Origin of the sequence: Nonomuraea rubra (assembly GCF_014207985.1) — a bacterium.
In the GTDB taxonomy this organism is placed as follows: domain Bacteria; phylum Actinomycetota; class Actinomycetes; order Streptosporangiales; family Streptosporangiaceae; genus Nonomuraea; species Nonomuraea rubra.
Genome location: NZ_JACHMI010000001.1, coordinates 978,150 through 1,034,620, shown reverse-complemented (window position 1 = coordinate 1,034,620; position 56,471 = coordinate 978,150). Strand labels below are relative to the sequence as shown.

Annotated in this window: 55 protein-coding genes and 1 tRNA gene (2 of these 56 cut by a window edge); 25 read left to right on the top strand and 31 right to left on the bottom strand. The window is 70.0% G+C overall.

What is annotated here, in order from left to right:
- On the bottom strand, positions 1-346 hold the 5' portion of the coding sequence (locus HD593_RS04770) for a LysE family translocator (protein ID WP_185100900.1). 278 nt of this gene lie to the left of the window's left edge; the window shows 346 of its 624 coding nt (coding positions 1-346); the start codon lies at positions 344-346; its stop codon lies beyond the left edge, outside the window.
- An 81-nt stretch (positions 347-427) separates the two neighbouring features.
- On the opposite strand from HD593_RS04770, the gene HD593_RS04765 reads away from it, so the two are divergent.
- Positions 428-1,765 carry an aminotransferase-like domain-containing protein gene (locus tag HD593_RS04765; RefSeq protein ID WP_185111663.1) on the top strand — a complete coding sequence of 446 codons (1,338 nt, stop codon included), beginning with the start codon at positions 428-430 and terminating at the stop codon, positions 1,763-1,765.
- Here the strand turns inward: HD593_RS04765 and HD593_RS04760 are convergent.
- The 3 genes from HD593_RS04760 to HD593_RS04750 are packed head-to-tail and all read right to left on the bottom strand — an operon-like array spanning position 1,751 to position 6,441.
- Positions 1,751-3,523, bottom strand: a complete 1,773-nt coding sequence (locus HD593_RS04760) for an ABC transporter ATP-binding protein (RefSeq protein WP_185100899.1) — start codon at positions 3,521-3,523, stop codon at positions 1,751-1,753. The genes HD593_RS04765 and HD593_RS04760 overlap by 15 nt on opposite strands.
- Entirely contained in the window at positions 3,523-5,211 is a 1,689-nt protein-coding gene (locus HD593_RS04755; protein ID WP_185100898.1) for an ABC transporter ATP-binding protein, read from the bottom strand. The genes HD593_RS04760 and HD593_RS04755 overlap by 1 nt, the downstream gene beginning before the upstream one ends.
- A 48-nt stretch (positions 5,212-5,259) precedes the next feature.
- Complete coding sequence (locus HD593_RS04750) at positions 5,260-6,441, bottom strand: MFS transporter (RefSeq protein ID WP_185100897.1); 1,182 nt, start codon at positions 6,439-6,441, stop codon at positions 5,260-5,262.
- 45 nt (positions 6,442-6,486) lie between these two features.
- Here HD593_RS04750 and HD593_RS04745 point away from each other — a divergent pair, with 45 nt between their 5' ends.
- From HD593_RS04745 to HD593_RS04720, 6 genes are all read left to right on the top strand, one after another.
- Entirely contained in the window at positions 6,487-9,963 is a 3,477-nt protein-coding gene (locus HD593_RS04745; RefSeq protein ID WP_185100896.1) for a nitrate reductase subunit alpha, read from the top strand.
- Positions 9,963-11,546: a nitrate reductase subunit beta gene (narH, locus tag HD593_RS04740; RefSeq protein WP_185100895.1), complete on the top strand. Its 1,584-nt coding sequence runs from the start codon at positions 9,963-9,965 to the stop codon at positions 11,544-11,546. The genes HD593_RS04745 and narH overlap by 1 nt, the downstream gene beginning before the upstream one ends.
- Before the next feature lie 28 nt (positions 11,547-11,574).
- Positions 11,575-12,129 carry a nitrate reductase molybdenum cofactor assembly chaperone gene (narJ, locus tag HD593_RS04735; protein ID WP_185100894.1) on the top strand — a complete coding sequence of 185 codons (555 nt, stop codon included), beginning with the start codon at positions 11,575-11,577 and terminating at the stop codon, positions 12,127-12,129.
- Positions 12,126-12,857 carry a respiratory nitrate reductase subunit gamma gene (narI, locus tag HD593_RS04730; RefSeq protein WP_185100893.1) on the top strand — a complete coding sequence of 244 codons (732 nt, stop codon included), beginning with the start codon at positions 12,126-12,128 and terminating at the stop codon, positions 12,855-12,857. The genes narJ and narI overlap by 4 nt, the downstream gene beginning before the upstream one ends.
- Complete coding sequence (locus HD593_RS04725) at positions 12,854-13,474, top strand: phosphotransferase (protein WP_185100892.1); 621 nt, start codon at positions 12,854-12,856, stop codon at positions 13,472-13,474. Before narI ends, HD593_RS04725 begins: the two co-directional genes overlap by 4 nt.
- A 112-nt stretch (positions 13,475-13,586) precedes the next feature.
- Positions 13,587-14,393: an NAD(P)H-binding protein gene (locus tag HD593_RS04720; protein ID WP_185100891.1), complete on the top strand. Its 807-nt coding sequence runs from the start codon at positions 13,587-13,589 to the stop codon at positions 14,391-14,393.
- A 59-nt stretch (positions 14,394-14,452) separates the two neighbouring features.
- Here the strand turns inward: HD593_RS04720 and HD593_RS04715 are convergent, their stop codons facing one another.
- From HD593_RS04715 to HD593_RS04700, 4 genes are all read right to left on the bottom strand, one after another.
- On the bottom strand, positions 14,453-15,136 hold the full coding sequence (locus tag HD593_RS04715) for a phosphotransferase (protein ID WP_185100890.1): 684 nt from the start codon (positions 15,134-15,136) through the stop codon (positions 14,453-14,455).
- A 10-nt stretch (positions 15,137-15,146) separates the two neighbouring features.
- Positions 15,147-15,638 (bottom strand): DUF305 domain-containing protein, encoded by a 492-nt coding sequence (locus tag HD593_RS04710; RefSeq protein ID WP_185100889.1) that lies wholly within the window; start codon positions 15,636-15,638, stop codon positions 15,147-15,149.
- Positions 15,639-15,806: 168 nt separating this feature from the next.
- Complete coding sequence (locus tag HD593_RS04705; protein WP_185100888.1) at positions 15,807-16,643, bottom strand: DUF1996 domain-containing protein; 837 nt, start codon at positions 16,641-16,643, stop codon at positions 15,807-15,809.
- Between the two features lie 20 nt (positions 16,644-16,663).
- Positions 16,664-18,364: a discoidin domain-containing protein gene (locus tag HD593_RS04700; RefSeq protein WP_312903352.1), complete on the bottom strand. Its 1,701-nt coding sequence runs from the start codon at positions 18,362-18,364 to the stop codon at positions 16,664-16,666.
- Positions 18,365-18,676: 312 nt separating this feature from the next.
- Between HD593_RS04700 and HD593_RS04695 the strand changes: the two genes are divergently transcribed.
- The gene (locus HD593_RS04695) at positions 18,677-19,666 is read left to right on the top strand and encodes a LacI family DNA-binding transcriptional regulator (protein WP_312903351.1); all 990 of its coding nucleotides are present in this window, start codon (positions 18,677-18,679) and stop codon (positions 19,664-19,666) included.
- A 45-nt stretch (positions 19,667-19,711) separates the two neighbouring features.
- On the opposite strand, the gene HD593_RS04690 is transcribed toward HD593_RS04695, so the two are convergent.
- The 4 genes from HD593_RS04690 to HD593_RS61105 all read right to left on the bottom strand — a co-directional run bounded on the left by HD593_RS04690 (position 19,712) and on the right by HD593_RS61105 (position 22,487).
- Positions 19,712-20,899, bottom strand: a complete 1,188-nt coding sequence (locus HD593_RS04690) for an RtcB family protein (protein ID WP_185100886.1) — start codon at positions 20,897-20,899, stop codon at positions 19,712-19,714.
- An 80-nt stretch (positions 20,900-20,979) separates the two neighbouring features.
- Positions 20,980-21,315 (bottom strand): cupin domain-containing protein, encoded by a 336-nt coding sequence (locus HD593_RS04685; RefSeq protein ID WP_246546291.1) that lies wholly within the window; start codon positions 21,313-21,315, stop codon positions 20,980-20,982.
- 75 nt (positions 21,316-21,390) lie between these two features.
- The gene (locus tag HD593_RS04680) at positions 21,391-22,173 is read right to left on the bottom strand and encodes an SDR family NAD(P)-dependent oxidoreductase (protein ID WP_185100884.1); all 783 of its coding nucleotides are present in this window, start codon (positions 22,171-22,173) and stop codon (positions 21,391-21,393) included.
- On the bottom strand, positions 22,170-22,487 hold the full coding sequence (locus HD593_RS61105; RefSeq protein ID WP_246546288.1) for a hypothetical protein: 318 nt from the start codon (positions 22,485-22,487) through the stop codon (positions 22,170-22,172). Before HD593_RS61105 ends, HD593_RS04680 begins: the two co-directional genes overlap by 4 nt.
- Before the next feature lie 58 nt (positions 22,488-22,545).
- Here HD593_RS61105 and HD593_RS04670 point away from each other — a divergent pair, with 58 nt between their 5' ends.
- The 3 genes from HD593_RS04670 (at position 22,546) to HD593_RS04660 (ending at position 23,903) form a co-directional block, all read left to right on the top strand.
- Positions 22,546-23,166, top strand: coding sequence for a TetR/AcrR family transcriptional regulator (locus HD593_RS04670; protein ID WP_185100883.1), 621 nt, complete (start codon positions 22,546-22,548; stop codon positions 23,164-23,166).
- 72 nt (positions 23,167-23,238) lie between these two features.
- The gene (locus tag HD593_RS04665; protein WP_185100882.1) at positions 23,239-23,484 is read left to right on the top strand and encodes a hypothetical protein; all 246 of its coding nucleotides are present in this window, start codon (positions 23,239-23,241) and stop codon (positions 23,482-23,484) included.
- 11 nt (positions 23,485-23,495) lie between these two features.
- Positions 23,496-23,903, top strand: coding sequence for a hypothetical protein (locus tag HD593_RS04660; RefSeq protein ID WP_185100881.1), 408 nt, complete (start codon positions 23,496-23,498; stop codon positions 23,901-23,903).
- 48 nt (positions 23,904-23,951) lie between these two features.
- Here the strand turns inward: HD593_RS04660 and HD593_RS04655 are convergent, their stop codons facing one another.
- The 3 genes from HD593_RS04655 to HD593_RS04645 form a co-directional block, all read right to left on the bottom strand.
- A complete protein-coding gene (locus HD593_RS04655) occupies positions 23,952-25,124 on the bottom strand; it encodes a CU044_5270 family protein (protein WP_185100880.1) in 1,173 nt (390 codons plus the stop codon).
- A complete protein-coding gene (locus HD593_RS04650) occupies positions 25,121-25,660 on the bottom strand; it encodes an RNA polymerase sigma factor (protein WP_312903350.1) in 540 nt (179 codons plus the stop codon). Before HD593_RS04650 ends, HD593_RS04655 begins: the two co-directional genes overlap by 4 nt.
- Positions 25,661-25,897: 237 nt before the next feature.
- On the bottom strand, positions 25,898-26,179 hold the full coding sequence (locus HD593_RS04645) for a glutaredoxin domain-containing protein (RefSeq protein ID WP_185100879.1): 282 nt from the start codon (positions 26,177-26,179) through the stop codon (positions 25,898-25,900).
- Positions 26,180-26,302: 123 nt separating this feature from the next.
- Between HD593_RS04645 and HD593_RS04640 the strand changes: the two genes are divergently transcribed.
- Positions 26,303-26,379, top strand: a tRNA-Pro gene (locus HD593_RS04640).
- Between the two features lie 66 nt (positions 26,380-26,445).
- Here the strand turns inward: HD593_RS04640 and HD593_RS04635 are convergent.
- From HD593_RS04635 to HD593_RS04605, 7 genes are all read right to left on the bottom strand, one after another.
- The gene (locus tag HD593_RS04635; RefSeq protein ID WP_185100878.1) at positions 26,446-27,171 is read right to left on the bottom strand and encodes a hypothetical protein; all 726 of its coding nucleotides are present in this window, start codon (positions 27,169-27,171) and stop codon (positions 26,446-26,448) included.
- A 36-nt stretch (positions 27,172-27,207) separates the two neighbouring features.
- On the bottom strand, positions 27,208-28,164 hold the full coding sequence (locus HD593_RS04630; RefSeq protein ID WP_185100877.1) for a hypothetical protein: 957 nt from the start codon (positions 28,162-28,164) through the stop codon (positions 27,208-27,210).
- Between the two features lie 190 nt (positions 28,165-28,354).
- A complete protein-coding gene (locus HD593_RS04625; protein WP_185100876.1) occupies positions 28,355-29,098 on the bottom strand; it encodes an AfsR/SARP family transcriptional regulator in 744 nt (247 codons plus the stop codon).
- Positions 29,099-29,245: 147 nt separating this feature from the next.
- On the bottom strand, positions 29,246-29,953 hold the full coding sequence (locus tag HD593_RS04620; protein WP_221524611.1) for a M15 family metallopeptidase: 708 nt from the start codon (positions 29,951-29,953) through the stop codon (positions 29,246-29,248).
- 22 nt (positions 29,954-29,975) lie between these two features.
- Complete coding sequence (locus HD593_RS04615) at positions 29,976-30,320, bottom strand: hypothetical protein (protein WP_185100875.1); 345 nt, start codon at positions 30,318-30,320, stop codon at positions 29,976-29,978.
- A 27-nt stretch (positions 30,321-30,347) separates the two neighbouring features.
- Positions 30,348-32,591: a glycoside hydrolase domain-containing protein gene (locus HD593_RS04610; RefSeq protein ID WP_246546285.1), complete on the bottom strand. Its 2,244-nt coding sequence runs from the start codon at positions 32,589-32,591 to the stop codon at positions 30,348-30,350.
- A gap of 833 nt (positions 32,592-33,424) precedes the next feature.
- Positions 33,425-33,811 (bottom strand): nuclear transport factor 2 family protein, encoded by a 387-nt coding sequence (locus HD593_RS04605; RefSeq protein WP_185100874.1) that lies wholly within the window; start codon positions 33,809-33,811, stop codon positions 33,425-33,427.
- A gap of 120 nt (positions 33,812-33,931) precedes the next feature.
- Here HD593_RS04605 and HD593_RS04600 point away from each other — a divergent pair, with 120 nt between their 5' ends.
- From HD593_RS04600 to HD593_RS04585, 4 genes are read left to right on the top strand one after another with little or no spacing between them, the layout of a single operon-like run.
- Positions 33,932-34,564 carry a TetR/AcrR family transcriptional regulator gene (locus HD593_RS04600; protein WP_185100873.1) on the top strand — a complete coding sequence of 211 codons (633 nt, stop codon included), beginning with the start codon at positions 33,932-33,934 and terminating at the stop codon, positions 34,562-34,564.
- A 50-nt stretch (positions 34,565-34,614) separates the two neighbouring features.
- On the top strand, positions 34,615-35,163 hold the full coding sequence (locus HD593_RS04595) for a PadR family transcriptional regulator (RefSeq protein ID WP_185100872.1): 549 nt from the start codon (positions 34,615-34,617) through the stop codon (positions 35,161-35,163).
- Positions 35,160-35,900 (top strand): ABC transporter ATP-binding protein, encoded by a 741-nt coding sequence (locus HD593_RS04590; protein WP_185100871.1) that lies wholly within the window; start codon positions 35,160-35,162, stop codon positions 35,898-35,900. The genes HD593_RS04595 and HD593_RS04590 overlap by 4 nt, the downstream gene beginning before the upstream one ends.
- Before the next feature lie 5 nt (positions 35,901-35,905).
- Entirely contained in the window at positions 35,906-37,696 is a 1,791-nt protein-coding gene (locus tag HD593_RS04585) for an ABC transporter permease (RefSeq protein ID WP_185100870.1), read from the top strand.
- 7 nt (positions 37,697-37,703) lie between these two features.
- On the opposite strand, the gene HD593_RS04580 is transcribed toward HD593_RS04585, so the two are convergent.
- Both HD593_RS04580 and HD593_RS04575 read right to left on the bottom strand, forming a co-directional pair.
- A complete protein-coding gene (locus tag HD593_RS04580) occupies positions 37,704-38,102 on the bottom strand; it encodes a Clp protease N-terminal domain-containing protein (RefSeq protein WP_185100869.1) in 399 nt (132 codons plus the stop codon).
- Between the two features lie 59 nt (positions 38,103-38,161).
- Positions 38,162-39,697: an ATP-binding protein gene (locus HD593_RS04575; RefSeq protein ID WP_185100868.1), complete on the bottom strand. Its 1,536-nt coding sequence runs from the start codon at positions 39,695-39,697 to the stop codon at positions 38,162-38,164.
- Positions 39,698-40,293: 596 nt separating this feature from the next.
- Between HD593_RS04575 and HD593_RS04570 the strand changes: the two genes are divergently transcribed.
- Entirely contained in the window at positions 40,294-40,575 is a 282-nt protein-coding gene (locus HD593_RS04570) for a GntR family transcriptional regulator (protein ID WP_221524610.1), read from the top strand.
- A 332-nt stretch (positions 40,576-40,907) separates the two neighbouring features.
- On the opposite strand, the gene HD593_RS04565 is transcribed toward HD593_RS04570, so the two are convergent.
- From HD593_RS04565 to HD593_RS04555, 3 genes are read right to left on the bottom strand one after another with little or no spacing between them, the layout of a single operon-like run.
- The gene (locus HD593_RS04565; RefSeq protein WP_185100867.1) at positions 40,908-41,648 is read right to left on the bottom strand and encodes a succinate dehydrogenase/fumarate reductase iron-sulfur subunit; all 741 of its coding nucleotides are present in this window, start codon (positions 41,646-41,648) and stop codon (positions 40,908-40,910) included.
- On the bottom strand, positions 41,645-43,567 hold the full coding sequence (locus HD593_RS04560) for a fumarate reductase/succinate dehydrogenase flavoprotein subunit (protein ID WP_185100866.1): 1,923 nt from the start codon (positions 43,565-43,567) through the stop codon (positions 41,645-41,647). Before HD593_RS04560 ends, HD593_RS04565 begins: the two co-directional genes overlap by 4 nt.
- Positions 43,564-44,325 (bottom strand): succinate dehydrogenase cytochrome b subunit, encoded by a 762-nt coding sequence (locus HD593_RS04555; RefSeq protein ID WP_185100865.1) that lies wholly within the window; start codon positions 44,323-44,325, stop codon positions 43,564-43,566. The genes HD593_RS04560 and HD593_RS04555 overlap by 4 nt, the downstream gene beginning before the upstream one ends.
- A 132-nt stretch (positions 44,326-44,457) precedes the next feature.
- Here HD593_RS04555 and HD593_RS04550 point away from each other — a divergent pair, with 132 nt between their 5' ends.
- The 7 genes from HD593_RS04550 to HD593_RS04520 all read left to right on the top strand — a co-directional run bounded on the left by HD593_RS04550 (position 44,458) and on the right by HD593_RS04520 (position 51,781).
- Positions 44,458-45,387 (top strand): LysR family transcriptional regulator, encoded by a 930-nt coding sequence (locus HD593_RS04550; RefSeq protein WP_185100864.1) that lies wholly within the window; start codon positions 44,458-44,460, stop codon positions 45,385-45,387.
- 33 nt (positions 45,388-45,420) lie between these two features.
- Positions 45,421-46,557, top strand: a complete 1,137-nt coding sequence (locus tag HD593_RS04545; RefSeq protein ID WP_185100863.1) for a PP2C family protein-serine/threonine phosphatase — start codon at positions 45,421-45,423, stop codon at positions 46,555-46,557.
- A complete protein-coding gene (locus HD593_RS04540; protein ID WP_185100862.1) occupies positions 46,554-47,696 on the top strand; it encodes a sensor histidine kinase in 1,143 nt (380 codons plus the stop codon). Before HD593_RS04545 ends, HD593_RS04540 begins: the two co-directional genes overlap by 4 nt.
- The gene (locus HD593_RS04535) at positions 47,693-48,133 is read left to right on the top strand and encodes a response regulator (RefSeq protein ID WP_185100861.1); all 441 of its coding nucleotides are present in this window, start codon (positions 47,693-47,695) and stop codon (positions 48,131-48,133) included. Before HD593_RS04540 ends, HD593_RS04535 begins: the two co-directional genes overlap by 4 nt.
- A 202-nt stretch (positions 48,134-48,335) precedes the next feature.
- Positions 48,336-49,121 carry a hypothetical protein gene (locus HD593_RS04530; RefSeq protein WP_185100860.1) on the top strand — a complete coding sequence of 262 codons (786 nt, stop codon included), beginning with the start codon at positions 48,336-48,338 and terminating at the stop codon, positions 49,119-49,121.
- A gap of 12 nt (positions 49,122-49,133) precedes the next feature.
- The gene (locus tag HD593_RS04525) at positions 49,134-51,035 is read left to right on the top strand and encodes a fumarate reductase/succinate dehydrogenase flavoprotein subunit (RefSeq protein WP_185100859.1); all 1,902 of its coding nucleotides are present in this window, start codon (positions 49,134-49,136) and stop codon (positions 51,033-51,035) included.
- Positions 51,032-51,781, top strand: coding sequence for a succinate dehydrogenase/fumarate reductase iron-sulfur subunit (locus tag HD593_RS04520; RefSeq protein ID WP_185100858.1), 750 nt, complete (start codon positions 51,032-51,034; stop codon positions 51,779-51,781). Before HD593_RS04525 ends, HD593_RS04520 begins: the two co-directional genes overlap by 4 nt.
- Positions 51,782-51,833: 52 nt before the next feature.
- Here the strand turns inward: HD593_RS04520 and HD593_RS04515 are convergent, their stop codons facing one another.
- The gene (locus tag HD593_RS04515) at positions 51,834-53,189 is read right to left on the bottom strand and encodes a hypothetical protein (RefSeq protein ID WP_185100857.1); all 1,356 of its coding nucleotides are present in this window, start codon (positions 53,187-53,189) and stop codon (positions 51,834-51,836) included.
- A gap of 843 nt (positions 53,190-54,032) precedes the next feature.
- Here HD593_RS04515 and HD593_RS04510 point away from each other — a divergent pair.
- Complete coding sequence (locus tag HD593_RS04510; RefSeq protein ID WP_185100856.1) at positions 54,033-54,809, top strand: hypothetical protein; 777 nt, start codon at positions 54,033-54,035, stop codon at positions 54,807-54,809.
- Positions 54,810-54,834: 25 nt separating this feature from the next.
- Here the strand turns inward: HD593_RS04510 and HD593_RS04505 are convergent, their stop codons facing one another.
- The 3 genes in view from HD593_RS04505 to HD593_RS04495 are tightly spaced (each overlapping or abutting the next) and all read right to left on the bottom strand, a layout consistent with a single transcriptional unit that may run on beyond the window.
- Entirely contained in the window at positions 54,835-55,227 is a 393-nt protein-coding gene (locus HD593_RS04505; RefSeq protein WP_185100855.1) for a (deoxy)nucleoside triphosphate pyrophosphohydrolase, read from the bottom strand.
- On the bottom strand, positions 55,224-56,318 hold the full coding sequence (locus HD593_RS04500; RefSeq protein WP_185100854.1) for a C40 family peptidase: 1,095 nt from the start codon (positions 56,316-56,318) through the stop codon (positions 55,224-55,226). The genes HD593_RS04505 and HD593_RS04500 overlap by 4 nt, the downstream gene beginning before the upstream one ends.
- A protein-coding gene (locus HD593_RS04495) for a hypothetical protein (protein ID WP_185100853.1) crosses the window boundary here: on the bottom strand, positions 56,315-56,471 show its end. The gene runs 464 nt beyond the window's last position; only the last 157 of its 621 coding nucleotides appear in the window; its start codon lies beyond the right edge, outside the window; the stop codon is at positions 56,315-56,317. The genes HD593_RS04500 and HD593_RS04495 overlap by 4 nt, the downstream gene beginning before the upstream one ends.

Sequence of the window (56,471 nt, the reverse complement as noted above, 5' to 3'; positions counted from 1 at the left end):
TGAGGAAGAGCCTGCGCGGGGAGTCGGGCGGCACCTCCCGCGCCGCGAAGACCGACACCCCGCCGGGCTTGAGCGTCTTCCAGGCCAGCCACAGCAGGTACATCGCCCCCGCGACCCGGATCACGGTCAGCAGCCCGGGAAAGGCGGAGAACACCACGGCCAGCCCGAGGTTCGCTGCCACCAGGTAGACGAGGAAGCCCGCCGCCACCCCGGCCAGGGAGATGATCCCGGCTCGCCGGCCCTGGCTGGTGCTGCGGGAGACGAGGTACATCATGTTCGGCCCCGGCGACAGCACCATGCCGAGCGCCACGAGCACCACGCCGATCACCGCACTCTGTTCGACCATGACAGCGAAGCTATCGACGACACAATCTCGGTACAATACCTACGATTGCACTCGGATCAATTACGATAATCCTCCGTGAGCATGGAGGACTACCGGCGCATCGCGGACTCCGTCGCCGCGGACATCGCGGCGGGGCGGCTGCGCCCGGGTGACCGGCTGCCCCCGCAGCGGGTCTTCGCGCGGCGCCACGGCATCGCCGATTCCACCGCCGCCCGCGTCTACCGGGAGCTGGCCGGTCGCGGGCTGACCGTAGGGGAGGTCGGCCGGGGCACGTTCGTCAGGGCCGCCGTGCCGCAGCCGGGGCCGGCGCTGGTCGAGCCCACCGGCAGCAGGGTCGACCTGGAGCTCAACTACCCCGTCGTTCCCGAGCAGTCCAGGCTGCTCGCCGACGGCATCGGCCCGTTGCTGCGTGCCGACGTGCTGGAGGCGTCCATGCGGCCGGTCGGCGCGGCGGGCACCCCGCCGGCCCGGCGCGTGGTCGCCGACCTGCTGGCGCGCGGGGAGTGGCGCCCGGACGAGGAGCGGCTGCTGTTCGCGGGCAACGGCCGCCAGGTGATCGCGGCGGCCATCGCCGCGCTGGTCCCCGCCGGCGCGCGACTCGGGGTGGAGGAGCTCACCTACCCGGTGCTCAAGGGGCTCGCGGCGCGGGTCGGGGTCACGCTCGTCCCGCTGCGGGTGGACGAGGCGGGGCTGGATCCCGCGGCGGTCGAGGCCGCCTCGCGCAGGGCCCCGCTCAAGGCGATCTACGTGCAACCGACGTTGCACAACCCGCTGTCGATCAGCATGCCCGCGGAGCGCAGGGCCGAGCTCGCGGGCGTGCTCGACCGCCTGGACGTGCCCGCGATCGAGGACTCCATCTGGTCGTTCCTCCGCGACGACCTGCCGCCCCTGGCCGCGTTCGCGCCGGAGCGCACGATCCTCGTGGACAGCCTGTCCAAGCGGCTCGCGCCGGGCCTGTCGCTGGGGTTCGCCGTCGTGCCCGGCTCCGCCGTGCCGCGCGTGGCGACGGCGCTGCGCTCGGGCGGGTGGACGCCGATGCGGTTCGCGCTGGAGGCGGCCACCCGCTGGCTGACGGACGACACCGCGCGGTCGGTGGCCCGCGCCAAGCAGCGGGACGCGGCCATGCGCCAGGAGATCGCCGCCCGATGCCTCGCCGGTTTCGCCGTCCGCGGCGACCCGCGCTCCTACTACTGCTGGTGGGAGCTGCCGCCGCCGTGGCGGGCCGACACGTTCGTGGCGACCGCCGCCCGGTACGGCATCGCGGTCACCCCCGCCGCCGCCTTCGCCGTCAGCCCCAACAGCGCTCCGAACGCCGTCCGCCTCGGCCTGGCCTCCCCCACCCCTGACACCCTGTCCCGGGCTCTGACCGTCCTAGCCGGCCTCGCCCGATCAGCACCGGACGATCTAGTCGTCGAGTGAAGGTGCGGGACGCGGGGCCGGGCCGCCGTGCCAGCTGCTCCAGAGCGCCGCGTACGAGCCACCCTCGGCCACCAGCTCCTCGTGCGACCCCAGCTCGCTGATCCGCCCGTCCTCCACCACGGCCACCCGGTCGGCGTCGTGCGCCGTGTAGAGCCGGTGCGCGATGGCGATCACGGTCCGCCCTTCCAGCACGGCGGCCAGCGACCGTTCCAGATGCCTGGCCGCACGCGGGTCGATCAGGGACGTGGCCTCGTCGAGCACCAGCGTGTGCGGGTCGGCGAGGACCAGCCGGGCGAGGGCGAGCTGCTGCGCCTGCGCCGGCGGCACCGCGAACCCGCCCGACCCCACCTCGGTGTCGAGCCCGGACGGTAGCCCCCGCACCCAGTCGAGCGCGTCCACCGCCTCCAGGGCCTTGAGCACGGCGTCGTCGGCGGCGTCGGGGCGGGCGATGAGCAGGTTGTCGCGCAGCGTGCCCTTGAACACGTGGTGCTCCTGGGTAACGAGCGCGACGTGCCCGCGCAGCTCGTCCAGCGGCAGGTCCACCAGCGGCACGCCGCCCACGGTGACGGACCCCGTGCGGGGGCCGTGGATGCCGGCCAGCAGCCGCCCCAGGGTGGACTTCCCGGCCCCGGACGGCCCCACCATGGCCAGCCGCTCGCCGGGCTGGACGGTGAGCGACACGTCGTGCAGCACGTCGCGTCCCTCCCGGTACGCGTACCGGACCCCGGACGCCTCCAGCAGCTCCCCGGAGGGCCGCGCCGCGGCGGGTGCCCGGTCGTCGGAGACGTTGGCCACCCCCAGCAGCCGCGCCATCGACGCCGCGCCCACCTGCAGCTCGTCCACCCACATCAGGAACCGGTCGAGCGGGTCGACGAGCTGCTGCGCGTACAGGATGGCCGCGACGACCTGCTTCACCGTCACCCAGTCTTCGATGTAGAACAGGCCGCCGACCAGCAGCGCGCCGACCACGGGGATGACGTAGCCCAGCTCGACGGCGGGGTACCAGGTGGTGCGCAGGCCCAGCGTGTACCGTTCGGCCGCGTACGAGCGGGCGATGTCGCCGTCGGTACGCGCCCGCCGCCGCTCGCGCAGGCCCAGCGCCTCCACGGCCCTGGCGCCCTCGACGGTCTCGGCCAGCCCCTCGGTGACGTCGGCGTAGGCGGCGTTCTCGCGCAGGTAGCCGTCGCGGGCGCGGCGCAGGTACCACCGGGTGGCGATCCACAACACCGGCCCGGCGGCCAGCATCGGCAGCATGAGCAGCGGCCCGACCAGCATCAGCGCGCCGACGGTGATCACGAACGTGACCATCGCGATCAGCGTCTCGGGCACGGCGTGCCGCACGGTGCGCGACAGCGCGTCCACGTCGCGCGAGGTGCGGGTGATGAGGTCGCCGGAGCCGGCCCGCTCGACGGTGGACAGCGGCAGGGCGAGCACCCGGTCCACGAACTCCTCGCGCAGCTCGGCCAGCACCTTCTCGCCGAGCCTGGCGGAGGCCAGCACCGCGTACCGGACGAGGAGGCCCTGCAGCAGCAGGAAGGCGCCGATGGCGGCGGCCACGACGGCGACGTCGACCTCGGCGCCCTGCTGGATCCGCTCCACCAGGTCGCCGAGCTGCCACGGGACGACCAGCCCGGCGACGGCGGCCAGGCCGTGCAGGACGAGGGCCAGCGCGAGCCGGCGCGGGTACTTCAGCGTCAGCCGCCTGGCGTAGGCGCGCACCTGCTTGCGGTCGGCGACCGGCAGGATCTCCCTGGCCATCAGTCCTCCCCTCGGGTCACAGTCGCGGCGTAGGCGGGGGAGCCGTCCAGGAGCTGGCGGTGCGTCCCCTCGGCCAGCACGCGGCCGTTCTCGACGTAGATCACGTGCTCGGCCCGGTCGAGCACGAGCGGGCTGGTGGTGCAGATCAGGGTGGTACGCCCCGAGCGGGCCTTGGCCAGGCGCTCGGCGATGCGGGCCTCGCTGTGGGCGTCCACGGCGCTGGTGGGCTCGACCAGGATCAGCACCTCGGGGTCGGTCACCAGCGCCCTGGCCAGCCGCAGCCGCTGCTGCTGCCCGCCGGAGAACTCGCGCCCGGCCTCGGCGACCTGCGCGTCGAGCCCGTCGGGCAGGGCCTCGACGATGTCGGTGGCGCAGGCGGCGTCGAGGGCCTCGCTGATCTGCGCGTCGGTGGCGGCGCCGCGCACGTCGAGCTCGTCGCGGAGCCGGCCGTTGAACAGCCTGGCGCCGTTGTCGGCGACCAGGATCCGCGAGCGGACCTGCTCCAGCGGCAGCGTGCGCAGCTCCACCGCGCCGAACGTGACGTCGCCCTCGGCGTAGCGGCCGAGCCGGTCGGCGATGGCGATGGCGTCGTCGGGATCGGCGGCGGCCACGGCGGTGAGCGTGCCCGGTTGGAGCGTTACACCGCTGTACGAGTCGCGCAGCACGCCGCCCTCGCTCGTGCCGCTGCCCCCGCCGACCTCGGGCTCGATGGACAGGATCCTGATCACCCGCCCGGCGGCGACGTGCCCCTTGGTGAGCTTGTCGGCGGCCTCGGTGAGCGTGCGCATGGGCCCGATGAGGAACACGGCGTACAGGTAGAAGGCGACGAGCTGGCCGGTGGGGATGTCGCCGGCGACGGCGAAGGAGGCGCCGACGCCGGTGACGATCGCGATGAGCAGCCCGGGCAGCACGACCTGGGCGCCTTCGAGCACCGACTCGACCCCGGCGACGCGGACCCCGGCGTGCCGTACGCGCTGGGACTCGGCGCGGTAGCGGGCGGCGAACACCTGCTCCCCGCCGATGCCGCGCAGCACGCGCAGCCCGGCCACGATGTCGGCGGCGCGGGTGGACAGCTCGCCGGACAGCTCCCGCTGCGCCTGCTGCCTCCTGTGCAGCGGCCGCAGCAGCGGCCCGACGGCGACGGCCATGAGGGGCACGCCGAAGAGCACGAGCAGCCCGAGCGGCAGCGAGGTCGAGATGAGGATCACGGTGACGGTGACGATGGCCAGGATCGAGCCGACGCCGCGCAGCAGGATGTCCATGGAGCTGCCGATGTGCGCGATGTCGGAGTTGCCGACGCTGACGACCTCGCCGGTCGACAGCCGCTTCGGCAGCGTGGCGCCGAGTCTGGCGGCCTGCCTGGAGGTGAGCTGCACGGTGCGGTACGCGGCGGCCAGCCAGTTGAAGACGGCCATCCGGTGCCGCATGATCCCGGTGAACGCCTGCAGCAGCCCGAGCCCGAGCAGGATCGCCGACCACACCAGCAGCGAGCCGGTGTTCTTCGCGGTGACGGCCTCGATGCCCTTCCCGAGCACGGCCGGCATGAGCGCCTGCACCAGCCACCACAGGCTGGCGTAGCCGATGCCCGCGAGCAACGGCACCGCCTGGCGCCGCGCGTTCCACCACAGGAAACGCAGCGGGCTGCGGATGTCGGGCACGCCGGGATCGGCCTCAGGAAGGGAGCGCATAGCCTGACAACCCTGACAGCCGCCCCCGCACGCGGCAAACCATTTTCGTCACCGCCGGAACGCCCGCAAGGTGTACACCAGCGCCACCGCCGCCGTGACGGCCAGCAGCACGTAACCCACGGTGTACGCGCCGGTGGCGGCGTAGACGACCCCCATGACCAGCGGCGGGAAGTACCCGCCCAGCCCTCCCGCCGCGCCGACCAGCCCGGTGACGGTCCCCACCCTGGACGCCTCCACCACCTGGGCCACCAGCGCGAACACCCCGCCGGTCCCCAGCCCGAGGAAGAACGCCATGAGCACGAAGCTCAGCCCGGCGGGCACCTCGACGGGCGGTTCCAGCGTCAGCACGAGCGCCATCAGCGCGGTCCCGGCGAACGAGATCGCCAGCACCTTGACGGGCCCGATCCGGTCGGCGGCCGTCCCGCCGAGCGGCCTGGACAGCACGGCCGCGATCGAGAACCCGGCGGTACGCAGCCCGGCGTCGGTCTGCGCGAAGTGGTAGACGTTCTGCAGCAACGTCGGCAGGTAGGTGGAGAACGCCACGAACCCGCCGAAGGCCACCGCGTACAGGAACGCGCACTGCCAGGTCGCCCTGATCTTCAGCGCCTCCCGCACGCGCGGCAGCGCGGAGCCGGTGGCGGGCGACCAGCGGGGCGAGTCGCGGCTGCCGCCCAGCATGACGATGCCCATCAGCGCCAGCACCGCCGCCATGAGCAGGTGCGCCTGGGGCCTGCCGAACTCCTCGACCAGGCGCGGGGTGAAGAACGCCGACAGCGCCGTGCCGCCCATGCCCGCCCCGAACACGCCGGTCGCGTATCCGCGCCGCTCGGGCTCGTACCAGGCGTTCACGAAGGGGATGCCGATGGCGAAGGACGTGCCGGGGATGCCGAGCAGGAAGCCCCAGAACAGCAGCCATCCGTACGAGTCGGACCAGCCCACGAACAGCACGGGCACGATCGACACGAAGCAGATGATCGCGAACATGCGCCGCCCGCCGAGCCGGTCGGCCAGCATGCCGATCGGGATCCGTCCCAGCGAGCCGACCAGCACCGGGATGGCCACCAGCAGCGAGGTCTGCGTCGGCGACAGGTGCAACATCCTGCTGTAGCTTCCGGACAGCGGTCCGATGAGGTTCCAGGCCCAGAACGTCACCGCGAACGCCACCGTGGCCAGAGCCAGGTTCCGCACCTGCCCTTTACGAAGCTCAGAACCTTTACGAAGCTCAGACATACACCCTGTGTAACAGAGGGTCACCTTCTGTGATGAAGTGGGGGTATGACCGCCGAGGACCTCCTGCTGAAGACCGGCCGCTTCCTACGCCGGTCGACCACCACCGGCGACCTGCACACCCTCTTCCTGAAGGGCGGCACGGAGGGCGACGCCTTCTACCGCGACCGCTGGAGCCACGACAAGGTGATCAGGTCGACCCACGGCGTGAACTGCACGGGCTCGTGCTCGTGGAAGGTGTACGTCAAGGACGGCATCATCACGTGGGAGACGCAGGAGACCGACTATCCGAGCGTCGGCCCCGACCGCCCCGAGTACGAGCCGCGCGGCTGCCCGCGCGGGGCCGCGTTCTCCTGGTACACCTACTCGCCGACCCGGGTGCGTTACCCGTACGCGAGGGGTGTGCTGGTCGAGATGTACGCCGAGGCTCGGCGGCGGCTCGGCGACCCGGTGGCCGCCTGGGCCGAAATCACGACAAATCCGGAAAAGCGGGAGAGATACCAGAGCGCCCGGGGTCGTGGCGGGCTCGTCCGCGTCTCATGGGAGCTGGCCACGGAGCTGATCGCCGCCGCCCACGTCCACACCATCAAGGCGTACGGACCCGACCGCATCGCCGGGTTCTCCCCCATCCCGGCCATGTCCATGGTCTCCCACGCCACCGGCGCCCGCTTCGTGTCGCTGATCGGCGGCACCATGCTCTCCTTCTACGACTGGTACGCCGACCTCCCCGTGGCCTCTCCCCAGGTGTTCGGCGACCAGACCGACGTCCCGGAGTCGGCGGACTGGTGGGACGCCGCGTACCTGGTGATGTGGGGCTCCAACGTGCCCGTCACCCGCACCCCGGACGCCCACTGGATGGCCGAGGCCCGCTACCGGGGCCAGAAGGTCGTGGTGGTCTCCCCCGACTACAGCGACGCGGCCAAGTTCGCCGACGAGTTCCTCGCGGTGCGGCCCGGCACGGACGGGGCCCTGGCCATGGCGATGGGGCACGTGCTGCTGAAGGAGTTCTTCGTCGACCGCGAGACGCCGTACTTCACGGACTACGTCAAGCGCTTCACCGACCTGCCGTTCCTCGTCACGCTGGAAAGGCGCGGCGAGGCGGGCGGGGCGTACGTGCCCGGCAGGTTCCTCACGGCGCAGGACCTCGGCTCCCAGGAGGAGTCGGCCGGGTGGAAGACCGTGCTGCTGTCGGAGGAGACCGGCGAGCCGGTGGTCCCGAACGGCTCGGCCGGCTTCCGCTGGACCGACTCCGGCATGGGCCGCTGGAACCTGAACCTGGACACGTCCCCGAAGCTCACCCTGCGCGGCGGCGAGGAGGCGGAGATCCTGCTCCCCCGCTTCGACGGCGGCCACTCCCTGCGCAGGCGCGTGCCCACCGCCCGGGTGGCCGGCAGGACGGTCACCACGGTCTTCGAGCTCCTCCTGGCCCAGTACGGCGTGGGCAGCGACTACGACGACCCCGCCCAGCCCTGCACCCCGGCCTGGCAGGAGCCCATCACCGGCGTCCCCGCCGCCCGGGCGGTCAAGATCGCCAGGGAGTTCGCCAGGACCGCGGAGGCCACCGAGGGCCGCTGCATGATCATCCTGGGCGCGGGCACCGCCCAGTGGTTCCACGGCGACACGATGTACCGCGCGTTCCTGTCGCTGCTCCTCCTGACCGGCTGCCAGGGCCGCAACGGCGGCGGCTGGGCGCACTACGTCGGCCAGGAGAAGTGCCGGCCCCTCGCCGGATGGCAGCTCCTGGCCGGAGCCCTCGACTGGTCCAGGCCGCCCAGGCAGGTCCCCGGCACCCCGTACTGGTACCTGCACACCGACCAGTGGCGCTACGACCACTTCGACGCCGGTGCGCTCGCCAGCCCGCTGGCCAGGGGCGACTTCCGCGGCAAGCACACCGCCGACCTGGTGGCGGAGTCCGTGCGCAACGGCTGGATGCCGATGGCGCCCACCTTCGACCGCAACCCGCTCGACCTCGGCGACGCCGAGGATCCCGTCGCGTACACCAGGGCCGAGCTCGACGCGGGCAGGCTCAAGCTCGCGGCCGAGAACCCGGACGACCCGCGCAACTGGCCCCGCGTGCTCACCCTCTGGCGCTCGAACCTGCTCGGCTCCTCCGCCAAGGGCAACGAGTACTTCCTGCACCACCTCCTCGGCGCCCGCTCCAACCTGGAGAGCCCCGACCCGGACGCGCCGAAGGGCAAGCTGGATCTCCTCGTCACCCTCGACTTCCGGATGACCAGCTCCACGGTCTTCTCCGACGTCGTGCTCCCCGCCGCCACCTGGTACGAGAAGTACGACCTCTCCTCCACGGACATGCACCCGTTCGTGCACGCCTTCAACCCGGCCATCAACCCGCCCTGGGAGACCAGGACGGACTTCGCCGCCTTCCACGCCATCGCCCGCGCGTTCAGCGACCTGGCCGCGGACCACCTGGGCGTGCGCAGGGACGTCGTCGCGGTGGCGCACCAGCACGACACCCCCACCGAGCTGGCCGGCCGCACCGGCTTCGGCCTGAAGGTGGTGGAGCGCGACTACGGCGCCACGGCCGAGAAGCTCGCCGCGCTGGGACCGCTCACGGAGAAGCTGGGCATCCAGGTCAAGGGCGTGACGTTCCTGCCCGACGAGGAGGTGGCCTGGCTGGGCCAGCGCTGCGGCCTGGTGCCGCGCGGCACGGCCAAGGGCAGGCCGGAGCTGGACAACTCGGCCAAGGCGTGCGAGACGATCCTCGCCCTGTCAGGCGTGAGCAACGGCAGGCTGGCCGTCCAGGGCTTCCGCCAGCTCGCCCAGCGCACGGGCACGAGCTTCGACGGCCTGACCCACGAGGACCACCGCATCGTCTTCGGCGACACCCAGGCCAGGCCGGTGCACGTCGCCGCCAGCCCCGAGTGGTCGGGCAAGGAGTCGCACAAGCGCCGCTACTCCCCCTTCACGATCAACGTCGAGAACGGCAAGCCCTGGCACACGCTGACCGGCCGCATGCACTTCTTCCTCGACCACGACTGGATGCACGAGTACGGCGAGGCCCTGCCGATCTACCGCCCCCCGCTGGACCTGGCCGCGCTGTACGGCGAGAGCGGCACCCTGCGCTACCTCACCCCGCACAGCAAGTGGTCCATCCACTCCGAGTACCAGGACAACCTGCTGATGCTCTCGCTGTCGAGGGGCGGCCCGACGATCTGGATCTCCGTCGAGGACGCCACCGACCTCGGCATCGCCGACAACGACTGGATCGAGGCGGTCAACCGCAACGGCGTCGTCGTGGCCAGGGCCATCGTCTCCCACCGCATGCCGAAGGGCACCGTGTACATGTACCACGCCCAGGACCGCCTGATCGACGTGCCGAAGTCGGAGGCCACGGGCCGGCGCGGCGGCATCCACAACGCGCTGACCAGGGTTCTCATCAAACCCACGCACCTGATCGGCGGCCACGCCCAGCTCTCGTACGGCTTCAACTACCTGGGCCCCACCGGCAACCAGCGCGACGAGATCACCACCATCCGCCGCAGATCACAGGACGTGAGGTACTGATGAAGCCGATGGCCCAGATCGCCATGGTGATGAACCTGGACAAGTGCATCGGCTGTCACACCTGCTCGGTCACCTGCAAGCAGACCTGGACGAACAGGCCGGGAGTCGAGTACGTCTGGTTCAACAACGTCGAGACCCGCCCGGGCCAGGGCTACCCCAGGCGCTACGAGGACCAGGAACGCTGGCGCGGCGGCTGGGAGCTCACCCGCGGCGGCAGGCTCAAGCCGCGTGCCGGAGGCCGCCTGCGCAAGCTGCTGACCATCTTCGCCAACCCCCTCATGCCCTCCATCCAGGACTACTACGAGCCCTGGACCTACGACTACGAGAACCTCACCAACGCCCCGCTCTCCGACGACGTCCCCGTCGCGCCGCCCAGGTCCCTGATCACCGGCGAGCCCGTGAAGATCGGCTGGAGCGCGAACTGGGACGACGACCTCGGCGGCGACCCCAGCCCGGACCCGGTGCTGGCGAAGCTGTCGGAGCAGGTCAAGGTGGCGTTCGAGCAGGCGTACATGTTCTACCTGCCGCGCATCTGCGAGCACTGCCTGAACCCGTCCTGCGTGGCCTCCTGCCCGTCCGGCGCCCTGTACAAGCGGGCCGAGGACGGCATCGTGCTGGTGGACCAGGACCGGTGCAGGGGGTGGCGGATGTGCGTGACCGGCTGCCCGTACAAGAAGGTGTACTTCAACCACAAGACAGGCAAGGCCGAGAAGTGCACGTTCTGCTACCCGCGGGTGGAGGTGGGGCTGCCGACGGTCTGCTCGGAGACGTGCGTGGGCCGCCTGCGTTACATCGGAGTGCTGCTGTACGACGCCGACCGCGTCACGGAGGCGGCCTCGGTGACGGACGAGCGCGACCTGTACGAGGCGCAGCTCGACCTGTTCATCGACCCGCACAGCCCGGCCGCCGCGGCCGCCGGGCTGCCGTCGGACTGGCTTGACGCCGCCCGCAGGTCGCCCGTCTACGACCTGATCAAGAGGTACCGCCTCGCGCTCCCCCTGCATCCGGAGTACCGCACGCTGCCCATGGTCTGGTACGTCCCGCCGCTCTCCCCCGTCGTGGACGCCCTGTCCGCCACCGGCCACGACGGCGAGGACGCGGACAACCTGTTCGCCGCCATCGACGCGCTGCGCATCCCCATCGGCTACCTGGCCGAGCTGTTCACCGCCGGCGACCCGGCGCCCGTGACGGCCGCGCTGCGCCGCCTGGCGGAGATGCGGTCGTACATGCGGGCGGTCAACCTGGGCGAACGGCCGCCTGAGGACCCGGAGCTGGAGGCCATGTACCGGCTGCTCGCCGTGGCCAAGTACGAGGACCGGTACGTGATCCCGACCGCGTACGGCAACGTGCCCGGCGTCGTCGAGGAGGGCGGCTGCAGCCTCGACTACGACGGCGGGCCCGGCATGCAGCAGCCGTTCGGCGAGGCGTCGGGGCGTCCGGTGCCGGTCGCGATCGAGAACTTCCACGGCCTCAAGGAGCGCCAGACGAGCAGCGAGGTCACCCACGACCGGGTGAACCTGCTCAACTGGGACGGCCGCGGCACCCCCGCCGGCCTCTTCCCACCGAAACGGAGGAGCTCATGACCCAGTTCCCGGCGCAGCGGAGGTGCTCATGACCCGGCCGGTGATCTGGCAGGCCGCCGCGCACCTGCTCGCCTACCCCGACGAACGGTTCTGGCGCCGCCTCCCGCTGATCAGGGAGGCCGCCGAGCCGTACTTCACGGCGTTCCTCGCGCTGGCGGAGGAGCTGGGCCCCGGGGAGCTGGCCGCCCACTACGTGGACACCTTCGACCTGCAGCGGCGCTGCTGCCTCTACCTGACGTACTACACCGACGGCGACACCCGCCGCCGTGGCGAGTCGCTGGCCGGGCTGAAGCACCGCTACCGGACGGCGGGCTGGGAGCTGATGGACGACGAGCTGCCCGACTTCCTGCCCGTCATGCTGGAGTTCGCCGCGTGCGAGCCCTCCGGCGCCGAGCTGCTGCAGGAGCACCGGGCCGGGCTGGAGCTCCTGCTCACCGCCCTGACCGAGCGGGACTCGCCGTACCGGCACGTGATCGGCACGGTCTGCGCCGCGCTGCCCCCGCTCACCCCCGCCGACCGGGACAGGGCGGCCCGCCTGGCCGCCGGCGGGCCGCCGGCCGAGAGCGTGGGAGGGTACCGGTGAGCTGGGCGGAGAGCATCCTCTGGGTCGTCTCGCCGTACGTCACTCTGGTGATCTTCATCGGCGGGCTGATCTGGCGCTACAGGTACGACAAGTTCGGCTGGACCACCCGCTCCTCCCAGCTCTACGAGAGCCCGCTGCTGCGCGTGGCCAGCCCGCTGTTCCACTACGGCCTGCTGATCGTGATCGTCGGCCACGTGACCGGCCTGCTGATCCCGCTGTCGTGGACCAACGCCATCGGGCTGTCGAACGAGGCGTACCACGCCAACGCGCTCATCTGGGGCGGCCTGGCGGGCGTGGCCACGCTGGTGGCGCTGGGCCTGCTGATCTACCGCCGCCGCACCAACGGCCCGGTGTTCCTGGCGACCACGGTCAACGACAAGGTGATGTACGTGGTGCTCGCGGCCTCGATCATCGCGGGCGTGGTGACGACGGTGGCGGGGTTCGTGCCGAGCGAGGTGAGCTACCGGACCACGGTCGCGCCGTGGTTCCGCGGCATCTTCGTGCTGCGGCCCGACGCGGAGGCGATGGGGCACGCGAGCGGTCTTTACAAGGTGCACACGCTCATCGGGATGGCGCTGTTCCTGCTTTTCCCGTTCAGCCGCTTGGTGCACGCTCTTTCCGCCCCGTTGGGGTATTTGTTCCGTCCTTACATCGTGTATCGGAGCCGCGCGGATGGCGCGCCGAGGCACCCGGCAGGGGTGCGGATGCGTCAGAATCGACCCTTGTGAAGCACGGGTACACCAACAGCACGTTCGGCGACGGCGCCCTGGTCGTGAAGTGCTACGAGGGGCCCGAAGCGGCGTTCAGGCTGAGCACGGAGAGCAGATACCTGCGGCGCCTGCGTGGCCGCCTCCCGGTCCCCCGGGTCCATCAGGTCACCGCCACGAGCCTGACCACCCGCTTCGTCGACGGCTCCCACGGCCAGGACCTCCTCGACGACGGCCGGGCGGTGGAGGTGTTCACCGAGTGCGGGCGGATGCTGGCACGCATCCACCGGCTCGGCATCGTGCACGGCGACTATGGGCCGCAGAACATGCTGTTCCACCCCGACACGTTCGAGACCGCCGCGATCCTCGACTGGGAATGGGCCCACCCGGGCCGGCCCGTGGAGGACCTGGCCTGGGTCGAGTGGATCGTCCGCAGCCACCACCCCGAGCACGTGCCGCTGCTCCCGCACTTCTTCACCGCGTACGGCGACCCCGTCCCGCCCTGGGCCGAACGGCACGCGGCCATGATCGAGCGCTGCCGCGGCCTGCTCGACTTCTGCACCCGCTGGGAGCCGGGCGGGGGCGGGGAGAAGCTGTGGCGCGAACGCCTCGACACCACGGCGGCCTGGACCGGGTAACCCGCCCGGCGCACCACCGGCCACGTCCTGACCTGGTCACCACCTGCGGCGGATTCACCTGCTCAGGATGCCTTTGACGGGTTCTGTCGGTGCCCTTTGCTTGGCTAGGGGCATGACACGCGATGTGATGATCCTCGTCCTCGGTGCCACAGGGTCCACCGGCCGCCGCGTCGCGGAGCAGCTGCGTGCCGCCGGCCATGCCGTACGGGGCGCCTCCAGGAGCGGCCAGGCCACCTTCGACTGGTCCGAGCCCGGCACCTGGGAGCCGGCCCTGTCGGGCGCGTCGGCCCTCTACCTGATGGCGCCCGACGGCGTCCCTGTCGATCCGGCGTTCGTGTCACTGGCCGTGGAGCGGGGCGTCGAGCGCATCGTGCTGCTGTCGAGCGGCGCCATCGAGGCCATGGGCGACGAGCGCCTGCTGGCGGCCGAGCGCACGGTGCGCGACAGCGGGGCCGAGTGGACGATCCTGCGCCCGAGCTGGTTCAACCAGAACTTCGACGAGGGCTTCTTCCGCCCGGCGATCATGGCGGGCGAGGTCCTGATCCCCCTCGGCGACGTACGCCAGGCGTTCGTCGACGCCGACGACATCGCCGCCGTCGCCGCCGCGGCCCTCACCCGGAAGGGTCACGCCGGGCGCGCCTACGACCTCACCGGGCCCGCCTCGCTGGCCTTCGGGGAGGCCGTGGAGATCATCGGCCGTGCCATCGGCCGCGAGGTGCGCTACCTGGGCGGCGACGAGGACTACATCGCCGCCAACGGCTTCTCCGGCGAGTCGATCCACGCGGCCAAGGCGTTCGGCGCCCTCCGCGCCCTCGGCGACCAGCCGGTCGCCGACACGGTGAGCGAGGTGACAGGCCGCCCCCCGAAGTCCTTCGAGACCTTCGCCGCGGAAGCCGCCGCCAAGGGCGCCTGGCACTGACACCTCGGGCCCGCCGCCATCAGCCCGGGCCTGGTACCGACACCCCGAGCCGACCTCCATCAGCCCGCCCCACGCCCGGCCAGCCGTCTGATCAGCGCCACCGCCTCGTCCAGCAGGCCGACCTCGCGCTCGCTGAGCGCCCGGTCGGCGGCGCGCCGGGCCATGGCGTCGTCGAGCGGCCCGCCCGGATCCAGGTCCTCCCCCAGCTCCCCGACCAGCACGGCGACCGCCGCCCCCGCCGCCCGCGCCAGCTCGCTCTCACCGTCCACGGCCACCTGCGCGAGGATCAGCGCCGACAGAGCGCAGTCCAGCGCGGGCCGCCCCTCCCTGGCGTTGCACCAGTCGATCACCACGGGCCCGTCCGGCGTCAGCATCACGTTGTCGGGATGCAGGTCCAGGTGCAGGATCCGGTCACGGGGATCGCGGGACGCCCTGGCCGGGATCCGGTGCAGCCGTCGCAGCAGCCGGGCGAGCGTCCGGCCCGCCTCCTCGACCGCGATCTCCCCGGCCAGCAGGGCGTGCAGCATCGTCGGCCCGGACACCCGTCCCATCACCAGGTCGGTGGCGCTGCTCTCGCCGGGGAAGACCTCCGGCACGGGAAACCCGTGCGCGGCCACGTGCGCCATGATCTCCAGCTCACGCCGGGCGTCGACGTCGACCCGGTAGCGGCGCAGCACCCGCCCGTCACCGATCGCGTACACGTCCGCGCTGCGCCCCGCGCCCACCAGTTCCCCGAGCTCCATGCCCCTCAACCTACGCGGCGACCGCCCGATCCAGCTCGGCGAGATCGTCGCTGTGCTCGCGGGCCATCGTCTCCGCCAGCTCCCGTGCCGCCGCCGCGCCGCCGGAGTCCCGTTCGCCGTTCGCGACCAGCACGAGCTGCTCCAGGTGCGCCCGCAGCAACTCGGCGAAGCGCCGGTCGAAGGCGTTGTCACGCAGCCCAGCCAGGGTCTCCAGGTCCTGTGCCGTGGGCATGCCGGGCATGTCGTGCCGGGTGTGCGGGTTCTCACCGCTCACCCCGGCCTGGGCGAGCAGGGCCCGCAACCGGCCACGGCCCGCCTCGTGCGCCTTGCCGAGCCGTACGGCGAGGCCGGCCAGCGACCTGCTGGCCGCGTGCCGCGGCGCGAGCTCCAGCAGGGGCAGCGCCCGCGTGTGCAGGGCGTCGGTGAGCTGCAACCACGCGACGTCGGTCGTGGTGAACTCCGAGGCGGGGCTCGCGACGCCGCTCGAAGCAGCAGACGGCACGCCACCTCCGGAAGCGGGGACAGCGTCCCGTTCAGCGGGTGAGCACCCCACCGACGCAGCAACCAGCAACACGCACACGAACCGCCGCGACACCGGCAAGACCGCCTTCCTGAGACCATGAGCAGGCACGTCCGGGCAGGCGCGCACCCGCCCGGACGTACGGAACACCTACGAAGGACGCCCGTCGGCGCCGCACTTGATGATCGGCCGGATGCAGTCACGCACCCGCCGTTCCATCTCGGCCACCGGCCAGGCATTGAAGAAGTCGCCGTGCATCGTGAACCCGCCGCCCGACGACAGCCGGAACCGGGACGGATCCCCGCTGACCGGATACCGGATCACCTGCCGCAACTTCGGCACCGGCACCGGATGCGTGCTCGGGCACGCCCCCGCCACCGGGTAGGCCATGTGGCTCTTGTGGTCGGCGGAGTCCAGGTCCCGCCCGTTCCAGCACTGCGGGAAGTCCAGGTACGACTCCAGCATCGTGCCCGACGGGCAGTTCACGAAGTCCTTGGAGGCTCCCACGTGCCCGGCGTGCAGGCACGACCACCGGGAGATCGTCGTGCTGTCGGGGCCGGTGGCCTTGGCGTTGCCCGCCACGATCCGCAGCCCCAGCGGGAGCGGCTGGATCCTGGCGATGATGTCGTCCCTGACCCCTTCCCCGAGGTAGTAGAACGTGACGATGGCCGGCTCGACCGGGGCGCCGTCCCGGTAGAGGGTCGGCACCCAGTACGACGACTTGTCCACGGCCGGGTTGCAGTTCGTGGCGCCGTTCAGCAGGTCGTTGAGCTGGGTGTGGGCGTTGGTGACGCGGCTGCCGAAGAAGCTGTGCATGTGCGAGGCGCCCGGCAGGCCGGGGAAGACGATCGGGTCGTCGGGCAGCCGGTGGCTGAACGGGCAGTCGGCGAGGAACTCCGCCACCCGTACGGGCTCGGCCGCGGCGGGCGGCGGCGCGGCGACGACGAACGTGCCGAGCAGCAGTGACAACAGGGCTAAGATCCGCATGGCGGCTCCCTTGACGCGGGTCACTGGTAGACCCGCACGTAGTCGACGAGCATCCTTGACGGGAAGGGCGTGGCGGCGTCCGGCGGCCCCGGCCAGTCGCCGCCCACGGCGAGGTTGAGGATGATGTAGAAGGGGTGGTCGAAGATCCAGGGGCCGCGCGTCTGCTCGACCTGGTCCTTGCTGATCGTGAACACCGTCCGCCCGTCGAGCGTGTAGACGATGCCCTTGCTGTCCCAGTTGGCTGCCCAGACGTGGAAGTCGTCGGAGTAGTCGGCGCCGTTCGGCAGCGTGTACGGCGACCCGACGCCGCCGCCCCCGTTGTACGCGGGCGCGTGCACGGTCGAGTAGGACGTCTTCACGTCCTTGCCGAGCACCTCCATGATGTCGATCTCGCCGTTGTACGGCCACGGCCGCCCGGTCAGGAAGTCGGCCCCCATCATCCAGAACGCCGGCCAGAGCCCGTTGCCCTTCGGCACCTTGATCCGGGCCTCGACGCGGCCGTAGGTGAAGTGGAACTTCGTCCCGGTGTTCATCCTGGCGGAGGTGTACTGGCAGGTGGTGCTGCCGGTGAGCGGGTCGGGCGGGCAGGCGGAGCCGGGCGTGGCCTGCTTGCGGGCCTCCATGACCAGATGTCCCTGGCCGTCCATCGAGGCGTTGTCGTGGTTGGTGTAGTACTCCAGCTCGTTGTTCGGGCCGGTGCCGGGGTCGGCCCGCCACTTGGCGGCGTCGGGCTTGGTGCCGGCGGCGCCGTTGAACTCGTCGCTCCACACCAGGGCCGGCGGGTTGGCGGGGTCCCTGGGCGGGGCGGGCGGGGTGGTGGGGTTGCCGCCGGTGCCGTACACCTGGAACTCCCACAGGCTGTAGCCGTAGGCGCCGGCGCGCTGGGTGCCGTACATGCGGACGTACCGGCCGGTGCCGCTGACGTTCAGCGTCTGCTTGAAGCCGGTGCCGCTGGTCGTGCTGTAGATGGTGGTCCAGGTGTTCGCGTCAGGGGAGGTCTGGATCTGGAACGACCTGGCGTAGGCCGGGTCCCACTGCAGCACGACCTTGCTGATCTGGGCGGTCGCGCCCAGGTCGACGTGGATCCAGCCCGGGTCCGACCACGCAGCCGTGGCCCACCTGCTGGCGGGGTCGAGGTCGAACGCCCTGGCCGGGGTGCACTCCCAGCAGTTCGCGTCGTGCTGCGAGCTGGAGGCGACGCCGGGCTTGTTGTACGACAGCAGCCGCTCGCCGCCGGTACCGCTCCCGGTCCCGTACACCTTGAACTCCCAGAGGCTGTAGCCCCACTGGGTGGCGCGCTGGGTGCCGTGGACGCGGACGTACCTGCCGCTTCCGGACACGGACAGGGTCTGGTTTCCGCCGGTGCCGGCGGCGGTCGAGTAGAGGGTGCTCCAGGTGCTGCCGTCGGTGGACGCCTGGACCTGGAAGGCGGTGGCGTACGCGGCCTCCCAGCTCAGCTCGACCTGGCTGATGGTGGCGGCCGAGCCGAGGTCCACCTGGATCCACTGCGGGTCGGAGAACGCGCTGGACCAGCGGGTGCCGGGATCGCCGTCCACGGCGGCGGAGGCGGGGAAGGCGGCGGCGCTCTCGGTGGAGGAGGCGGTGACGGGCTTGCCCTGGGACAGCAGCGGGTCGGCGGCGTGGGCCGGCAGGACCGCCAGGGAGGACAGGGGGATCACGAGGGCGACGAGCGCCACGAGACGGCGTAACAGTGGACTCACAACGTCTCCGTCAAACTGGGGGATGGTTCGAGGGAGCGCTCCCTGAGAAGGAGAGTGCTCGCGTCGCCAACCCCTGTCAAGGCGTTCGTTAACTCCCCAGAAACCTCTCCGACGCAAAAGAGAGCGCTCTCTTCGCCACGCCCGCGACCCCTTCCATACCATCTGACCAGCCACGATCCGAGATCCACCATGCGACCGACCCCAGCGCCGCCCGAGCCCCGAGAAACATTCCCCGGCACCCCCCTTCTTGACTGCTCCGCGCCCCGCACCCCACCCTCATGGGGAAGCGCTCTCTCGCCCGCTAGGAGGGAAGTGAACAGACCCACCCTGGAAGCCGTGGCCGCCCGCGCCGGCGTCTCCAAGTCCAGCGTGTCCCGAGTGATCAACGGCGCCACCACCGTCGCCCCGTCCATCCGCGAGGTCGTGCTGAGAGCCGTCAGGGAGCTCGGCTACGTCCCCCACGCCGCCGCCCGCAACCTCGCCACCCGCCGCACGAACGCCGTCGCCCTCGTCGTCTCCGACCCGCCCAAGGGCCTGGTCTCGGACGACCCGATGTTCTCGGCCGTGATCCGCCAGGCCAGCAGGAAGCTGGAGTCGGCGGGCAAGCAGGTGGTGCTCATGCTGGCCGGCTCCGAGGACAGCCGCGCCCGGGTCACACGGTACGTCGCGGCAGGCCACGTGGACGGCGTCATGCTCGTCTCCATGCACGGGGCGGACTCCCTGCCCTCGACGCTGGCCCGCCAGGGCATCCCGGTCGTCTCCCTGGGCCGCACGAACCCGGCCGTCCCGTACGTGGACAACGACAACCCCGGCGGCACCGACCTCGCCGTACGGCACCTCCTGCGGCAGGGCAGACGCCGGGTGGCCACGATCACGGGCCCGCTGGACATGATCGCCTCGCAGGAGCGCCTCACCGGCTACACGGACGTCATGCGCCGGACCGGCCACCGCTCCATCGTCGCGATCGGCGACTTCACCCGCGTCTCCGGCGCCGACGCCATGCGCCAGCTCCTCCAGGACGACCCCGGCCTGGACGCCGTCTTCGCCGCCAACGACCTCATGGCCATCGGCGCCCTGCGCACCCTGCGCGAGGCGGGCCGCAGGGTGCCGGACGACGTGGCGGTGGTGGGCTTCGACGACATCGAGGCCGCCCGCTACACCGCCCCCGCCCTGACCACGGTCCACAGCCCGATGACCGACTGGGCCACCGCGACCGTGGACCTGCTGCTGGGGTTGTTCGAGGGCGGCTCCGGCGAGCCCGTACTGCTGCCGGCCGAGCTGGTCGTACGGGAGTCGGCGTGAACCGGCGGCGGCGGGCCACCCGCCGCGCCCGGCCCGCCAGCCGCTCTAGCCCTTGATGCAGATGAGCTGCCGCAGGTGCGCGACCACCTGCACCAGGTCCGTCTGCGCCGCCATCACGGACTCCAGATCCTTGTACGCACCCGGAATCTCATCCAGCACCCCGGAGTCCTTGCGGCACTCCACGCCCGCCGTCTGCTCCTCCAGGTCCTTGACGGTGAACGTCTTCTTCGCCTTGGTACGGCTCATCTTCCGCCCCGCCCCGTGCGAGGCCGAGTTGAACGCCGCCGCGTTGCCCAGGCCCTTGACGATGTACGTCCCGGTGGCCATCGAGCCCGGGATGATCCCCAGCTCCCCGGCGCCGGCCCGGATCGCGCCCTTCCTGGTCACGAGCACGTCCACCCCGTCGTACCGTTCCTCCGCCACGTAGTTGTGGTGGCAGGAGATCGGCTGGTCGAACGTGATCTCGGGCAGGTGCCGCCGCAGCACGTCGCACACCAGCCCCATCATCAGCGCCCGGTTGCGCCGCGCGTAGTCCTGCGCCCAGAACAGGTCGCGCCGGTAGGCGTCCATCTCGGACGTGCGGCCGAGGAAGACCGCCAGGTCCCGGTCCACCAGGCCCTGGTTGTGCGACAGCCCGCGCGCCACCCCGATGTGGTGCTCCGCCAGCTCCTTGCCGATGTTGCGCGACCCGGAGTGCAGCACGACCCACACCCAGCCCTCGTCGTCCGCGCAGACCTCGAGGAAGTGGTTGCCACCGCCGAGCGTGCCCATCTGCACCTCGGCCCGCTCGCGCCGCGCCATGACGGCCGGCGCCAGCTCGTCGAAGCCCTTCCAGAACTCCGCCCACCCGGCCGGCTTCATCCCGTGCACCTCGCCCGGATCGACCGGCCGCTTGTGGTGCCCGAACCCGACCGGCACGGCCTGCTCGAGCTTCCCGCGCAGGTAGGCCAGGTTGTCGGGGAGCCGCGAAGCCTGGTACGACGTCTTGACGGCCGTCATGCCGCACCCGATGTCCACGCCGACGGCCGCGGGCGAGACAGCGTCCCGCATCGCGATGACCGAGCCCACGGTCGCGCCCTTGCCGTGGTGCACGTCCGGCATGACGGCGACACCGTGAACCCACTCAAGGTTCGCCACGTTGCGAAGCTGCTGCATCGCCTGCGGCTCGACTGTCTCCGGCTCCGCCCACATCCTGAGCGGACGCCGCGTTCCGGTCACCTCGTTGTACGTCATCTCGTATCGCCTCCTCCCGGTCACACTCCGAACGCGATCTATCTGGCCAGACTTCTCATACCCCCGCAACCGATTTAGCGTCAGTTGCCGTACTGCTTGGTCTCCGGCTTCTCCACCATGAGCGCGTGGGCCGGCTCGTCCGCCACGGGCCTGTGCCGCAGGCCGCGCGGGACGACGAAGAGGTCGCCGGGCGTCATGACGACCGGCTCGCGCCCCTCCAGCTCCAGCCGGAACGTGCCGTCCCAGCACAGGAACAGCTCGTCCTCGTCGTGGTAGTGCCAGGGGAACTCGCCGTGGAGCCGGGCCAGCCGCACGACCGCGTCGTTCACCTCGGCGAGTTGCCGCTGCTGCCAGGGGCCCGGGAGCGTCCCGATGGCCTCGGGGACCGACACTGCGGCGCTGATGTCGACAGCCATGATCATTGCCTCCTCGATACGTTGAACAGGTCCCATCAAAACGGCATGAATGGCCAGGCCATAGAGCCAATCTCGCTAAATTGGTCCGCCTCTCGGACCAATCAGCTCCAGGGTCCGCTCGTGCAGCCGTTCCGCCGCCCGCGCGTCGAAGGACGGCAGGTCCAGGCCGATCCGCCGGTGGCGGGCGAAGGCGGTGAGCGGCTCCGCGGGCGGGTCGTCGAGGCGGGCGACGATCGGCTTGATCCCCTCCTCGACCGGGACGCCGTGCCGCTTGAGTGCCTCCACGTGCGCGGCGGTCGCGGCGTCGTACTCGCCGGCGACGCTCGTCGAGACCCCGCCCGGATGGATCAGGACGTACCGGGTGCGTGCCCCGTGCCGTGCGGCGAACGCGACGCCCAGCAGGTCGTTCGCCTTCCCGGCCTGGAACTGCGCCGTCACGCCGTCGTACGAGCGCTCCAGCATCAGGTCATCCCAGTGGATGCGCCCGTCCGGCTGCCCGGGCCCCGACACGTTCACGATCGTCCGGGGCGCGGTGAGGCCGTGGCTGAGCAGGAAGCGGCTCAGGTAGTCCAGCGCGAACGTGCCCTCCAGCCCCTCCTTCGTCACGAACCGGTGCGTACGGAAGTACCGCGCGCACAACACCAGCGCGTCCACGGCCGGGAACCTGGCGTTGACCTCCTCGATCACCCTCCGGTTCTCGCTGATCAGGCTCAGGTCCGCCTGGATGAACACCGCTCCCGGCAGCGCCTTGGCCGCGTCCCTGCCCACGACGGCGACCGTGTCGCCGCGCTCCAGGTAGGTGCGGGCGAGCGCCCTGCCCATCCCGTCGGTGCCGCCGGTGATCACCAACGTCTTCACGCGTGCACTCCTTCTCGCCGTACGGGCTCCTGCGCGCCGGCCTTGCCGGGCAGGAGCGGGATGAGGGACAGGACGACCAGGTTCGAGACCACGGCCAGCCAGAAGACGCCGCGCAGCCCGGTGATCGTGGCCGTCACGGCCAGCAGGAACCCGGTGGACGCCCAGCCGATCGTGCTCAGCGAGGTGTCGAAGGCGGCGCCCAGGGTGCCGGTGGCGACCGCGGCCAGGGTGCTGTTGAGGATGCCCAGCAGCCCGCCGAGCAGGATCACGGCGATCAGCCACAACAACCGACCGTCCAACTTTTCTGAACTCATGAGTTCAAACATAGACCGACGTGCCTACGAAAGTGAACCCATGAGTACAATCGATGCCATGACGACCACGCGGGGGCGCATCGACAAGCGGCAGGCGATCCTGGAGGGCGCGTTCACCGTGTTCGCGCGGGAGGGCTACGCCCAGTCCTGCGTGCAGGAGATCGCCCGCGAGGCGGGCGTGGCCAAGCCGACGGTCTACAACCACATGACCGACAAGGCCACGCTGTTCAGGCACGCCATGGAGGCCGCCGCCCGCGCCATCCTGGAGCAGCGCATCGCCGCCCTGGAGCCGCTCGGCACCCCCGGCGGCGACCTGCGCGCCACGCTGGAGGGGGTCGCCCACGCCCTGCTCCGCCTGCACACCGACGGCCGCTCGTGCGCGCTGCGCCGGCTCCTCTACTCGGAGATCATTCACTTCCCCGACATCCTGGAGATCATCCAGGAGAGCGGCCCCGACCGGCTCAACCAGGCGCTGGCCGACCGCCTGGCCCGTCTCGCCCTGGCCGGCTGCCTGCGGGCCGCGGACCCGGACCTGGCGGCCGAGCAGTTCCTGGCCCTGCTCCTCGGCCCGCTGGAGGCCCGCACCCAGCTCGGCACCCGCCAGCTGGAGGACGCGGAGCTGCGGACGATGGCCGTCGCCGCCGTGGACGCCTTCCTGCGGGCCTGGAGTGTCCGGTAACCAACACGCATGGCGAAATCATGCCGACAAGACCCATTGTCGATGGTAGCCAAGGGATATAGTCTGCCGCGTGTGGTAGAACGAGACGACTACGCGGCCATCCGCGATCGGATCATCGGGCTCTCCCACCACCACGGCCTGCGCTGCGACTGGGCCGAGACGACCAGGCGCCAGCGGCTCCTGCTGCTGTGGGACGCCGAGGGCCGGGTCGCCGCCCGCGCGATCGTCCCGCTCTACCCCGGGGAGACACCGCACCTGGTGGACTCCCTCGAACGAGGGCTGGCACACCTGTTCGGCGAGGGCTGGCTGAAGGATTGACTGGAGTACCCATGACCGCAGACCGCGTCGACGTCCACGTCACCATGGCCGGCAACCTCTGGCTGGCCCAGGTGGACGGCGTGGCCGGCGGCATGTCCGCGCGCACGCTCAGGGAGCTGCACGCGGACGTGGCCGAGGGTCTCCCGTTCCTGTTCGGCGACCGGGACCGGCCGCCGTCGCCGGTCTTCCACTACACGCTGCCCGGCCTGTCCGAGCAGGATCTCGACGACTTCGCCGCCCTCCAGCGCCAGGCGGCCGCGATCGCCGAGGACTACACGCGGACGCTGAAGAAGCGGGTCAAGCACATGCACGAGCTGGGCCTGTCCGACGGCGACATCGGCGAGCTGCTCGGGCTGACCAAGCAGCGCATCCAGCAGATCCGTACGAACGCCAACGACGAGGCCCGCCAGAGCGGCTGACGCGCCAACCACGAGGCCCGCCAGAGCGACTGACGGGCCCCGGCGGCGTCAGGAGGCGGGCCGGTCGTCCGTCCAGCCGGCCTCGATCAGCGCGTTGGAGCTCCAGACAGTGCCCGGCTCGAAGCCCGCCTGCAGCCCGCCCGGCTTCACCACCACGTACTCGCTGGCCAGCGCCCGCCCGGTCGCCTCGTCGAAGACCAGCCGGTTCTCCGAGACGCCGCCCGCCTCGTAGTGCTCCACCACCGACACGGCGGTGCCCTGCCGCCCCTCGGCGTCGGTCACGTTCTGGGTGACCTTCACGTCGTCGAGCCCGGCCAGCATGCGGAACGCCGCCCCCCGCACCTCCGGCGTCACCGGCATGTCCATGATCAGCCCGACGCTGACCTTGAACAGCCACGTGTCCCCCGACATCTTCTCGCCGGTGGACTCGGTGCCGTGCCCCGCGTACGAGGCCATCAGCCACTTCTTCAGCTCGCCGGGGTCGCTCGGCAGCCCGCGCAGCTCCTTCATGGTCACGTTCCTGCCGAGCCAGAACACCTTGTCGCCGTCCACCAGCGGGGTGTGGCTGGTCGTGGCCTTCCCGTCGGACGTGGACAGCGCCATCGGCCCGTACTTCCCCTTTCCCCTGCCCTTGCCCGGGACGACGACCTCGATCTCGGACGGCGACCCGGCCCGCTCCCAAGCCTCCCGGTCCGCCTCGGTGGCGGGCTCGGCCCCGAGTTTCCGGCTGCGGGCCCACTGGTCGCCCCCGACTCCCTGGGGCGTCCACCCTTCGCTGCGGGCCCGGTCCATGACCAGGTAGCCGCCGGTCCGCGCGGCGTACAGGTGCCTGCTCACCGTCTCGCTCCGCCACCAGTCGCCGCTGCCCTCGGCCTGCCTGTCGGCCTTCTCAGCCGCGGCGAGCAGCACGTCCCGCGCCGACAGCCTCACCCGGGGCGCGTCCGTCCCCGCGCTCGCCGCCACCTGCCCGCCGTCGGGCGCCCGCGGCGGCGTGGGTGCCGCGCCGCTCCCCGACATGACCACCGCCACCGCCGTCACGGCGGCGGCGGCCGCCCCTGCCAGCCCCAGCCCCCACACGGGCCGGCTCCGCCGCCTCTTCACCTGCCCCTGCCTGGGCCGCGCCATGGCGCGGCCCAGCTCCACGGCCCTCGTCTGCTCGTCCACCGGCCGGTCGCCGAGGTGCGCGGGCCTGGCGGCCCGAAGCTCGTCGATGGGGTTCATGACCACTCCTCGCTGAGGTTCCGAACGTGCGGCCTGGACCGCTCGGGTACACGCCCTTCCGGCTCCGCCTCCATCGCCTGCTTGAGCCGCCTGCGCGCCCGATGCAGCCGTACGCGGTACGCCGCCGACGAGCAGCCGATGACCCTGGCGGCCTCCTTGGGGGTCAGCCCGTGCCAGGCGACGAGGACGAGGATCTCCCGGTCGTCCTCCTGCAACGCGGCCAGCGCGCGCAGCACCCCCATCCGCTCGGTCACCTGGTCGGCCACGTCCCCCTCGGTCCAGGCCCGCAGCTCGGCGGCCATCGCCTCCCGCCGCAGCTCCGCGCGCACGTTGTCACGCAGCACGTTCCTGGCGACCCCGAGCAGCCACGGCAGCGCCGGCTCGGGCACGTCGTCCAGCCGCCGCCAGGCGATGGCGAACGTCTCGCTCACCACCTCGTCCGCCACCTGCCGGCCCGCGCGGCTGACCACGTAGGCCCACACGCGTTGCCGGCATTCGTCGTACATGCCGGTGAACCGGTGCGCATCATCCGTCACCGCCCAGCCCCTTCGTTCGGGATGCTTCTGACACCAGGAAGTGGTCCGAGCCCTCCCGTTGTTACGCTCCACCTCGAAATTTCCGACCCGGCAAGGACCGATCCGCTTTGGGCCAGCAAAAGGCCACCTCTCGACCAGCCGCTCCACTAGCATCTGTAGCGGCAATGTCACGCCGGGTGATGGCGGCCGGGGCCTCCGTCGTCTGGGTCAACCGAACGGAGCAGGGCCCTGGCCGCCTTACTCGCCGGCCCCCTTCAGGAGGTGCGGCGCGTACGTCTTGACGGCGTCCAGGAGCTCGCGTCGCGACGGATTCACCATCGGCCTGCCCGCCACCGTCACGGTCGGCACGGTCTCGAAGCCGTTCGCCACCGACCGCACGAACGCGGCCGCGTCCGGGTCCTTCCAGATGTTGACCTTGCGGTGGCGGAGGCGGGTGAAAAGCAGGCTGAAGCGAAGTTTCATGCAGTACGTGCACATCGGCCGCCAGTAGAGGACGACCTCTTCACCGTGGTCTTCCATCGTTCCACCATCCCCTTCGCCGATCGCCCGTGCCGCAGGGGAGCGTACGCGACGAGTCCGGCTCCTCCTGTAGGGTGGTGGCCGATCGGAACGCCTTCAAGAGCCGGGGGCGACCGACGTGACCGGGACGTAGCGCAGCTTGGTAGCGCACTTGACTGGGGGTCAAGGGGTCGCAGGTTCAAATCCTGTCGTCCCGACCAGGTCCTGGCCGGTCGCCCGGGGTGCGGAGCTGCTCTGGCACCCCGGGCGTTCGGTTGCCTCGCGGCCTAGAACGCTGTTCTCTGGCTGCTGGGGAGGTACTCCCAGGCCTGCCCGGGGTAGCTCGGCTTTCCGTGAGCGCGGATGTAGGTCGCTTCGGACTGCCTGACCCCCGCCGTGTAGGCCGCATCGGTGCCTACGATGGTCCGCGCCAGGTTGCTGCCCCATCCGCAGAAGTGGGGATTACCCGAGTTGTCCCACCAGCCCGTGGTGATTTGCGCATCGAACAGGAACGTGGAAATCCGGTTCATGTCGACCGGGAACATTTTCGACCATCCGTACCGCACGGAGTTGGACGAAACGGTTCCCGCGATCGGGCGCCAGGTCAGATTCTGCTGTGCGCCCTCCGGCGAGGGGGCATCCCAGTAGTACTCTCCCGCGTAGTAGTGGGTGACGGCTTCCAGGGTGACCGCACCAGGGTTGCTGAGCCAGCTTCCGCACCAGACGTCGGCCGCCTGAATGCTCACGTCGCTGCGAGCGGCTCGCCGCTCCGAGTCGTTCAGTGGAAGGTCTTCCGGCGCGATCGGCTGCGGCGCGGGTGCCGGAGCGTTGAGGACTTCTTGCTCGGCCTTCCGCAGCTCCGGAGATACGAGCCTGGCGTTGTTGCTGAACTGGGGGTCTTCCGGGCGTGAGGTCTCAGCGCTGGCAGCGCCTGGAACGGCGATTCCCAAAAGCCCCGTTGCGGCGACGGAGACCACCGCGAGTCCATTGGCCAGGGGGCGGGAGATCTTCATGGGTGCACCTTTCTTGTGGCAACTGTATTCGGCGGACTAGGACGGGTTCTCACCCAGTACTTTCAGAGCGTTGCGGTATCGGGTTTGCTGAAGATTCCGGAGGCGCTCCAGCTGCTCTGTTCTCGCCGCGATGATGTTCCGCTGCGCCTCCGACCACGCGGCCTTCCTTGCGCCGCTGTAGTTCACCTGGAGCCGGCATTGCTCATCCGCTGTCGCGGTCTCCAGTTCCTCCTTCGTGGGCGGGGCAAGGTGTTTTCCGTCGGGGACCTCCCGCCGCCCCGCCCAGCGTGGGTCGTGCTCGGCATCCGAAGGCCGGCCGTAGCCGAAACCCTTCGCCTTCATGCACGAGCTCCAGCGCGCTGTCGACTCGGCGATCCGCTGATCCACACGTGATCCGTCGGACGAGACAGCCGCCTCGGCCGCGTCGTCCATCAGGACGTAGAGGTCCTTGTAGATGTGGGGCCTGGCAGGTACTTTTCCGTCAGGTCCGGGAGCCTGCCCGTTGAGCTTTCGCTGCGCTTCGCCGTCACATCCCTCCGGCGGGACCTGCTTCCCCTTGAAGGTTCTTACGCTGCCGATGTGCACGGCATCCTGCTCCGCCGGTATGGGGTATCCGCGGATGCCGTCACGGGCAGGAAGCCGATGGCGAAGCACCTGATCCTCCGTGCCGGTGTAACCGTTCACGCTCACGTCGAGGGCTCCGAGCCAGCCGAGATAATCGGCGTTGGCGGGATACCTCGCCGGGCTGGTGTCATGCTCAGGCATGTCGAAGCCGAATCTCGCCAGGCACTCGGCTATCAAGGCGTAGCGAGCGGTCTGGACCGTTGAGCGGCCTGCTGCGTCGAGGTCGTAATCATCGAGAGGCAGCCTGAGGTCTGCCTCCTCCCGCACAACCGGAACAGCCGAGCCCTGGTTTGCCGCCTCGGCCGGCGCCACATTGGGTTCAGAGTCTGAGCAAGCACCTGCCGATATCGTCGCCATGAGGAACAACATCGCTGCTCGCTGGAGCGCACGGAGACGCAAGAACTACTCCTCCTCTTCGACAGAATCCGCCATTGGAGGAAGGAGGACTCTTGCGTCTGGAATTCATGCCGGAACGTCGAGCTGCACCTCCCCACTAAAGGCCGGACTCTGTTCTGGTTCCAAGATGCCGGTGGGGTGTAAATTTTCGGTAATCGCGGCGCTATTCGCCTGTTGATGCAGCGTTCAGATAGTGGTTGAGCACGCGAGTATGCAGGTTGCGGAGGTCGGGGCCGGGGTCGACACCGAGGTCCTGCGCGAGGCAGCTCCTGATGCGGTCGAACTCGACCAGGGCCTCAGCCGGCTTGCCGACCTCGATCAGGGCGTTCATCAGGAGCTCGGCCGACTTCTCGTCGATGGGGCACAGAGCCAGGTTTCTGCGCAAATCCGGGATGGACCAGCGGGCCTGCCCGCACCCCAGCATGGCCTGCGTCCGCACCTGTTCAGCCAGGGTGGCGTATTCGTCCAGGTGGATCGATTCGGCGGTCAACGCATCGCCGGCGCACACGTCGGCCAGCACCGGGCCGTGCCGCATCGCCATGGCTTGTTCGGCCAGTTCTCGTGCCAGGTGCGGATTTCCTTCGGTCAGGGCCCTCCTAGCGGCCTCGACCAGAGAGAGGAAGCGATCCGCATCCAGTTCGTTCTCTTCCAGTTGCAGCTGATAGCCGGGGTCTCGAGTGGCGATCCTGCGATGGCCGTCGGGGAGCCAGCGACGAAGCTTCGTGATGGCGCCGCGCACGATGACGGCCGCGGTGGATGGTGGTTCGTCGTCCCACATGCTGTCGATGAACTGCTCTCTCGTCACGATCCTGCCGCGAGCGAGAAGCAGAATGGCCAGGGCGGAGCGGCAGTGGCGTGAGGTGATCCCGTGCCAGCGACCGCCCTTCCAGTACTCGACCGGTCCCAAGATCCTGAAGCGTGGAGTGCCCGCCGGTCCGGCCACCGATTCCTCTGCATGTGCGGATAACAAGGACATGCCTTTCTGACCCCGAACGTGTTGAACCACCGAGAGGTGGGCGCGGGCCGGACGGAATCCTCCAGCCCCGGCCTTCAGCTATCTGCGTCCCGCGCCCACGCCTGGCTTCTGATTCCAACCCTGAATCTTTTCTGCGACCCTCACCAAGCGGATGTCGCCAGGTGGAACGCCGATCTCGAAGTGCCCTTCCGCAGGAGCTCGATCGACGTCACCGCCCCACTGGACCACGCCCTCACATTCGTCCAGGATGTCGCGGATCACGGCCAGTTCCTGCGGGAAGAACCCGCCTCTCGACCCTGACGGATACCAACCGGGTTTGATGTCGATCGCAGTCCCGGAAGAATGATTGCTCTCCGCGGCCGACAGCCTCGTGTCACCGAGTGGTCTGTACCCGACCACGTCCCCGTCCTCCAGCGTGCCGATCTCGTAGTGGAAACGTGCGGCCACGTGGAGGAGTACCGTCGCCACCTCGCCGATCCGGAGTGTCACGTTCGCGCTGCTACCGCTGATCAGCCAGGCGGGAGCCCAGCTCAGATCCTCTTCCTGCTCCACCTTCCGGCCGGCGCGGTTCTCGCCGACGAGGACGGGCCACCCGTTCGCGCTGTACCGGACGGACGAGCGCCGCGACGAGTCCGTGGCCACGGCGCCTGCCGCAGACGCACTCGCCGGACTCGATACTGCCCAGGAAGCCGACGCCGCGCCTATCACGCCGATGGCGCCGCGAAAGAAGAATCGCCGGGATAATGCTGACGCCGAGGTGCCCTCGAGTTGATTCTGGAATTCCACACGGCCCTCCGGGGTGTGCCTGCTACCACCGAGCGCTGGATATCGCGATGATCGGAATCAGCTGGATCGCCGGGATCACGAGAATCAGGATCGTCGCGATGACGAAGTAGATCTTCATCGACGCCACGGAGCGTCTTGCGATCGGTATGTTGGGAAGGATCGCCATGGCCAGGAGAACAAGCCACGATCCCACGGTCATGGCGACGAAATACGAGAAGGAGTCACGGTTGTTCGTCGGTGGAAGTCCGACCAGCAGCGCATAGGTGAAGTCGATCGGAAAATAGGCGAAAATGCCGAGCAGCAGGTTGTAGACGACACCCAATGCAGTCCACGAAAGCCGCGCTGCCGATTTCCGATCCGTAGGCACCTGCGCTTCTCCGTTCCACGACCGTCGTCAGCTCAGGTTACGTGCGGGCGCATTGTACTTCTCGAACACCCGGTAGATCCCGAGCACTTCTACCCCGTACTGGTCGGCTTCGGTGCCGGTGCCGTTGTAGCGGGCGATGACTCGGCGCGTCAGATCATCACTGTCGGCCAGGCCAGGCCTGGCCACACCGATGTCGGCCGCGCCCCAGAAATGCAGGAGCGGGATTGTGCTGATGTTGTACTCGTTGTCGTTCTTGAGCTTTTTCCACACATCCCACATCACGTGCCAGTCCGAATCGTCCAGAACAGCTTCCTCCGTTATTCCTTGACGAGCGCAGTAGTTGCGCGCACTGATCGCACTGCCCGCTCGAATCTGCCCGATCCCCGTGCTCGAGTCCTCCTGAACAGGAATGGGGACCGTGGGTTCAGGGCCGACCTTCCCGGCCTCCTCCCAGGCCTCATAGGCGATCTTGTAGGTGTACCAGTTCGTGACCGCCGCCTCGGCCAAGGCATCATCGGGACCGGACATGCGCGTCTCGAAGAAGGCCGGCGCCTGAAGGAGTGCCTTGCGGATCCTGAAGGCCCGGGCCAGGCCGGTGAACAGCCCGTCGTGATTCAACAGTCTGTCGACGGTGTCGGCGTTACTGAGCTGCCACGGCCTCTCCGGATAGCCGATGCCTTCGAGATAGGCAGCGAGGTCGGCGATGAGGGCGCCTCGATTGGCGGCGTCGAACGCCACGTCCAGCTTCGGGCCGCCGGAGACCGCGTCGAACGTGTTCTGCCCGCTGTCCCGGCCCGAGGCGATGTTGTTGTCGATCTCTATCCGGCCGTCACCGCTGCCCACCGTTATCGTGGAGATCTGGTCGAAGGCCCAGTCCTCAGGCATGGGGAAGCCGAGATTGCCGCTGAACCCACTTGACATGTCGGAGACGAAGCTGGCCGTGGTCAAGCCCTCCCGTGCGACGCGGGAACAGACGTTCCTGGGCCCGTAGATGCCGATTTGATATTCACTGGCGTACTGTCCGAAGCGCGTTTTGATCGCGCGGAAGTGAGGGATGATGTTGCTCGTGACATCCGAGTCCAGGGCGTCGAAGTCGACAGCGAAGTAGATCCTGGTGCCCCGCTTGAAGCCGTAGCCGCGGGCAGCGTCAAGAGCGGCCAGTGCGTCGGCGGCACCTTGCGCAGGGTTGAAGTAGGTGACCGACCCACCATAGGTCTGGTAGATGGGGAAGACCCGTAAGCCTCCGCCGCTGATGACCGCGAGCTCTCCTGGCTGGATCTTCTTGTTGAGCGAGGTGTTGGGTACGTTCGTGAGGTAGCGGCCCACGATCGCATAGCCGGCCGCCTTGAGAGCCTGCGCCCGGGCCGTGGTGATCTCCGTCACGCAGTCACAGGCTGTTCCTCGCCGGGTGGTGTCACCATGGCTGACCACGAGCGAAGCCCACGTCTGATAATCTCCCCGGCCGGTGGTCGCGAGTTTCACGAACGACTGGAAGTCACGCACCTGCGTCTGCAACTCCGAGCCGAAGGAACTGCTGAAGGCCACTCCGTTCCTGCGATTGAAGATCATCGCGCCCGTGAAGAGCTGGACGAACACTCCTGCGGACCCGACGGCCACCTCGTTCGCTCGCAGACCGGCCTGCGTCATCGGGCCGAAGACGCCGTCCACCTGCGCTTCGGGGGTCCCGAACTCGTACTGCAGCGCTTTGAGCAACGCTTTCTGCACATCGCGCGAGAAGTGTCCGTCACACGGGATGATGAAGAAGTTGGGCCGGTGCGCGTAGCGGCCGTTCAGCCATTGCTGGACGCCGCGGACATCCCCGGCTCCGCCGGACACCGGTACATAAGCGTCCATGGTCAGGAGTGCCTTGAAGAGTTTGGGCACCATGGCGTCGCCGGCGAACAGGCCACCGACGCCTGCGTCCGCCTTCAGTTTCGAGACACCGGCGGAGACCCGATCATTGTATATTCCATCGATTTCTCCGCCGTCGTAGCCCTTGCAGTACAGCCCGGACTGGATGATGCGGACCAGATTCGCCGGGGCGCCGGTGCCGCGGTTTATCGACGGCCATTGCGCCGTGAGAGTCGCCATCGTGGTGGGTCCGAAGTTGTCGGACAGCGTGGTGATGCCCAGCTGGTGTTGCAGGCAGCGGGTCAGGGCGTACATCGTCGACCACCCGGTGATGCCGTCCTCAGCTACCTTGTTGATACCGGGAACGCTTCCATAGACCGAATTGATGAACCGCTGAGCGCGCAACACCATTTCGTCCATTGATACCCCTTCTCGTCGAGTCGCCGTCCGCACGGTCACGGAGAAGGCACCGTCCGGGCAGGCTCCGGCCACAGCCGAATCACCTCTCGTCGAGAGGCATGGTCACGGTGCAACAGTCCGAACGGGCGACTACGTCGACATTCTCGCCATTGCGCGGATCCGCAAAGGAGTTGCCCGGCCGGCCTGCGCGCCAGTCGTCGTGGCGGGGATTCCCGTAATGGCGGGTGCGACGACAGCCGCCCGAATCGAGCGGTAACGCTTGGTCATACCGAACCCTTCTGGCCGTGTGCAGAGAAGCGTGGGCGGAGTTGTCGGGACGCACTGACTGGCGCGTTTACTTCCGGCCGGGACGCTTGTGACCAGCATGCCTGAGGCGCGATTGTTGATCAAGATAGCGTTTTCCGGAACTTTGATTGCAGTCCCATAACAAGAGGAAGATTAGCTGACCAAATGTTCGGGACCGGGGATAGCGCCTGCCGTTTATCTCATCTGCGCATGTCAAACCGCCTGGGCAGCTCTCATGCCCAGCGCCGTCCTGAACTGCGGAGGGGGAACCAGAGGCCCTGCTGCCTTCGTTGTCGGACCAGCGACTGAAAGCCCTGACGATGTCGCTTCATTCGTCTCCGGGAGCGGGTGCGGCTGACCGAACGGCTCCTACCAGCAGCTCACCAGGGAGGACCTCAGGGACGAGGGCAACTACGCTCACTACGCGGCGGTCAGCGGCTACGCCGCCGGCACCTGCATCAGGTGGACGGGATCCATCAAGGCGATCTACGGCGGCGGCATCTACGGCACCACCACCACCCAGTGGAGATACTGCGACTAGCGCCTGTTCACCCGGCGAGCAACTCCTCGGGGCCGGCCTCGGGCGGGAACCCCGTGCCGGCCCCCCACATCTCCGCGAACCGGCCGTCCTCGATGCGGAAGATCTCGAACAGCATCGGCGGCGTATCGCCGTCCGGAACGGTGATGCCCTCGACGGTCGAGCGGACGGCGGCCTTGTCGCCGTCCACCAGGATGTCCTGGGCGACGACGCGGATCCCGGGATGCCGGGCGACGAGTACCTGCCAGGCCCTCTTCCCGGCCTCGAAGCCCGGGGTGCCGAGCGGATGGCTGTAGAAGCCGGGGGTGTGCAGGTCGGCGGCCTGGTCGAACTGGCGGCTGTTGAAGCACTCCTGCATCCGCTGCACCAGAGCGCTGACGTCCTCGCGGGTGGTCATCGGCGTGATCTCCTCAGGGCTGACGAATCGGGTCGAGGAGCGGCGCGGCGGTAAGCGGTGCGTCGCCCCGGTTAGGGACATGGTATGCGGTGCGGCGCCCCGGTTATGCTGATTTCCGACATGTCCAGCCAGCCACCTGACCTAGCCCGAGCGAACCCGTCCACAGCTCACGGGAGCGACAGAGAGCTGCGGGCCGACGCGCGCCGCAATCGCGAGCGGGTGCTGCGCACGGCGCAGCAGTTGTTCGCGGCGCAGGGTCTCGGCGTCTCGCTCGACGAGATCGCCCGCCGCGCGGGCGTCGGCCCCGGAACCGTCCACCGGCACTTCCCGACGAAGGAAGCGCTCTACCTCGCCGTCGCGACCGACCAGCTCTGGCAACTGGTGGCCAAGGCGGAGGAGCTCACCGCTACGGACGATCCCGCGGCCCTGTTCACGCTGCTGTCCGCGATGATGGCCGGCGGCGCCGAGAACGTGGCGGTGAAGAGCGCGCTGGTGGCCGCCGAGTTCGACCTGCGCACCGCCGCCCCGGACGTCGCGGCGGCTCTCACGGGCCAGGTGGCGGGCCTGCTGGAACGCGCCCACGCGGCCGGCACCGTGCGCCCCGACCTCACCGTCGAGGAGGTCATGGCCCTGGTCGCCGGCGCCTTCGCCGCCATCCGCCACGCCGGTGCGGAGACCAGCCGTACGCGCTCGGCCCACCTCGCCCAGCTCATCCTCGACGGTCTGCGCCCCTCCGCCGGCACCCCGAGTTGACAGCCCGTACGGCTAACCGCTAGCTCTTAGCTAACCGTTAGGGGGATGCCGTGCAAGACGCAGTGCTGGCGATGCTCGCCAAGGAGCCGTCCCACGGGTACGGCCTGCGCGCCCGGCTGCGCCAGAGCCTGGGCCCGCTGGGCGACTCGATGAACCCCGGCCAGATCTACGTGACCCTGTCCCGGCTGGAGAAGGCCGGGCTCGTCGTCTGCGAGCGCGCTGACGGCCTCCCCGAGCGGCCGGACCGCAAGGTCTACGCGCTGACCCCGGCCGGCCAGCAGCGGGTGGCCGCGTGGCTGGCCGAGGTGGGCTGGCCCAAGCCGGACCTGGCGGAGTTCCATCTCAAGCTGGTCGCGGCGGCCGCCGCCCGGCTCGCCGACCCGCTGGAGCTCGTCGCGGCGCAGCGCCGAGAGCTGCTGCGCCGCGTGCGCGAGGCGCAGCAGGCGATCCTGGCCGAGCCGGCGGGCTCGAAGGCCGTGCTGCTGCTGGAAGGGGTCGTGCTGCGGCTGCAGGCGGACCTGCGCTGGCTGGAAGCCTGCGAACGAGCCTGGTCCGGCGCCGGCGACCCGCGAGCCGACCGCAGAGTTGAGGGCGTGTGAACGAGCCGAATGCCGTGGTCCGGGTCCGCGACCTGGTGAAGGAGCACGGTCAAGGGGAGAGCCGGGTCCGGGCGGTCGACGAGGTCGATCTGGAGGTGCCCGAGGGGCAGATGCTGGCGGTGATGGGGCCGAGCGGCTGCGGGAAGTCGACCCTGCTGCACCTGCTCGGCGGCCTGGAGCGGCCGTCCCGCGGGGAGGTGTGGCTGGCCGGGCGGCGCATCGACGACCTGAGCGAGCGGGCTCTGGCACGCATGCGGCGCCGGTCCGTTGGGTTCATCTTCCAGGCGTTCCACCTGGTGGAGGAGCTGTCGGCGGCGGAGAACGTGGAGCTGCCCGCTCTGCTGGCCGGCCGTTCGCCGCGGCAGGCCAGGCGGCGGGCGGGCGTCCTGCTCGAACGGGTCGGGCTCACGGGCCGCGCCAGGCACCTGCCGTCCGAGCTGTCCGGCGGGCAGCGCCAGCGCGTCGCCATCGCCCGCGCGCTGGCCAACGAGCCGCGGGTGGTCCTGGCCGACGAGCCGACCGGCAACCTCGACAGCGCGGCCACCCTCGACGTGCTGAGGATCTTCGAGGAGCTGCGTTCCGCGGGTCAGACGCTGGTCATCGTGACGCACGACGAGCGGGTCGCGGCCACGTCGGATCGGCTGGTCTCGATGCGTGACGGGATGTTCGTCGACGACACGAGCCTGGCCGGCTCCCACCCGCGCGGGCTCGGCGGGCTGATCGGGCTGGAGGGCTGAGCGTCATGGGCTCCCTCGTGCTCGTCGTGCGCCTGGTGCTCGCCGACGTACGCCGGCATCGGGCCCAGGCCGCGATGCTCCTGCTCGCGGTGACCATCGCCACCGCCACGCTGGCCCTGGGCCTGTCCCTGAGCGGGACGAGCCGTACGCTGTACGAGCAGACCCGCGCGGCCACCGCGGGACCGGACGTGGTGGCGCTGTCCGGCGACACGGGCCCCGCCGTGACCTCGGCCCTGACCGAGCTGGCGGACGCTCCCGAGGTGGCCGGCCACCACGGCCCCTACCGCATCGTCTACGCCGACCTCACCACGCGCGGCTCCGTGACGTCCCCCGTGGTGGTGCACGGCTTCGCCGAGCAGCCCGGCGCGCTCAACCGGCCCCTGGTGACCTCGGGCCACTGGGTACGCTCGGGCGGCACCGTCCTCGAACGCGGCTTCGCCACCGCGCTGGGCATCGGCGTCGGCGACCAGGTCACCATCGCCGGCCAGCCGTACCCCGTCGTCGGGATCGCCGTCACCGCGGCCACCTCCATCTACCCATGGGCGGCCCAGATCGGCCCGGGCGGCGGCCCCAGCGACTACACCGGCCTGGCCTGGATGACCCGGCAGGACGCCCGCACGCTGGCCTCCTCCCACGATCTGCCGGTGACGACGGCCATGGACCTCAAGCTGCGCGACCCCGCCGCCACCGAGACCTTCCGCGACGCCCACCGCCACTCCGACGCCCGGATCAACTTCCACTCCTGGCAGTTCAAGGCCGAGCAGGACGCCGTCATCCTCAGGGGCACCCAGCCAATCCTGGTCCTCGGCAGCTGGCTGCTCAGCTTCCTGGCCATCACCGGCGTGGCGGCCCTGGCCACCGGCCGCGCCGTCCAGCAGACCCGGCGGGCCGGGCTGCTCAAGGCGGTCGGCGCCACCCCCGGTCTGATCGGCGCCGTCCTGCTCACGGAGTACCTGGCCGTGGCGCTGCTGGCCGACGTGCTGGGGCTGTTGATCGCGCGCCTGACCGCACCCGTCGTCGCCAGCCCCACCGCCAGCAGGATCGGCGACCTCGGCGGGCCGACCGGCCCCGTCATCGCCGCGACGACGCTCCTGGCCGTGGCGGTGGCGGTGCTGTCGGCACTGCGCCCCACCCTGCGGGCCCTGCGCACCGCGACCGTCACCGCGCTGGCCGACACCGCCCACCGCCCCCGCCGCCGCCCCTGGCTCACCGCGCTGTCCGCGCTGCTGCCCACGCCGTTCCTGCTCGGGCTGCGGCTGACCATCCGCCGTCCCGGGCGGGCCGTGCTGCAGGCGTGCTCCACCGCCACCACGCTGATCGCGCTCACCGGCCTGCTCTCCCTCTCCGTCCAGTCGTCGCGGGGCTACGGCCTGAACGGCTCCTCCGCCATTCCCAACCTGCGGGACGAGAACGCCGGCCACCTGCTGATCGCGGTCTCCGCCCTGCTGATCGCGCTGGCCGTCGTGAACACCATCACGTTCACCTGGACCACGGCGACGGAAGCCCGGCCGAGCCTGGCCGTCGCACGCGCCCTCGGCGCCACCCCCGGACAGGTCTCCGCGGGCCTGTCCATCGCCCAGCTCCTGCCCTGCCTGCCCGGCGCCGTCATCGGCATACCCCTGGGCATCGCGGTGTTCTCCGCCTTCAGCGCCAGGAACGCGGTCCTCGCGCCGTTCTCCACGATGCTCATCGCCGCACTCGCGACCCTCCTGGTGACGGTGGCGCTCACCGCCCTGCCCGCCCGCCTGGCCGCCCGCCGATCCGTGTCCCAGACCCTCAGCGCCGAGACCACCTGAGAACCCTTCACCCGTGCAGGACCTTGACGATCTGCTCCCGGGCCTGGTGCAGGCCGATGCCGAGGGTCGCCGTCCCACCCTCGTGGAGGAGGCCGAGCAGGAGGTGCTCGGTGCCGACGTACCGGTGCCCGAGCCCGGCCGCCTCCTGCCGGGCCAGCTCCGTGAGGCGTCCGAGCTCGGCGTGGACTGCCGGGGAGGGTGTGCGGGCGAGATCGACGCCCAGGCTGCCGAGCGTGGTGACGGCCACACCCTCACCCAGGCGTGCCAGGGCCGCCAGCAGGTGATCGCCGGTGACCCGATCAACGCCCTGAGCCCTGGCCTCCTGCCCGGCCAGGTCCAGGGCCCGCTGGGCGCGAGTCGTCAGCAGGCGCTCCAGGGGTTGACGACGGATCGTCCTCTTCAGCATGCGTCCTCCCTCGGGGCGGGCACACCACAAGGGTACGAAGGCGCCAGGCGGGGAGGGTCTCACACCCGTAGGACGGTGACCTGGCGACCGGATGGCGTGGCGGCCCGCTCGAAGGCGCCCCGTTCCTTCCAAGGCGGAGCCTCGGGGCGGCGGTCGAAGACCACGAGCACACCTGTGAGGAGTGTGAGCCGGTCCAGGTAGCGGTCGAGCTGGGCCAGCCCCTCGGATGTCGGGTCATCTGCCTTGGCTCGCCAGACCTTCAACTCCATGGCCTCGCGTTGCATCAGCCGCTCTCCGTCAGGGCCGGTGTACGGCCAGCGGACCAGCACGTCCAGGCGTTTGGTGCCGGCGGCGTACTCCCGGTCGAGCTGGCCGCCGCCGTTGACCAGCCGGTGCAGGAAGGCCATCAGGATGATCTGGCAGGCAGCCTCGTGATAGCCCTCCTGCTGAATGAGGACCTCGCCGTGCTCGCGCCAGAACACCACGAACTCCTCCAGCAGGCGCGGCAGGTCGAACCGGCCGTCCGGCAGCACGAAGCTGTGCGGATGGGCCATCACGAGCCGCTCCGTGCGAGCGCCGAGGACCCGTAGCAGGACCTCCCGATAGATCGGGTTGGCGATCTCCAGCCTCCTGGTGTCCGGGATGAGGCCCAGATCGTGGACGTAGGAGACGTCGTCGTCGATGGTGTCGTCCATGCTCGGCACCGTCCCGGCCACGATCGGTTCGATCACCCGCTTGACCCGGGGCTCGTGCAGCCGGGCAGCCAGAGCATCCAGGTGGGTGGCGCGGGCCCGGATCAGCCGCTCCTTGGCCTCCTCCACCTGCCCGGCGGTGATGGTGCCGGTCACCCCCATCTTGAAGGTGATCTCATGGGCGAGGGCGTTGACCAGCCAGGGCTGGCCCTGGGTCAGCTCGAAGACCCGGTCCACGGCATCCTTGGTGAACTCCTGGCCGGTCGCCTGCGTGTGCCGGCCGTACAGCTCGGCGATCTCGTCGGTGGTGAAGTCGCCCAGGCGCAGCGACTCGGCGACGATGTTGAACGGGCTCGCCGGGTTCGACCGGTCAGGCTCGCCACCTGAGGCGACCTTGTAGTCACGCAGGTCGCGCAACCCGCACAACACCACCGACGCGGGGAACGGATGGCCCTTCGGTCGCCTGTTGTGGCCGTCGCGGAGCTGGCTGAGGATGCTGACCAGGCTGTTTCCCTGCAGTGCGTCGATCTCGTCGATGAGCAGCACCACTCGGCGCGGGCAGCGCCGGCACCACTCCCGTAGTGCCGCACCGAACCGGCTGCCCGGCGTGACCTGCGGCCAGGAAGCCGGCGGTAGCAACTTCTTCGGCAAACCCGACAGATCGGCGGCCTCGCGCAGAGAATCCAGCACTAGCGACTCTGCGGCCGCGTAGTCGTCGCCGGCCGACTTGGCACGCTCGCAAGAAAACATCAGGGCGGCGATGTCGCCCTCGGCGGTCAGCTCGGCGGCCAGGGCGTCCAGGATGGTGGTCTTCCCGGTCTGCCGGGGCGCGTGCAGCACGAAGTAGCGGTCCATCTCGATGAGCACCCGCGCCTGCGGAAGCCGCGGCGTAGGGGGCAGCATGTAGTGGAGCCGCGGATCGCACGGACCGGTGGTATTGAACGACGTCGCTGGGGGTTGCCGCATGATCACAGTCTGTCACACTTGTGAGCCGTGCGCCCGGGACAACGGACGGCCACACTCCCGTCCAGGCATTGGTGACGGCTGGTCCGAGGATGGCTGTGGGCGGACCCATTCCTCAGCATGGTGATCACCGGACGCGTCCATCGAGCAGGGCCGCCCAGATGGTCCAGGCATCGTTGATCGACATGGGGATCGTCTCGTGTACCTGATGTCCGCCGACGAGTTGCACCGTACGACGGAGAAGAGCCCTGCTGCCGCTGGTGCACAGCTCATAGACGGTGGCCCGACAGTGGCAGGTCCACGCCAGAGGACGAACCCGCGCAAGAGCATCGCATGGGAGCAGCCACTCCAGTCGGACGTGCTCTTTCCGGAGTGTCGGTACGTGCCGGCTCACGCACTGGCCGAGCGCGAGGGCCTGAAGCTCGGATGGGGTCATGGCCGCACCGTAAGTTCCCGAAGCCAGGGCAGGCGATGGATGGCGTGCCATGGCGCGCTATCCATCGCCTCGGCAGGGCACACCACCTAAGGTGGCTGCGGTGGTGGAGCTGCAGGTGAATCAGCCCAGGTGGCGGCGGGTGCACGCGATCATCGTCGAGCGCATCCGCAGGGGTGAGTACAAGGCGGGGGAACGCATCCCGTCGTTGGTCGACCTCATCGAGGAGTTCGGGATCGCCAACGTCACCGGCCAGAAGGTCATGCGCGCCCTGCGTGCGGACGGCCTGATCCGTACGGAGCCAGGCATGGGCAGCTTCGTGACGACCGCTGAAGAGCGCAAGGACGTCGAAGCCGCGCAGGTGAAGCGCTCAAAGTTTGAGTGAGGTCTCGGGTCAAGCCGACGGCCGGCGGCCTTCGACAAGTGTCAGGGGCAGCCAATCCTGAGGTGAGCCACATGGGCACCCAGAGCTGTCCTCGCACGGGCAGCTAAGTTCTAGGAACCCCAACGGTCGGGGTGGGTGGCAACGGCCCACCGCCTCCACGGGCAACGGGTGGGAACGAGACGCCGTAGGCGTGGGGGTGCGCCGAAGGCGCCCAAGACAAGAACAGCCTGAGCCCGCCCCGCGCGAAGCGCGCTTCCAACGGCGAAGCCCTTTGTGCGGGGCGGGCAGCAGACGGTCGACCACTCAGATGGGCAACGGGTGGGAGAGCAGGGCTACTTGGCGTTGGCCTTGAGGTAGTCGCTGTTCATCTGGGCGATAGTGTCCAGCGGGATGCCCTTCGGGCACACCGCCGTGCATTCGCCCGTGTTCGTGCAGCCGCCGAACCCCTCGGCGTCCATCTGGTCCACCATCGCCTTGGCGCGGGACAGCCGCTCCGGCTGCCCCTGGGGAAGCAGGCTGAGGTGGGTGATCTTGGCGGCGGTGAAGAGGGAGGCGGAGCCGTTCGGGCAGGCCGCGACGCAGGCCCCGCAGCCGATGCAGGTGGCCGCGTCGAAGGCCGAGTCGGCGTCCTCCTTGCGCACCGGGACGCTGTGGGCGTCCGGGGCGGAGCCGGCCGGGACGGAGACGAAGCCGCCCGCCTGGATGATGCGGTCGAACGCGCTGCGGTCCACCACCAGGTCCTTGACGACCGGGAAGGGGGCGGCGCGCCACGGCTCGATGGTGATCTCGGCGCCGTCCTCGAAGTGGCGCATGTGGAGCTGGCAGGTCGTGGTGGCGCGCTGCTCGCCGTGGGCGACGCCGTTGATGACCATGCCGCACATGCCGCAGATGCCTTCGCGGCAGTCGTGGTCGAAGGCGATCGGGTCGTCGCCCTCCAGGATCAGCTTCTCGTTGAGGACGTCGAGCATCTCCAGGAAGGACATGTCCGGGGAGACGTCCTCCACCTTGTACGTCACCATCCGGCCCTTGTCCGACGGTCCGCTCTGGCGCCAGACACGAAGAGTCAGGTTCACTTGTAGCTCCGCTGGGTCATCTTGACGTACTCGTACTCGAGCGCTTCCTTGTGCAGCACCGGCCCGTCGGTGGAGTGCTCCCAGGCCGACACGTGCGCGAAGTTCTCGTCGTCGCGCAGTGCCTCGCCGTCGGCGTCCTGGGACTCGGCGCGGAAGTGGCCGCCGCAGGACTCCGTACGGACCAGGGCGTCCAGGCACATGAGCTCGGCCAAGTCGAAGAAGTCGGCCACCCGGCCGGCCTTCTCCAGCACCTGGTTCAGCTCCTCGGCGGTGCCGGACACCTTGACGTTCTGCCAGAACTCCTCGCGCAGCTCGGGGATGCGCTCCAGCGCCTTGCGCAGCGACTCCTCGGTGCGCTCCATGCCGCAGTAGTCCCACATGAGCTTGCCGAGCTCGCGGTGGAAGGAGTCGGGCGTGCGGGTGCCGTTGACGGAGAGCAGGCGGTCGATCTTGTTGCGGACCTTGATCTCGGCCTCGGCGACGGCCTCCTCGTCGACGTCCCCGTACGGGCCGTTGGCGAGGTAGTCGCCGATGGTGGTGGGAAGCACGAAATATCCGTCGGCCAGGCCCTGCATCAGCGCGGACGCGCCGAGGCGGTTGGCGCCGTGGTCGGAGAAGTTGGCCTCGCCGATGACGAACAGGCCGGGGATCGTGGACTGCAGGTCGTAGTCCACCCACAGGCCGCCCATCGTGTAGTGGACGGCGGGGTAGATGCGCATCGGCACGTCGTACGGGTTCTCGCCGGTGATGCGCTCGTACATCTCGAAGAGGTTGCCGTACTTCTTCTCCACGGCGTCGCGGCCGAGGCGGTTGATGGCGTCCCGGAAGTCCAGGTACACGCCGAGGCCGCCGGGGCCGACGCCGCGGCCCTCGTCGCAGACGTTCTTGGCGGCGCGGGAGGCGATGTCGCGCGGCACCAGGTTGCCGAAGCTGGGGTAGATGCGCTCCAGGTAGTAGTCGCGCTCGTCCTCGGGGATGTCGCCGGGGGCGCGCTCGTCGTTCTTGCGCAGCGGCACCCAGACGCGGCCGTCGTTGCGCAGCGACTCGGACATGAGCGTGAGCTTCGACTGGTACTCGCCCGACACCGGGATGCAGGTCGGGTGGATCTGCGTGTAGCAGGGGTTGGCGAAGTACGCGCCGCGCTCGTGCGCCCGCCAGATGGCGGTGGTGTTGCAGCCCTTGGCGTTCGTGGACAGGAAGAACACGTTCCCGTAGCCGCCGGTGGCGAGCACCACGGCGTCGGCCAGGTGGCGCTCGATCTCGCCGGTGACCATGTCGCGCACGATGACGCCGCGCGCCCGCCCGTCGGAGACGATCAGGTCGAGCATCTCGTGCCGGGTGTGCATCTCCACGGTGCCGGCCGCGACCTGCCGCTCCAGCGCCTGGTACGCGCCGAGCAGGAGCTGCTGCCCCGTCTGGCCGCGGGCGTAGAACGTACGGGAGACCTGGGCGCCGCCGAACGAGCGGGTGTCGAGCAGGCCGCCGTACTCGCGGGCGAACGGCACGCCCTGGGCCACGGCCTGGTCGATGATGTTCACGGAGACCTGGGCGAGGCGGTAGACGTTCGACTCGCGGGCGCGGAAGTCGCCGCCCTTCACGGTGTCGTAGAAGAGGCGGTAGATGGAGTCGCCGTCGCCGCGGTAGTTCTTGGCGGCGTTGATGCCGCCCTGGGCGGCGATGGAGTGGGCGCGGCGCGGGGAGTCCTGGTAGCAGAAGGACTTGACGTTGTAGCCCAGCTCGCCGAGGGTCGCCGCGGCGGAGCCGCCCGCCAGGCCGGTGCCGACGACGATCACGTTGAGCTTGCGCTTGTTGGCCGGGTTGACCAGCTTGGCGCCGAACTTGCGCTTCTCCCACCGCTCCTCGATGGGCCCTTCAGGAGCCTTGGTGTCCCTGATCTCGGGGCCTTCGGTGTACTTCACTTGACAACTCCGAACGTGATCGCGAGGGGCGGGACCAGGAAGCCGATCACTAGGACGATGGAGACCAGGCCGGCGGTGGCGCGCAGCGCCTTGTTGCGGTCCTTGTTGGCCCAGCCGAGCGTCTGGAAGGCGCTCCAGATCCCGTGGCGCAGGTGCATGCCGACCATGACGACGGCCACGAAGTAGATCAGCGTGACCCACCACCGGGACGGGTCGAACCCGGAGATCATCCGATCGGCGGGGGCGGAGTCGAAGCCCTTGGGGTTGACGACGCCGAAGGTCAGGTCGAGCAGGTGCCAGATCACGAAGAGCACGATGGTCACGCCGCCCCAGCGCATGATGTGCGTGGCGTAGCCGTTCGCCTGCGACTTCTTGGCCACGTACTTGACGGGCCTGGCCTTGCCCGCGCGGCGGGACAGCGAGATCGCGGCCCACATGTGCAGGACGACCGCGGCCACGAGGCCGATCTCCAGGATCGTCAGGACCGTGCGGTACGGCGCGAACGGCTCAAGCAGCGTACGCAGCCAGTGGGCGTAGTCGTTGAACGACTCCCGGCCGAAGAAGATCTTCAGGTTGCCCAGCATATGGAGCACGAGGAAGCTCACCATCACGGCGCCCGTGACGGCCATGACGACTTTCTTGCCGTTGGACGAGGTCAGGAACCCGCCCGGCTTCTTCGGCGTTGGAGTCTTCTTAGAAGCAGAAGCAGGGGTGTTAACAGGCGCGGTGGCGGAGCCGCGCTCTATCGTGGCAGTCACGTTTAAACGCTAGGTATCCAGCGATGATCCGTCCAAGTCATGATGGGCTTGGTTTCGATAGCCCGAGGCTATGATGTGGGTAGGCGCGGCTTTTACAGGCCGCTTACACCGCGCCGGTGCGAGGAAAATCACATGCAGTTCCAGCAGCTCGCGTACTTCCTGGCGGTGGCGGAGACCCGGCATTTCACCCAGGCGGCGGAGCGCATGCGCGTCGCCCAGCCGTCCCTCAGCAAGCAGATCAAGGCGCTGGAGGACGATCTCGGCGCGCGGCTGTTCTCGCGGGCGCGCGGCAACGTCGCGCTGACCGCCGCGGGCGAGGCGCTGCTGCCGCTGGCCCGCCGCATCCTGGCGGACGCCGACACCGCCAGGCAGGAGGTGGCCCAGCTCGCCGGGCTGCGCCGCGGCCGGGTACGGCTGGGCGCCACGCCCTCGCTCTGCGCGGGGCTGCTGGCCGACGCGCTGGCCCGCTTCCACCGCGCGTACCCGGGCATCGAGCTGCTGGTGGAGGAGGGCGGCTCGCGCGACCTGGTCAGGGCGCTGGCCAGGGGGCAGCTCGACCTGTCGCTGATCATCATGCCGCTGCAGAGCGACGACCCCGCGCTGGTCACCGAGGAGATCCTGCGCGAGAACCTCGTGGTCGTCTCGCCGTCCCACGAGCAGATCAAGGGCCCCTACCTGCACATCGAGGATCTGCGCGGCAGGCCCATGGTGATGTTCAGGCGCGGCTACGACCTGCGGGAGGCGACGCTGGCGGCCTGCCGGCAGGCGGGGTTCGAGCCCAGGTTCGCGGTGCAGGGCGGGGAGATGGACGCGGTGCTGCGGTTCGTGGAGGCGGGGCTGGGGGTGGCCGTGGTGCCGTCCATGGTGCTCGACGGGCGGCCCGGGCTGCTGGGCACGCCGCTGGCGCCGCCGGGGCTGAGCCGTACGATCGCGCTGGCCCACCGCAAGGACGTCGAGCCGACCAGGGCCGCGCAGGCGTTCAGGGAGACCCTGCTGGCCTTCGTGGTCGAGGCCGGTCATGAGGGCACGCTTCCACAAGGGGTGGCGCTCATCGCAGAATGAGCAACAAGTGGCCCCACTCCCCGAAGAGGCGTCTTGACGGCAAATCTCTCGGAAACGCTCACGCTGCTCCTCGTCGAGGACGACGACGGAGACGCCCTCCTCGTCGAGGAGCTGCTCAAACACGCCATGGCGCCGCCCACGATCTTCCGGGCGCGCAGCCTGCGGGAGGCCAGGGCGAAGCTGACCCCCCAGATCCAGTGCGTGCTCGTGGACCTCTCCCTGCCCGACGCCAGCCGGCTGGAGGCGCTGGAGGAGGTGCTGGCGGTGGCATCGCCGCACACGGCCGTGCTGGTGCTCACCGGGCTGCGGGACGTGCACGTCGGCGTCTCCGCCGTCCAGTCGGGCGCGCAGGACTACCTGGTCAAGGGAGACGTGGACGCGCGCCTGCTGGCCCGCTCCATCAGGTACGCGATGGAGCGCAAGCGCGCCGACCTGGCCCAGCTCAAGCTGGTTCAGGCGGAGCTGGTGGCCCAGGAGAACACCCGGCTGGAGGGGGCCCTGCTGCCCGATCCGCTGCTGCGTACCGCGGCGATCGAGCACCTGACCCGCTACCTGCCGGGCAGCGGCGGCACGCTGGCCGGCGACTTCTTCGACACGGTGCAGACGCCCGACGGCGCGGTGCACGTCGTGGTCGGCGACGTGTGCGGGCACGGCCCCGACGAGGCCGCGCTGGGGGTGGCGCTGCGCATCGCCTGGCGCACGCTGGTGCTGGCCGGGCAGACGGGCGACACGCTGCTGCGTACGCTCGACATGCTGCTGCGGGCCGAGCGCAAGGCGCCGGAGATCTTCACCACCCTGTGCATGGCCACGATCGCCCCCGATCTGAGCTCGGCGAGCATGCGCGTGGTCGGCCACCCGCCGCCCGTGCTGGTGCGCGACGGCGCCGTCGAGGTGGTGCAGGGCACGCCGTCGGGCCCGCCGCTGGGGATCTTCCCGGACGCGGCGTGGTCGGTGCTGGACGTGCCGCTCGGCGGGGAGTGGTCGATGATGCTCTACACCGACGGCCTGATCGAGGCCGCCGTGGGCGAGCCCAGCCACCTGCTGGGCGTCGACGGCCTGGTCGAGCTCGTACGCGAGCACGGTGCCATCGACCTCGACCGGCTCATCACCCACGTGGGCACGCTCAGTGACGACCTGGCGGTGGTCATGCTGCGGAGGAGAACAGAATGAGCATTCACCCGCTGCCGCCGCCCAAGGCGCCGACAGGGCTGGGCAGGCTGCCGGTGGCCCGCTGGTTCGTGCTGATCGGGGTGCTGGCCGGCGTCACGTTCGCCGCCGGGGTCGCGATCGTCATGACGCTGAGCACCCGGGCGGAGGCGCTGCACCCGCCGCCCGAGCTGGCCGCCCAGCTCGACCGGCTGAACGCGGCCCTCATCGTGGTGTTCGCCCTGCTGCTGGCGCTGGGCGTCGGGCTGGCGGCCATGGTGCGGTACGCGGTGCTCAAGCCCATCGACCAGCTCACCGCCCAGGTCCGTACGGTCGCCGGCGGCGACTTCGACCACGACCTGCACGTCGACCGGCCGGCGGAGCTGGCCGAGCTGTCCAGCCACATCGACTCCATGCGGGCCCGCATCGTCTCGGCCTGGCGGGTGGCCACCGACCAGACCGAGGAGCTGCGCAGGTCGAACGGGGAGCTGGAGCAGTTCGCGTACGTGGCCAGCCACGACCTCCAGGAGCCGCTGCGCAAGGTGGCGAGCTTCACCCAGATGCTGGAGCAGCGCTACGGCCCGCAGCTCGACGAGCGGGCCAGGCAGTACATCCACTACGCGGTCGACGGCGCCAAGCGCATGCAACTGCTGATCAACGACCTGCTCGACTTCTCCAGGGTCGGCCGCGTCACCGGGGAGAAGGGCGAGGTCGACTCCGGCGCGCTGCTGGAACGGGCGCTGGAGAACCTCTCGGCCACGCTGGAGGACGCCGAGGCCACCGTCACCCACGACGAGCTGCCCCGGATCAACGGCAACGAGCTGCAGCTCACCCAGCTCTTCCAGAACCTGATCGAGAACGCCGTCAAGTTCCGCTCCGAGGAGCCGCCGCGCGTGCACATCGGGGTCAGGCGGGACGGCGACCGGTGGGAGTTCAGCTGCTCCGACAACGGGATCGGGGTCGAGCACAAGTACGCCGACCGCATCTTCCTCATCTTCCAGCGCCTCCACCCGCGCGACGTGTATCCGGGGACTGGCATCGGCCTGGCCCTGTGCCGGAAGATCGTCGAGTATCACGGCGGACAGCTGTGGCTGGACGGTGACTCCGACGGTCACGGCGCCACGTTCCGCTGGACGATCCCCGCGTCGGGAGGCGAAGGATGAACGGCTGGCGCCCGATCGAGGTGCTCCTGGTCGAGGACGACCAGGGGGACATCCTGCTCACCAAGGAGGCCTTCGATCTCAACAAGGTGCGCAACAGGCTGCACGTGGTCAACGACGGCGAGCAGGCGATGGCGTTCCTGCGCCAGGACGAGGGCTTCGCCGGGGCGCCGCGGCCCGACCTGATCCTGCTGGACCTCAACCTGCCGAGGATGAGCGGGATGGAGGTGCTGCGGGAGGTGAAGGCCGACGTCGCGCTCCGGACGATCCCCGTGGTCATCCTGACGACGTCCGAGGCGGAGGAGGACATCCTGCACAGCTACCGGCTGCACGCCAACGCCTATGTCTCGAAGCCAGTGGATTTTGAGCAATTTATCCGGGTTGTCCGGCAAATTGATGATTTTTTCGTCACTGTGGTGAAGTTGCCGGTGCAGGGGTAGCGGTCTGACGCACGTACGTGACAGGAATCACAGTCAGTCATCGAAAAAGTGAGTGACCCCGCTCACAAATTTCGATCCTGTCGTCGTAACGTATCCCCCACCAACGCGCGCCCGAGCGGATACCGCCGTGTGAGCGCGCCCAGCGAAACGAAACCACGGACCCCCTGCGCAGATGGGTCCGCGGGAGGTGGAGAGGTCCGCGATGACGCAGACGACGCCCGACGCCCCGGTCCGACGGCAGCGTGCGCAAGTCAAGGTGCGCACCCTGCGCACAGACAGATGGTGGCTGGTCCCGCTCCTGACATTCCTGGGGCTCAGCTCGTTCCTGGTCTACGGTGTATGGGCGATCATCGACAGCAGCTACTTCGTCGATCCGTACATCGCCCCCTTCTCATCGCCCTGCCTGGCCACGTCGTGCCCGGAAGGCGCGCGACTGTTCGGGTGGGCGCCGTTCGGCGACTGGTACGCCCTTCCGCCAGGCCTGCTGATCCTCGGCCTGCCCGGCGGCTTCCGGCTGACCTGCTACTACTACCGCAAGTCCTACTACCGCTCGTTCTGGTTGTCCCCGCCTGCCTGCGCGGTGCAGGAGCCGCACGGCAAGTACACCGGTGAGCGGCGCTTCCCGCTCATCCTCCAGAACATCCACCGGTACTTCTTCTACGCGGCCATCGTGATCGGCCTCGTCCTGGCCTACGACGCCGTCCTGGCGCTCGTGCACAAGCCGCTGGGGCTCGGCACCTGGATCCTCATACTCAACGCCGTGCTGATCAACGCCTACACGCTGTCGTGCCACTCCTGCCGGCACATCACGGCGGGCAGGCTCAACCACTTCTCCCGCCACCCGCTGCGGTACCGGGCCTGGACGTTCGTCTCCAAGCTCAACGCCAAGCACCAACCCCTCGCGTGGGCCTCGATGTTCTCCGTCATGGGCGCCGACCTGTACGTCCGCCTGGTGGCCAAGGGCATCATCGCCTTCCCGTACGCGTAAGGACAGCTTCCCGTGGAAAACACCTACAACACTGAGCGCCACGAGTACGACGTCGTCGTCATCGGCGCGGGCGGCGCCGGGCTGCGAGCCGCCATCGAGGCCCGCCAGCAGGGCAAGCGGACGGCGATCGTCTGCAAGTCGCTGTTCGGCAAGGCGCACACGGTCATGGCCGAGGGCGGCGCCGCCGCCGCGATGGGCAACGTCAACCCCGACGACAACTGGATGGTGCACTTCCGTGACACCATGCGGGGCGGCAAGTTCCTCAACAACTGGCGGATGGCCGAGCTGCACGCCAAGGAGGCCCCCGACCGGGTGTGGGAGCTGGAGGCGTGGGGCGCGCTGTTCGACCGCACCAAGGACGGCAAGATCAGCCAGCGGAACTTCGGCGGGCACGAGTACCCGCGGCTCGCACACGTGGGCGACCGTACCGGCCTGGAGCTCATCCGCACCCTGCAGCAGCGCGTCGTCGCGCTCCAGCAGGAGGACTACGAGACGCACGGCGACTACGAGGCCTACATCAAGGTCTTCGCCGAGTGCACGGTCACCCGGCTGCTCAAGGACGGCGACGCGATCTCCGGTGCCTTCGGCTACTGGCGCGAGACCGGCAACTTCGTGCTCTTCGACGCCCCCGCCGTGGTGCTGGCCACCGGCGGCATCGGCAAGTCGTACGTGGTGACCTCCAACTCCTGGGAGTACACCGGCGACGGCCACGCCCTGGCCCTGCTCGCCGGCGCGAACCTGATCAACATGGAGTTCATCCAGTTCCACCCCACCGGGATGGTCTGGCCGCCGTCCGTGCGCGGCATCCTCGTCACCGAGTCCGTCCGCGGTGACGGCGGCGTGCTGCGCAACTCCGAGGGCAAGCGCTTCATGTTCGACTACATCCCCGAGGTGTTCAAGGACAAGTACGCCACCACCGAGGAGGAGGGCGACCGCTGGTACACCGACCAGGCCAACAACCGGCGCCCGCCGGAGCTGCTCCCCCGTGACGAGGTGGCCCGCGCGATCAACGCCGAGGTGAAGGCCGGGCGCGGCTCGCCCCAGGGCGGCGTGTTCCTCGACGTCTCCACCCGGCTGCCCGCCGAGGAGATCAAGAAGCGGCTGCCGTCGATGCACCACCAGTTCAAGGAGCTGGCCGACGTCGACATCACCGCCGAGCCCATGCAGGTGGGCCCGACCTGCCACTACATCATGGGCGGCGTCGAGGTGGACGCCGACACCGGCGCGGCGGCCGTGCCGGGCCTGTTCGCGGCCGGCGAGGTCTCGGGCGGCATGCACGGCTCCAACCGGCTGGGCGGCAACTCGCTGTCCGACCTGCTGGTGTTCGGCCGCCGGGCGGGCGCGGGCGCGGCCACGTACGTGGACTCGCTCAAGGCCCGGCCCAAGGTGCTGCCCGAGCAGGTGGAGACCGCCAGGGAGGAGGCGCTGGCCCCCCTGGGCCGCAGCGGCGAGAACCCGTACGAGGTGCACCACGAGCTCCAGCGCACCATGAACGACCTGGTCGGCATCATCCGCAAGGCCGAGGAGATCACCGAGGCCCTCGGCGTCGTGGAGAAGCTCAAGGAGCGCGTGCGCATGGTCGGCGCGGCCGGCTCGCGCATCTACAACCCCGGCTGGCACCTGGCGATCGACCTGCGCAACATGGTGCTGGTGTCGGAGTGCGTGGCCCGCGCCGCGCTCATGCGCGAGGAGAGCCGCGGCGGGCACACCCGCGACGACTTCCCCGGCATGAACCCCGGCTGGCGCCGCAAGCTGCTCGTCTGCTCCACGCAGGACGGCAACGCCGTGAAGGTCGAGGAGCAGGAGCAGCCGTCGATGCGCGACGACCTGATCACCCTGTTCGACCGGGACGAGCTGAAGAAGTACCTCACCGACGAAGAGATGGCCGAGTTCGACGGGATAGCGAAGTCATGAGCTACAAGGCAAAGTTCAAGGTCTGGCGCGGTGAGGGCGGCGAGGGCAGGCTCGAGGACTTCACGGTGGAGGTGAACGAGGGCGAGGTCGTCCTCGACATCATCCACCGCCTCCAGGCCACGCAGGCCCCCGACCTCGCCGTACGGTGGAACTGCAAGGCCGGCAAGTGCGGCTCGTGCAGCATGGAGATCAACGGCAAGCCGCGGCTGGGCTGCATGACCCGGATGTCCACCTTCGAGGAGGACGAGACCATCACGGTCACGCCGATGCGGACGTTCCCCGTCATCAAGGACCTCGTCACCGACGTCTCCTACAACTACCAGAAGGCCCGCGAGGTCCCCTCCTTCACGCCGCCGGACGGGGTGCAGCCGGGCGAGTACCGGATGAAGCAGATCGACGTCGAGCGCTCGCAGGAGTTCCGCAAGTGCATCGAGTGCTTCATGTGCAACAACGTCTGCCACGTGATCCGCGACCACGAGGAGAACAAGAGCAACTTCTCCGGTCCCCGCTTCCTCATGCGGATCGCCGAGCTGGACATGCACCCGTACGACGTGGCGGACCGGCAGGAGGCGGCCCAGGAGGAGCACGGGCTCGGCTACTGCAACATCACCAAGTGCTGCACCGAGGTCTGCCCCGAGCACATCAAGATCACTGACAACGCGCTGATCCCGATGAAGGAGCGCGTGGTGGATCGTAAGTACGACCCGCTGGTGTGGCTGGGCAACAAGATCCTCAGGCGCAAGTAGCCGCACGCCGAAAGCGGGGGCCGGTTCTCCGGTCCCCGCTTTCGTGTGTCCGCTACTTCTTCCTTCTGCCGAAGCGCTTGCGCGTCGAGTCCGGCAGCTCCTTGGTCGGCTCCGGCCGCTGCTCGGGCTCGGGCTGGGGCGCGGGCGGGGGCTGCGGCAGCGGCTGGACGGCCGTCACGTCCTCGTCGGGGGGCAGGTAGGGCGGCGGCTCGTAGCCAGGGCCCGGCTCGTGGCCGGGTGCAGCCTCGTTGCCGCGGGCGGGCTGGAAGAGCGAGCCCGGCTGCTCCTGGTCCCACGGCACCGGGTCGCCGGCCTCCGCGGCCGAGGCCGGGCCGAGCGGCTGCTCGGCACCGCCGTCGTACGGGTCGGCGCCGCCGGGCGGGATGTCCGTCGGCACGGGCGCGGGCGGCACCAGCGGCTCGAACATGTCCCGCTCACGGGACCTGGGCGGCTCGCTGTAGGAGTCGAACTCGTCGGGGTGCAGCACCACGGGCTCGGGCTCCGCCGGGGGCGGCTCCTGCATGTAGCCCTGCGGCGGGTACGGGTGGTTCGGGTCCTGGTAGCCGTACTGGGGCGGGCCGCTCGGATAGGTCTGCACCGGCACGAAGCTGATGATCGGCGCGTACGCCGTGCCGCCGGGATACGCCGGCGCGGGGGCAGGGAAACCGCCCGCGGTGGCGGCGTAGCCGGGCCCCGCAGGGTAGCCGCCGGTCGGGTGCATCTCCGGGCCCATCGCCGGGCCGGTCATCGGCGGGGGTCCCGCCTTCCGTACGGCCGCCGCGTGGGCCATCCTGCGCAGCCTGCCCTCGAAGATCAGGACCGCGAACAGCGCGAGCAGGACCAGCACCAGCGCCGGGATGCTCAGCTTGCGCGTCAGGTCGGTCTGGTCGAACTCCGGCGCGGCCCTGCGCAGCTCCAGCGGCACCTCCTCGGTGGAGGCGGCCTCCGTCTGGCTCGGCAGCGTGCTGGACGGCGTGTCGGTCGGCGCGATGGCCGGCATCTCCACCGACTGCTCGGGCGTCGGCGTGGTCGGGATGACCGGCGGCACCTCGGCGCTCTGCGTGGGCAGGGGCTGCGGGTTCTGCGCCGGCGTGCTCTGCGTCGGGGTGGGCGAGGGGGCCGACGTGGTCTTGGTCGGCGTGGGGGACTTCGAGGTCTTGGTCGGGGTCGCGGTGACGGTCTTGGTGACCGTCGTCTCCGGCGCCTCCTCCGGCCCCGTCGGGCTGGGCGAGCCTAACGTGGTGGTGACCGTGATGGTGGTCTCGGGTGTGATGTCGCCGCACAGCGTCACGTCGGGATCGCAGGGCTCCACGATCGGGTCGAACGCCACGGAGGCGCTCGCGCTCTGCACGATGAACGGCGTGGCGCCGGCGCCCGTCAGTCCGAGCGCCAGGACGATTGCGGACACGGCTGTCGCTCGTGTGCGTGCCACCGGTGCCCTCCGCGTGGTCCCGGAACCATGGTCAAGGGAATACTAGCCGGGTAAAAGTAACAGTAAAGACGGAATTACAACACCTTTCTACGGTTACGGCCTCGTTGTACCGTGACAACGGCCCACAGGGCTGCCATCAGTACTCCGATACCCCCGAGAACCATGGGCAACGCCTTCGGCCCGTCGATCGGGCTGTCCCATCGGACAGGCTCAACAGGCTTCGCCGACACGGCCATCCCCCACGGCAACGGCGCCTCCCCGGCGGCGGCCTCGGGCTGGAACGAGACAACCGGCGACTGGGAGGCGGCCCCGGAGATGGTGGCCAACGGCCGCGGCACCCCGCTCGGGATCGTGCTCGGCACCCCACTCGGGATCCCACTCGGCAGCCCGCTCGGAATCGCACTCGGCAGCCCGCTCGGCACCCTGCTCGGAATCGCACTCGGAATCGCGCTCGGGACGGCACTCGGAATCGCACTCGGGACCGCACTCGGCACGGCACTCGGGATCGCGAGCGACGTGGCAGGTCGCGGCACTGTCGCAGCCCGGACCCGCCGCGGCGCAGCTTGCGCGCGTGCGGGCGAGCCTTGGCCGCGTGCCCGCGAGCCCTGCGCACGTGCAGGCGAGGCTTGCGCACGTGCAGGCGAGGCTTGCGCACGTGCGGGCGAGGCTTGGCCGCGGGCAGGCGCGGCTGTGGCTGGAGCCGGCGCGGGCGCGGACGCGGACGCGGACGCGGACGCGGACGCGGACGCAGTTTGGACCGCGGGCGCGGTTTGGACGGGTTGTGGCAGGGCCTGCGGCAAGGTGCTCAGGCCCCCTTCCGTGCCGTCCGGGCGGACCGTGCCGGGCCGCTTCGGGCGGAGGCGATGGGCGGGCCCCGAGAAGGTCGCCGCGTCGCCCGTGATCATCTCGCCCGACCGGACGGCGGCGGTCCTGCTCATGGTCGTCAGCCCACCGCTCTCGACGTCCCGCACCCTGGCCACGGCCGCCAGCACCACGTCCTCAGCATCCACCGGCGCCTTGAGCGTGACGTCCACGGCCCGCTCACCGGAGACCTTCCCCAGCGCGCACACCCGCGTCCCCGGCAGCGCGGCCCCCTTCGCCCGAGAACCGCCCACCACGGACAGCGCCCGCATGGTCAACGCCCCCGCCACCCCGACGTGCGACGTCCCGCCGACCTTCGGCACCGCGCCGACGACGGAGGCAGTACCCACGCGAGCAGCCGTACCGGCATCAGTAGCCGTACCGGAGCCAGAAGCCGTACCGGAGCTAAGAGCCGTACCGGAACCAGGAGGCGCACCCGGCGCGCCGGGGGCGGCGCCGCAGGCCACCTCCGTCAGCGCCTCCACGGGACTGGCCGCCACCGCGACCCGGGCCCCCCGCCCCATCCCGTTGAGCCGCACCCGGAACCGCTGCGTATCCCCGGTCCTGACCCACTTGCCGACCTCGTCGACCCCGCCCACCCGCTCCAGCACCAGCGACACCCCGGCCGCCGCCACGGGCACGGAGGGCGCCACCACCAGGATCAGCACACCGGCGACGACCCAGCTCCTCCGCATCGTTCCCCACTCCCCCGCCGCGACAAATTACGCACAGTAATCATTGTGTCACAGAGAGGGATGTCCTAATCACGCAGGAGCAGATTCTCCACGGTCTTCATGATCGGCAGATCCGCCGCCAGCCACTCGACGTCGTAGTACTCCCCCGGCCCGAGCCACCTCAGCGCCAGATGCTCCTTCGCCTCGGGGCGGCCCGACAGCAGGGAGCAGAGCCAGACCCGCATGACGTACCCCTCGGCCAGCGGCCAGTCCCCGCCGACGCGTTCGCCCACGGCGACCTCCACGCCGAGCTCCTCCCGGCACTCCCGCACCAGCGCCGCGCCCTCGCTCTCCCCCGGATCCACCTTCCCCCCGGGGAACTCCCAGCCACCGGCCAGCGCGGCCGGTTCGGCACGCTGGGCGGCCAGCACCCGCCCGCCAGGGCCGACGATCACCGCGGCAACCACCACAATGCTCATAGGGAAGGATTCTGCAGCTTCTTGATCTGCTCGATGACATCGGGGTTCTGCAGCGGACGGGTGAAGCCCACGCGGTTGTCCCGCGCCTGGTAGCTCGTCACCTTGATCGGCCCGCACAGCCGGCACCGGGCCTCCAGCATCTTGCCCTTCGACACGACCAGCCCGACGTGGCCGGGGCTGTCGGCGGAGGTTCCCGGCCCCGCGTTGAAGAACACCAGATCCCCCGGCTGCTCCTCCCCCTCTAACACCTTCACGCCGAACGGCCACTGCGTGAACGTCGTACGCGGGATCGTCAGCCCCGCCGCCTTGTAGGCCGCGTAGATGACGCCCGAGCAGTCGAAGGAGTCGGGCCCCGTGCCACCCCACAGGTACGGCTTGCCACGCTGCGCCAGCGCGTACTGCAGGATCTTGGCCACGAGATCGCTCGGCGCGGCCTCGACCAGCGGGTCGTCGCAGTCCTCCGACGCCTGCGGCGGCACCTTCACCACGCCGGACTTGGCGTACTGCCTGGCGATCTCCTCGACCTGGTCGACATACCACCAGGCCCGGTTGTAGACGAACAGCGCCTGCCGGACGTTCTCCGGCGCGCCGTTGCGCTTGAGCATCTTGGCCGCGCCGAGGATGGCGTCCGCCGGGTTGTAGACGTCGGCCACGCCGTCGCCGTCGCCGTCGGAGGCGTACCCGTTGAACTCGGACGACGCCGGGATCCTGGCCTTGCCGCCCCACGTGGAGATCAGGAACTGCATCGGCCCCGCGGCGCCCGCGGAGTTGGTGCCGCTGCTGACGCCCGGCAGGGTGGAGCGGCCGTGGTCGGTCTCGCGCTTGCCGACGGCGGCCAGGATGTTCCACTGGACGCCGATCTTCTTGCCGTGCTCCTTGTACAGCTCCAGGTACTCGGCGGGGATGTCGGACGCGGCCGAGTCGGAGACCTCCTCCACCTGGGCGGTGTCCTCGCAGTCGACGGTGATGCCGCCGTCTGCCAGGAACGACGGCATCGACATCAGCAGCAGCGGCGACACCAGGACCGCGACCAGGAGCAGCAGCCCCGCCGCGCCGATGATCAGGGCGAGCCGCGCCCGGGAGAGCTTCACTGGTCACCCTCCTGGCCCTCGGTGGACGGCAGGATGTCGTAGATGCGCCAGTCGGCGCCGAGCTGGCTGACCGTGACCGCGTACTCCTCCGCCGCCAGCTTGTTGCCGCTCCTGGCGGTGACCTGCCGGCTCGCGGTGATGACGAACACGATG

What these genes read in the sequence shown, in the direction of transcription:
- HD593_RS04760 (WP_185100899.1), bottom strand. Translation starts at nt 3,523, where the DNA reads ATGGCCAGGGAGATCCTGCCGGTCGCCGACCGCAAGCAGGTGCGCGCC.
- HD593_RS04505 (WP_185100855.1), bottom strand. Translation starts at nt 55,227, where the DNA reads ATGAGCATTGTGGTGGTTGCCGCGGTGATCGTCGGCCCTGGCGGGCGG.
- HD593_RS04600 (WP_185100873.1), top strand. Translation starts at nt 33,932, where the DNA reads ATGTCCAGCCAGCCACCTGACCTAGCCCGAGCGAACCCGTCCACAGCT.
- HD593_RS04720 (WP_185100891.1), top strand. Translation starts at nt 13,587, where the DNA reads ATGACACGCGATGTGATGATCCTCGTCCTCGGTGCCACAGGGTCCACC.
- HD593_RS04745 (WP_185100896.1), top strand. Translation starts at nt 6,487, where the DNA reads ATGACCGCCGAGGACCTCCTGCTGAAGACCGGCCGCTTCCTACGCCGG.
- HD593_RS04585 (WP_185100870.1), top strand. Translation starts at nt 35,906, where the DNA reads ATGGGCTCCCTCGTGCTCGTCGTGCGCCTGGTGCTCGCCGACGTACGC.
- HD593_RS04645 (WP_185100879.1), bottom strand. Translation starts at nt 26,179, where the DNA reads ATGGAAGACCACGGTGAAGAGGTCGTCCTCTACTGGCGGCCGATGTGC.
- HD593_RS04655 (WP_185100880.1), bottom strand. Translation starts at nt 25,124, where the DNA reads ATGAACCCCATCGACGAGCTTCGGGCCGCCAGGCCCGCGCACCTCGGC.
- HD593_RS04750 (WP_185100897.1), bottom strand. Translation starts at nt 6,441, where the DNA reads ATGTCTGAGCTTCGTAAAGGTTCTGAGCTTCGTAAAGGGCAGGTGCGG.
- HD593_RS04530 (WP_185100860.1), top strand. Translation starts at nt 48,336, where the DNA reads ATGACGCAGACGACGCCCGACGCCCCGGTCCGACGGCAGCGTGCGCAA.
- HD593_RS04605 (WP_185100874.1), bottom strand. Translation starts at nt 33,811, where the DNA reads ATGACCACCCGCGAGGACGTCAGCGCTCTGGTGCAGCGGATGCAGGAG.
- narJ (WP_185100894.1), top strand. Translation starts at nt 11,575, where the DNA reads ATGACCCGGCCGGTGATCTGGCAGGCCGCCGCGCACCTGCTCGCCTAC.
- HD593_RS04635 (WP_185100878.1), bottom strand. Translation starts at nt 27,171, where the DNA reads ATGAAGATCTCCCGCCCCCTGGCCAATGGACTCGCGGTGGTCTCCGTC.
- HD593_RS04670 (WP_185100883.1), top strand. Translation starts at nt 22,546, where the DNA reads ATGACGACCACGCGGGGGCGCATCGACAAGCGGCAGGCGATCCTGGAG.
- HD593_RS04705 (WP_185100888.1), bottom strand. Translation starts at nt 16,643, where the DNA reads ATGCGGATCTTAGCCCTGTTGTCACTGCTGCTCGGCACGTTCGTCGTC.
- HD593_RS04660 (WP_185100881.1), top strand. Translation starts at nt 23,496, where the DNA reads ATGACCGCAGACCGCGTCGACGTCCACGTCACCATGGCCGGCAACCTC.
- HD593_RS61105 (WP_246546288.1), bottom strand. Translation starts at nt 22,487, where the DNA reads ATGAGTTCAGAAAAGTTGGACGGTCGGTTGTTGTGGCTGATCGCCGTG.
- HD593_RS04715 (WP_185100890.1), bottom strand. Translation starts at nt 15,136, where the DNA reads ATGGAGCTCGGGGAACTGGTGGGCGCGGGGCGCAGCGCGGACGTGTAC.
- HD593_RS04630 (WP_185100877.1), bottom strand. Translation starts at nt 28,164, where the DNA reads ATGTTGTTCCTCATGGCGACGATATCGGCAGGTGCTTGCTCAGACTCT.
- HD593_RS04550 (WP_185100864.1), top strand. Translation starts at nt 44,458, where the DNA reads ATGCAGTTCCAGCAGCTCGCGTACTTCCTGGCGGTGGCGGAGACCCGG.
- HD593_RS04690 (WP_185100886.1), bottom strand. Translation starts at nt 20,899, where the DNA reads ATGACGTACAACGAGGTGACCGGAACGCGGCGTCCGCTCAGGATGTGG.
- HD593_RS04520 (WP_185100858.1), top strand. Translation starts at nt 51,032, where the DNA reads ATGAGCTACAAGGCAAAGTTCAAGGTCTGGCGCGGTGAGGGCGGCGAG.
- HD593_RS04580 (WP_185100869.1), bottom strand. Translation starts at nt 38,102, where the DNA reads ATGCTGAAGAGGACGATCCGTCGTCAACCCCTGGAGCGCCTGCTGACG.
- HD593_RS04575 (WP_185100868.1), bottom strand. Translation starts at nt 39,697, where the DNA reads ATGCTGCCCCCTACGCCGCGGCTTCCGCAGGCGCGGGTGCTCATCGAG.
- HD593_RS04765 (WP_185111663.1), top strand. Translation starts at nt 428, where the DNA reads ATGGAGGACTACCGGCGCATCGCGGACTCCGTCGCCGCGGACATCGCG.
- HD593_RS04540 (WP_185100862.1), top strand. Translation starts at nt 46,554, where the DNA reads ATGAGCATTCACCCGCTGCCGCCGCCCAAGGCGCCGACAGGGCTGGGC.
- HD593_RS04755 (WP_185100898.1), bottom strand. Translation starts at nt 5,211, where the DNA reads ATGCGCTCCCTTCCTGAGGCCGATCCCGGCGTGCCCGACATCCGCAGC.
- HD593_RS04535 (WP_185100861.1), top strand. Translation starts at nt 47,693, where the DNA reads ATGAACGGCTGGCGCCCGATCGAGGTGCTCCTGGTCGAGGACGACCAG.
- narH (WP_185100895.1), top strand. Translation starts at nt 9,963, where the DNA reads ATGAAGCCGATGGCCCAGATCGCCATGGTGATGAACCTGGACAAGTGC.
- HD593_RS04610 (WP_246546285.1), bottom strand. Translation starts at nt 32,591, where the DNA reads ATGGACGAAATGGTGTTGCGCGCTCAGCGGTTCATCAATTCGGTCTAT.
- HD593_RS04685 (WP_246546291.1), bottom strand. Translation starts at nt 21,315, where the DNA reads ATGGCTGTCGACATCAGCGCCGCAGTGTCGGTCCCCGAGGCCATCGGG.